Source organism: Streptomyces sp. NPDC097981 (assembly GCF_040302565.1).
Lineage (GTDB): Bacteria > Actinomycetota > Actinomycetes > Streptomycetales > Streptomycetaceae > Streptomyces.
The window spans coordinates 1-55,090 of the sequence record NZ_JBEORW010000028.1 but is presented as its reverse complement, the minus strand read 5'-3'; the positions used below and the strand labels follow the sequence as shown (position 1 = coordinate 55,090).

53 protein-coding genes and 3 pseudogenes (1 of these 56 cut by a window edge) are annotated in these 55,090 nt (G+C 72.0%); 21 read left to right on the top strand and 35 right to left on the bottom strand.

Features of this window, described 5'->3' with window-relative positions:
* The 3 genes from ABTY04_RS25510 to ABTY04_RS25500 form a co-directional block, all read right to left on the bottom strand.
* On the bottom strand, positions 1-135 hold the 5' portion of the coding sequence (locus tag ABTY04_RS25510; protein WP_352215714.1) for an antibiotic biosynthesis monooxygenase family protein. The gene continues 180 nt to the left of window position 1, outside the view; 135 of the gene's 315 nt are visible here — the first part of the coding sequence; its start codon is at positions 133-135; the stop codon falls past the left edge of the window.
* Between the two features lie 71 nt (positions 136-206).
* Positions 207-521 (bottom strand): antibiotic biosynthesis monooxygenase family protein, encoded by a 315-nt coding sequence (locus ABTY04_RS25505; protein WP_215148152.1) that lies wholly within the window; start codon positions 519-521, stop codon positions 207-209.
* 49 nt (positions 522-570) lie between these two features.
* A complete protein-coding gene (locus ABTY04_RS25500; RefSeq protein ID WP_352215713.1) occupies positions 571-2,184 on the bottom strand; it encodes a class I adenylate-forming enzyme family protein in 1,614 nt (537 codons plus the stop codon).
* A 524-nt stretch (positions 2,185-2,708) separates the two neighbouring features.
* Here ABTY04_RS25500 and ABTY04_RS25495 point away from each other — a divergent pair.
* Both ABTY04_RS25495 and ABTY04_RS25490 read left to right on the top strand, forming a co-directional pair.
* Positions 2,709-3,269, top strand: a complete 561-nt coding sequence (locus ABTY04_RS25495; protein WP_352215712.1) for a condensation domain-containing protein — start codon at positions 2,709-2,711, stop codon at positions 3,267-3,269.
* A gap of 5 nt (positions 3,270-3,274) precedes the next feature.
* Positions 3,275-3,421, top strand: a complete 147-nt coding sequence (locus ABTY04_RS25490; protein WP_352215711.1) for a hypothetical protein — start codon at positions 3,275-3,277, stop codon at positions 3,419-3,421.
* Between the two features lie 39 nt (positions 3,422-3,460).
* Here ABTY04_RS25490 and ABTY04_RS25485 read toward each other — a convergent pair whose 3' ends face one another.
* The 4 genes from ABTY04_RS25485 to ABTY04_RS25470 form a co-directional block, all read right to left on the bottom strand.
* Positions 3,461-4,741, bottom strand: coding sequence for an FAD-dependent monooxygenase (locus ABTY04_RS25485; protein WP_352215710.1), 1,281 nt, complete (start codon positions 4,739-4,741; stop codon positions 3,461-3,463).
* A 40-nt stretch (positions 4,742-4,781) separates the two neighbouring features.
* Positions 4,782-6,038: a beta-ketoacyl-[acyl-carrier-protein] synthase family protein gene (locus ABTY04_RS25480; RefSeq protein WP_352215709.1), complete on the bottom strand. Its 1,257-nt coding sequence runs from the start codon at positions 6,036-6,038 to the stop codon at positions 4,782-4,784.
* The gene (locus ABTY04_RS25475; protein WP_352215708.1) at positions 6,035-6,766 is read right to left on the bottom strand and encodes a thioesterase II family protein; all 732 of its coding nucleotides are present in this window, start codon (positions 6,764-6,766) and stop codon (positions 6,035-6,037) included. Before ABTY04_RS25475 ends, ABTY04_RS25480 begins: the two co-directional genes overlap by 4 nt.
* Before the next feature lie 147 nt (positions 6,767-6,913).
* The gene (locus ABTY04_RS25470; protein ID WP_352215707.1) at positions 6,914-7,735 is read right to left on the bottom strand and encodes an AfsR/SARP family transcriptional regulator; all 822 of its coding nucleotides are present in this window, start codon (positions 7,733-7,735) and stop codon (positions 6,914-6,916) included.
* A gap of 244 nt (positions 7,736-7,979) precedes the next feature.
* Between ABTY04_RS25470 and ABTY04_RS25465 the strand changes: the two genes are divergently transcribed.
* Entirely contained in the window at positions 7,980-8,960 is a 981-nt protein-coding gene (locus ABTY04_RS25465; protein WP_352215706.1) for an AfsR/SARP family transcriptional regulator, read from the top strand.
* 127 nt (positions 8,961-9,087) lie between these two features.
* Here ABTY04_RS25465 and ABTY04_RS25460 read toward each other — a convergent pair whose 3' ends face one another.
* The 6 genes from ABTY04_RS25460 to ABTY04_RS25435 form a co-directional block, all read right to left on the bottom strand.
* The gene (locus ABTY04_RS25460) at positions 9,088-9,936 is read right to left on the bottom strand and encodes a 4'-phosphopantetheinyl transferase family protein (RefSeq protein WP_352215705.1); all 849 of its coding nucleotides are present in this window, start codon (positions 9,934-9,936) and stop codon (positions 9,088-9,090) included.
* The gene (locus tag ABTY04_RS25455; protein ID WP_352215704.1) at positions 9,933-11,738 is read right to left on the bottom strand and encodes a beta-ketoacyl [acyl carrier protein] synthase domain-containing protein; all 1,806 of its coding nucleotides are present in this window, start codon (positions 11,736-11,738) and stop codon (positions 9,933-9,935) included. Before ABTY04_RS25455 ends, ABTY04_RS25460 begins: the two co-directional genes overlap by 4 nt.
* Before the next feature lie 33 nt (positions 11,739-11,771).
* Entirely contained in the window at positions 11,772-12,584 is an 813-nt protein-coding gene (locus ABTY04_RS25450) for a phosphopantetheine-binding protein (protein ID WP_352215703.1), read from the bottom strand.
* Positions 12,585-12,603: 19 nt separating this feature from the next.
* Positions 12,604-13,284 carry a ScbR family autoregulator-binding transcription factor gene (locus tag ABTY04_RS25445; protein WP_352215702.1) on the bottom strand — a complete coding sequence of 227 codons (681 nt, stop codon included), beginning with the start codon at positions 13,282-13,284 and terminating at the stop codon, positions 12,604-12,606.
* Between the two features lie 94 nt (positions 13,285-13,378).
* A complete protein-coding gene (locus ABTY04_RS25440; RefSeq protein ID WP_352215701.1) occupies positions 13,379-14,218 on the bottom strand; it encodes an AfsR/SARP family transcriptional regulator in 840 nt (279 codons plus the stop codon).
* Positions 14,219-14,508: 290 nt separating this feature from the next.
* Positions 14,509-15,129 carry a ScbR family autoregulator-binding transcription factor gene (locus tag ABTY04_RS25435; protein ID WP_352215700.1) on the bottom strand — a complete coding sequence of 207 codons (621 nt, stop codon included), beginning with the start codon at positions 15,127-15,129 and terminating at the stop codon, positions 14,509-14,511.
* Between the two features lie 305 nt (positions 15,130-15,434).
* Here ABTY04_RS25435 and ABTY04_RS25430 point away from each other — a divergent pair, with 305 nt between their 5' ends.
* Positions 15,435-15,590, top strand: a complete 156-nt coding sequence (locus ABTY04_RS25430) for a DDE-type integrase/transposase/recombinase (RefSeq protein ID WP_352215699.1) — start codon at positions 15,435-15,437, stop codon at positions 15,588-15,590.
* 265 nt (positions 15,591-15,855) lie between these two features.
* Here ABTY04_RS25430 and ABTY04_RS25425 read toward each other — a convergent pair whose 3' ends face one another.
* The 3 genes and pseudogenes from ABTY04_RS25425 to ABTY04_RS25415 form a co-directional block, all read right to left on the bottom strand.
* Positions 15,856-17,085 (bottom strand): cytochrome P450 family protein, encoded by a 1,230-nt coding sequence (locus ABTY04_RS25425; RefSeq protein WP_352215698.1) that lies wholly within the window; start codon positions 17,083-17,085, stop codon positions 15,856-15,858.
* A gap of 105 nt (positions 17,086-17,190) precedes the next feature.
* Positions 17,191-17,388 (bottom strand): annotated as a pseudogene (locus ABTY04_RS25420) (transposase); the annotation flags it as partial.
* Positions 17,389-17,432: 44 nt separating this feature from the next.
* Positions 17,433-18,119, bottom strand: a complete 687-nt coding sequence (locus tag ABTY04_RS25415; protein WP_352215697.1) for a ScbR family autoregulator-binding transcription factor — start codon at positions 18,117-18,119, stop codon at positions 17,433-17,435.
* Positions 18,120-18,436: 317 nt separating this feature from the next.
* On the opposite strand from ABTY04_RS25415, the gene ABTY04_RS25410 reads away from it, so the two are divergent.
* The gene (locus tag ABTY04_RS25410; RefSeq protein WP_352215696.1) at positions 18,437-20,290 is read left to right on the top strand and encodes an acyl-CoA dehydrogenase family protein; all 1,854 of its coding nucleotides are present in this window, start codon (positions 18,437-18,439) and stop codon (positions 20,288-20,290) included.
* 238 nt (positions 20,291-20,528) lie between these two features.
* On the opposite strand, the gene ABTY04_RS25405 is transcribed toward ABTY04_RS25410, so the two are convergent.
* From ABTY04_RS25405 to gdhA, 5 genes are all read right to left on the bottom strand, one after another.
* Complete coding sequence (locus ABTY04_RS25405) at positions 20,529-20,918, bottom strand: DUF6009 family protein (protein ID WP_352215695.1); 390 nt, start codon at positions 20,916-20,918, stop codon at positions 20,529-20,531.
* A complete protein-coding gene (locus ABTY04_RS25400; protein WP_352215762.1) occupies positions 20,915-22,429 on the bottom strand; it encodes a DNA primase family protein in 1,515 nt (504 codons plus the stop codon). The genes ABTY04_RS25405 and ABTY04_RS25400 overlap by 4 nt, the downstream gene beginning before the upstream one ends.
* Before the next feature lie 17 nt (positions 22,430-22,446).
* Complete coding sequence (locus tag ABTY04_RS25395) at positions 22,447-23,472, bottom strand: bifunctional DNA primase/polymerase (RefSeq protein ID WP_352215694.1); 1,026 nt, start codon at positions 23,470-23,472, stop codon at positions 22,447-22,449.
* 574 nt (positions 23,473-24,046) lie between these two features.
* Positions 24,047-25,432, bottom strand: coding sequence for an AMP-binding protein (locus tag ABTY04_RS25390; RefSeq protein ID WP_352215693.1), 1,386 nt, complete (start codon positions 25,430-25,432; stop codon positions 24,047-24,049).
* A gap of 165 nt (positions 25,433-25,597) precedes the next feature.
* Positions 25,598-27,001 carry an NADP-specific glutamate dehydrogenase gene (gene gdhA, locus ABTY04_RS25385; protein WP_352215761.1) on the bottom strand — a complete coding sequence of 468 codons (1,404 nt, stop codon included), beginning with the start codon at positions 26,999-27,001 and terminating at the stop codon, positions 25,598-25,600.
* Positions 27,002-27,302: 301 nt separating this feature from the next.
* Between gdhA and ABTY04_RS25380 the strand changes: the two genes are divergently transcribed.
* Positions 27,303-27,797, top strand: coding sequence for an anthrone oxygenase family protein (locus tag ABTY04_RS25380; RefSeq protein WP_352215692.1), 495 nt, complete (start codon positions 27,303-27,305; stop codon positions 27,795-27,797).
* Positions 27,798-27,821: 24 nt separating this feature from the next.
* Here ABTY04_RS25380 and ABTY04_RS25375 read toward each other — a convergent pair whose 3' ends face one another.
* Positions 27,822-28,367 (bottom strand): anthrone oxygenase family protein, encoded by a 546-nt coding sequence (locus tag ABTY04_RS25375; protein ID WP_352215691.1) that lies wholly within the window; start codon positions 28,365-28,367, stop codon positions 27,822-27,824.
* 79 nt (positions 28,368-28,446) lie between these two features.
* On the opposite strand from ABTY04_RS25375, the gene ABTY04_RS25370 reads away from it, so the two are divergent.
* Positions 28,447-28,935, top strand: a complete 489-nt coding sequence (locus ABTY04_RS25370; protein ID WP_352215690.1) for a GNAT family N-acetyltransferase — start codon at positions 28,447-28,449, stop codon at positions 28,933-28,935.
* Between the two features lie 4 nt (positions 28,936-28,939).
* Here ABTY04_RS25370 and ABTY04_RS25365 read toward each other — a convergent pair.
* From ABTY04_RS25365 to ABTY04_RS25355, 3 genes and pseudogenes are all read right to left on the bottom strand, one after another.
* Positions 28,940-29,458: pseudogene (locus tag ABTY04_RS25365) on the bottom strand (helix-turn-helix transcriptional regulator); the annotation flags it as partial.
* Between the two features lie 113 nt (positions 29,459-29,571).
* The gene (locus tag ABTY04_RS25360) at positions 29,572-30,411 is read right to left on the bottom strand and encodes an NAD(P)H-binding protein (RefSeq protein ID WP_352215689.1); all 840 of its coding nucleotides are present in this window, start codon (positions 30,409-30,411) and stop codon (positions 29,572-29,574) included.
* A 47-nt stretch (positions 30,412-30,458) separates the two neighbouring features.
* Entirely contained in the window at positions 30,459-31,373 is a 915-nt protein-coding gene (locus tag ABTY04_RS25355) for a helix-turn-helix domain-containing protein (RefSeq protein WP_352215688.1), read from the bottom strand.
* 153 nt (positions 31,374-31,526) lie between these two features.
* Here ABTY04_RS25355 and ABTY04_RS25350 point away from each other — a divergent pair, with 153 nt between their 5' ends.
* Positions 31,527-32,990, top strand: a complete 1,464-nt coding sequence (locus ABTY04_RS25350; protein ID WP_352215687.1) for an MFS transporter — start codon at positions 31,527-31,529, stop codon at positions 32,988-32,990.
* On the opposite strand, the gene ABTY04_RS25345 is transcribed toward ABTY04_RS25350, so the two are convergent.
* Entirely contained in the window at positions 32,965-33,180 is a 216-nt protein-coding gene (locus tag ABTY04_RS25345; protein ID WP_352215686.1) for a DUF4287 domain-containing protein, read from the bottom strand. The two genes, ABTY04_RS25350 and ABTY04_RS25345, sit on opposite strands and share 26 nt — an antisense overlap.
* 58 nt (positions 33,181-33,238) lie before the next feature.
* On the opposite strand from ABTY04_RS25345, the gene ABTY04_RS25340 reads away from it, so the two are divergent.
* Positions 33,239-33,784 (top strand): flavoprotein, encoded by a 546-nt coding sequence (locus ABTY04_RS25340; RefSeq protein ID WP_352215685.1) that lies wholly within the window; start codon positions 33,239-33,241, stop codon positions 33,782-33,784.
* A gap of 9 nt (positions 33,785-33,793) precedes the next feature.
* Here ABTY04_RS25340 and ABTY04_RS25335 read toward each other — a convergent pair whose 3' ends face one another.
* Positions 33,794-34,300, bottom strand: coding sequence for a DinB family protein (locus ABTY04_RS25335; protein WP_352215684.1), 507 nt, complete (start codon positions 34,298-34,300; stop codon positions 33,794-33,796).
* Positions 34,301-34,342: 42 nt separating this feature from the next.
* Complete coding sequence (locus tag ABTY04_RS25330) at positions 34,343-35,524, bottom strand: epoxide hydrolase family protein (protein WP_352215683.1); 1,182 nt, start codon at positions 35,522-35,524, stop codon at positions 34,343-34,345.
* A 380-nt stretch (positions 35,525-35,904) separates the two neighbouring features.
* Here ABTY04_RS25330 and ABTY04_RS25325 point away from each other — a divergent pair, with 380 nt between their 5' ends.
* From ABTY04_RS25325 to tpg, 5 genes are all read left to right on the top strand, one after another.
* A complete protein-coding gene (locus tag ABTY04_RS25325) occupies positions 35,905-36,579 on the top strand; it encodes a ScbR family autoregulator-binding transcription factor (protein ID WP_352215682.1) in 675 nt (224 codons plus the stop codon).
* 215 nt (positions 36,580-36,794) lie between these two features.
* The gene (locus ABTY04_RS25320; protein WP_352215681.1) at positions 36,795-38,075 is read left to right on the top strand and encodes a ParA family protein; all 1,281 of its coding nucleotides are present in this window, start codon (positions 36,795-36,797) and stop codon (positions 38,073-38,075) included.
* Positions 38,072-39,037, top strand: a complete 966-nt coding sequence (locus ABTY04_RS25315) for a ParB/RepB/Spo0J family partition protein (RefSeq protein ID WP_352215680.1) — start codon at positions 38,072-38,074, stop codon at positions 39,035-39,037. The genes ABTY04_RS25320 and ABTY04_RS25315 overlap by 4 nt, the downstream gene beginning before the upstream one ends.
* A 113-nt stretch (positions 39,038-39,150) precedes the next feature.
* Positions 39,151-41,331 (top strand): telomere-associated protein Tap, encoded by a 2,181-nt coding sequence (gene tap, locus ABTY04_RS25310; RefSeq protein ID WP_352215679.1) that lies wholly within the window; start codon positions 39,151-39,153, stop codon positions 41,329-41,331.
* A gap of 6 nt (positions 41,332-41,337) precedes the next feature.
* Complete coding sequence (gene tpg, locus ABTY04_RS25305; protein ID WP_352215678.1) at positions 41,338-41,892, top strand: telomere-protecting terminal protein Tpg; 555 nt, start codon at positions 41,338-41,340, stop codon at positions 41,890-41,892.
* Positions 41,893-41,963: 71 nt separating this feature from the next.
* Here tpg and ABTY04_RS25300 read toward each other — a convergent pair whose 3' ends face one another.
* The 3 genes from ABTY04_RS25300 to ABTY04_RS25290 form a co-directional block, all read right to left on the bottom strand.
* Positions 41,964-42,347: a DUF6009 family protein gene (locus tag ABTY04_RS25300; protein ID WP_352215677.1), complete on the bottom strand. Its 384-nt coding sequence runs from the start codon at positions 42,345-42,347 to the stop codon at positions 41,964-41,966.
* 180 nt (positions 42,348-42,527) lie between these two features.
* On the bottom strand, positions 42,528-44,108 hold the full coding sequence (locus ABTY04_RS25295; RefSeq protein WP_352215676.1) for a DNA primase family protein: 1,581 nt from the start codon (positions 44,106-44,108) through the stop codon (positions 42,528-42,530).
* Complete coding sequence (locus ABTY04_RS25290) at positions 44,105-45,178, bottom strand: bifunctional DNA primase/polymerase (protein WP_352215675.1); 1,074 nt, start codon at positions 45,176-45,178, stop codon at positions 44,105-44,107. The genes ABTY04_RS25295 and ABTY04_RS25290 overlap by 4 nt, the downstream gene beginning before the upstream one ends.
* A 1,010-nt stretch (positions 45,179-46,188) precedes the next feature.
* Here ABTY04_RS25290 and ABTY04_RS25285 point away from each other — a divergent pair.
* The gene (locus ABTY04_RS25285; protein ID WP_352215674.1) at positions 46,189-46,908 is read left to right on the top strand and encodes an SDR family oxidoreductase; all 720 of its coding nucleotides are present in this window, start codon (positions 46,189-46,191) and stop codon (positions 46,906-46,908) included.
* A gap of 90 nt (positions 46,909-46,998) precedes the next feature.
* Here the strand turns inward: ABTY04_RS25285 and ABTY04_RS25280 are convergent, their stop codons facing one another.
* Positions 46,999-47,454 carry a MarR family transcriptional regulator gene (locus ABTY04_RS25280; protein WP_352215673.1) on the bottom strand — a complete coding sequence of 152 codons (456 nt, stop codon included), beginning with the start codon at positions 47,452-47,454 and terminating at the stop codon, positions 46,999-47,001.
* Between the two features lie 110 nt (positions 47,455-47,564).
* Between ABTY04_RS25280 and ABTY04_RS25275 the strand changes: the two genes are divergently transcribed.
* Positions 47,565-49,028, top strand: a complete 1,464-nt coding sequence (locus tag ABTY04_RS25275; protein WP_352215672.1) for a DHA2 family efflux MFS transporter permease subunit — start codon at positions 47,565-47,567, stop codon at positions 49,026-49,028.
* A 190-nt stretch (positions 49,029-49,218) separates the two neighbouring features.
* Here ABTY04_RS25275 and ABTY04_RS25270 read toward each other — a convergent pair whose 3' ends face one another.
* On the bottom strand, positions 49,219-49,809 hold the full coding sequence (locus tag ABTY04_RS25270) for an HAD family hydrolase (protein WP_352215671.1): 591 nt from the start codon (positions 49,807-49,809) through the stop codon (positions 49,219-49,221).
* A 121-nt stretch (positions 49,810-49,930) separates the two neighbouring features.
* Here ABTY04_RS25270 and ABTY04_RS25265 point away from each other — a divergent pair.
* Positions 49,931-50,020, top strand: a pseudogene (locus ABTY04_RS25265) (AraC family transcriptional regulator); the annotation flags it as partial.
* Between the two features lie 226 nt (positions 50,021-50,246).
* Here the strand turns inward: ABTY04_RS25265 and ABTY04_RS25260 are convergent.
* Positions 50,247-51,077 carry an NAD-dependent epimerase/dehydratase family protein gene (locus ABTY04_RS25260; RefSeq protein ID WP_352215670.1) on the bottom strand — a complete coding sequence of 277 codons (831 nt, stop codon included), beginning with the start codon at positions 51,075-51,077 and terminating at the stop codon, positions 50,247-50,249.
* A gap of 74 nt (positions 51,078-51,151) precedes the next feature.
* On the opposite strand from ABTY04_RS25260, the gene ABTY04_RS25255 reads away from it, so the two are divergent.
* From ABTY04_RS25255 to ABTY04_RS25245, 3 genes are all read left to right on the top strand, one after another.
* Positions 51,152-52,441, top strand: a complete 1,290-nt coding sequence (locus ABTY04_RS25255) for an MFS transporter (RefSeq protein WP_352215669.1) — start codon at positions 51,152-51,154, stop codon at positions 52,439-52,441.
* 596 nt (positions 52,442-53,037) lie between these two features.
* A complete protein-coding gene (locus ABTY04_RS25250; protein WP_030299749.1) occupies positions 53,038-53,241 on the top strand; it encodes a cold-shock protein in 204 nt (67 codons plus the stop codon).
* Positions 53,242-53,414: 173 nt separating this feature from the next.
* On the top strand, positions 53,415-53,585 hold the full coding sequence (locus ABTY04_RS25245; protein ID WP_352215668.1) for a hypothetical protein: 171 nt from the start codon (positions 53,415-53,417) through the stop codon (positions 53,583-53,585).
* Between the two features lie 103 nt (positions 53,586-53,688).
* Here ABTY04_RS25245 and ABTY04_RS25240 read toward each other — a convergent pair whose 3' ends face one another.
* Complete coding sequence (locus tag ABTY04_RS25240; RefSeq protein ID WP_352215667.1) at positions 53,689-54,183, bottom strand: GNAT family N-acetyltransferase; 495 nt, start codon at positions 54,181-54,183, stop codon at positions 53,689-53,691.
* A 212-nt stretch (positions 54,184-54,395) separates the two neighbouring features.
* On the opposite strand from ABTY04_RS25240, the gene ABTY04_RS25235 reads away from it, so the two are divergent.
* Positions 54,396-55,090 (top strand): IS5 family transposase (locus ABTY04_RS25235; protein WP_352215666.1); only part of this gene is annotated, 695 nt, incomplete at its 3' end.

Sequence of the window (55,090 nt, the reverse complement as noted above, 5' to 3'; positions counted from 1 at the left end):
CTCGCCGAGGTTGCGCAGGGTGCGGTTGCCGACGTGGCCGGCGGTGGCGGCGAGGTGGGCCGTGACCGGGTCCTTGGCGGCCAGGAATTCGTTGATGTCGCCGAGCACGGTCATCTTCTTGATCAAAGTCACCATGATGGTCTCTCCTCGTATCGGCTCGGGATTATCGGTGGGGATGAAAACGGTGGACGGTTCGCCTGGCCTGATCAGGCGTAGGTGCCGTCCTCCTGCAGGCGGGCGCCCGCCTCGACGACCTCGTAGAGGCCCGGCTCGGGCTTGGCGAGCGCGGCGAGCGGGGCGACGAGGGCACGGAATTCCTCACTGCCCACGGCGGCCTGGTGGGCGGCCTGGTCATCCCAGTGGGCGACCTCGACGAAGACGCCGGGCTCGTCGAGGTTGCGCAGGGTGCGGTTGCCGATGTGGCCGGGCCGGGCGCTCATGAAGGCCGTGATCGGCTCCTTGGCGGCCAGGAACTCGTTGACGTCGCCCTGCACGGTCAGCTTGTTGATGAAGGTGGTCATGGTCTCTCCTCAGATCGGGGGGGAACGAAGACGGTGGACGGTTCGGGGATCAGGCGGCGGCTTCGGCGGCCGCCCGTTCATGGAGGGTGCGGCGCAGACCGCGTCGCTCCGGCTTGCCGATGGGGGTGCGCGGAACGGAGTCGATGACCTCGACGCGGCGGATCTGCTCGAACGGTGCGAGCCGCTCGTTGGCCCGCACCACGATCGAGTCGACGAGGTCGAGCAGTCCCGGGGCGGTCGGGTCGCGCAGCACGATGCCCGCCCACACCAGGGCCCCGTGGACGGGGTCGGGCCAGCCCACGACCACGCAGTCGGCGACGCGCGGGTCCTCGGCGAGGATCCGCTCGACGGCGGTCGGGGAGACGAGTTCGTTGTCGTACTTGAAGACGTCGCCGAGCCGGTCCACCAGGAACAGCACGTCGTCCGGGGTGACGTAGCCGACGTCGCCGGTGGAGAACCAGCCCTCGGCGTCCAGGTGCCCCTGGCCCTCGTCGCCGAGGTATCCGGTCATCACCTGCGGTCCGCGGATCTGGACCTCGCCGGTGCTGTACACGTCGACGAGCTCCCGGGAGGCGAGGTCGACGATCCGGCACCGGGTGCCCGCCACGGGGGCACCGACCGAGCCCGTCAGGGGGCGCTCGGGGTCCTGGCTGTGGGCGAGCGGGGAGAGTTCGGCCATCCCGTAGCCCTGGACGACGGGGACGCCGAGCCAGTCCTGGAGCTGCTGGGTGGCGGCGGGGGCCAGCGCCGTGCCGCCGGACAGGACGGCCTTCAGCCGCAGCCCGGCGGGCGGGGCGGCCCGGCCGGCGCCGTCCTCCCCGCCGAGGCGGACGGCGGCGGCGAGCTGGTGCAGGCGGGCCGGCAGCCCGTAGAAGTGGGTGGCTCCGCTGCGGGCGGCCAGCTCGAGCGCGGCCGCCGGGGCCGGGTCGGAGCACAGCACCTGGCGGGCTCCCGCGTAGATCGCCGAGTTGAGGTGCATGACGTGGTAGAGCGGCAGGTGGTTCAGGGTCACGCTGTCGCTGCCGAGGCCGTGCGCACCGGCGGTCTGGGCGGCGTTGGCCACCAGATTGCGGTGGCTGAGGCGGACTCCGCGGGGCAGGCCCGTGGTGCCCGTCGTGAACTGGATGCAGGCGTCGGCGGCCAGGTCGGCGCTGCCTGCGCCGAGTCCGGCGGGGCCGTGCCCGACGGCGGGCGCCCGGTCCAGGACGACGGCCAGCGGCAGGGTGTCCGCGGGCACCACCCCGTCGGGCGCGTCGGTCACGACGATCTCGGCGAGGGCGGGCAGCCGCTCGCGCGCCTTGACGAGCAGTTCGGCCGTCGCCGTCGGGACCAGGGCCACCTCCACCCGGGCCGTGGCGCAGACGTGGACCAGCCCCGCCTCCTTGATCAGCGGGTTGACCAGGACGACCGTGTTGCCGCTGCGGACGGTGCCGTAGTAGGCGGCGGCGAAGTCCGCGTCCAGGACGTTGGCGACGCCGACGCGGGCGCCCCGGCGGCCGAGCCGGTGCTCCAGGTAGCTCGCGTACCGGTCGGCCTGGTCGTCGAGTTCGGCGAAGGTGACCGTGCCGGCGCCCGCCGCGATGGCGCAGCCGCCGGGGTCGCGGACGGCGGCCCGGCGCAGCAGGGTGTCCAGCGGGAGTTCGGGATAGGTGAATCGCGGCACGGCTGTCCTCACTGGTCGGGCGGCTGACGCTCGGGCGGTCCGGGGGCCGGCGGCTTGCGGTGGGCCGGGGGCGGGCCGGGGGCGGTTGGCCGGCGGGCGGCTCTTTGCGGGTGTCGGGTACCACCGTCGGCACACGTGCTCGAAGGAGCTTCGAAGCGCACTCAAGCCGGGCTACAGGACACGTCGTGATGGTTGTCGCGCGGTGGCCGGAATCGACGACCGCCACGCGTGCGATGGACGGGCGCTCGAGGAATCGGGCCGGTGCCCGCGGCCCTGCCTATCGTTCGCGTGACTTCGCACTACCCGGACTTCCGCCGGGGGTACCGCGCCCGGACCGCCGGGCCGGAAGGCGGCGGGCCCCACGGCGCTGATCGCCGAGGAGGCGTTGAACCGATGGTGACGACGGTACTCATGGACGAAGCCGGGACCCCGGCCGCGCTGGCCGCGGACCCCGATCCCGAGCACAGACCCAGACCCGAGCCGGATGCCGTCCCGCGGCTGCCCGTCCGGCCGGTCCCGGCCCCTTGCGCTTCGCGGCCTCACCGAGCCAGGAGGCGCTCTGGGCCGGACTCCCGCACCGGGCCCGCCCGCCGGTGGTGACGGCTGCGATCCGGCTGACGGGACACCTGGACACCCGCGCCCTGGCGGCCGCCTGGCAAGCCGTCGCCGGCCGGCACGAGATCCTGCGCAGCCGCTACCTCGTGCACGAGGGCCGGCTCACCCAGGTCGTCGCGGCGCAGGCCGGTCCGACCGTGCCCATCTCGCTGGCGGAGGTCCGGCCGTCGCAGGTGCCCGCGGCCGTCGCGGCGGAGCGGGAGCAGGCGTTCGACCCGGCGCGCGGACGGCTGGCCCGGCTGCGGCTGCTGCGCCAGGGCACGGGCGACCACGTGGGGCGCACCACGAGGTGCCGCTGGAGCCGGTCGCCGCGCAGCTGCGCCGGCCGCGGCTGGTGGAGCAGCTGGGCGAGGTGCAGTTCGGCGCCGGCCCGGCTGCCGACGGGCCCCGGCGGGGTGCGGCTTCCTGGGGCGGCCGGCTGCGCGCCGAGCCGTTCACGTCCGCTCCCGCCCCGGCGGCCCGGCCGCTGACCCTGATGCTGCGGCACGACGAGCGCGCCGCGCACTGCGTGTTCACCTACGACTCGTCCGTGTCCTCCGAGGCCCGCATCCGGCAGCTGCGCGCCGACTGCTTCGGGCTGCTCGGCGACGTCGCCGACCGCCCCAAGGCCCGCTTCCGCTGACGGGCCTCGCGGCAGCCCCGGCCGGCCCGGACAGCCCGGTCAGCCCGGCCGGTGCGCCGCCGCCGCGGTGAACAGATCGGTGCGCACGGCCACCGGATCGGTCCCGTAGGCGACCTTGCGCGTGATCTTCCCCCCTATGGGGGTGCCCGTGACGATCCCGGCGGTGCGGGCAAGCGCGAACCGGGCGAACGCCCCGTCCGCCCCGAACATCGCGCGCGCCTGCATCCGCTGCATCCGGTGGACCGCCGCGGCCGCGGCCGCCCGGCGCCGGGCGTACGGTTCCAGGCCCGCCCCCGTGACCGCCCCCCGGCCCAGCTCCTCCACGAGCACGGGATGCAGGGCGGCGGCGTCCTGGAGCGCGAGGTTGATGCCCTGGGCGCCGATCGGGCCGTGCGTGTGCGCGCTGTCCCCGATCAGGACGAGGCCGTCGCGGGTCCACTGCTCGGCGTGCGAGGCGAACACGTCGAGCAGGGTGAGCTGGTTGAGCGAGGTGAGCTGCTCGTGCAGCAGGTCCGCGAACTGCGGGAGCGCTCGCGCCAGTTCGCTCCGGATGTCCTCGATCCCGCGGCCCGGCCGGCTCCATCCGCCGTGCGGCAGAGTCCAGCCGATCCGCAGCCGGTCGGGGTGGCTGTCCTGGACCAGGACCGCGCTGCCGCCGGCCCGGTGCACCCTGACCTTCCCGGTGGCCCGGCCGGGCGCGTGCAGCGAGAACCAGACCACGTCGTGGGCGAAGGAGTCCGAGCGCCCGGCCCCGATCCCGGCCAGCGCCCGGGTCTTGGAGAACCGTCCGTCCGCGCCGACCACGGCCAGGGCGCGTACGGTGACGGGCGCGCGGTCGGGGCCCCTGGCGACGACCCCGGTGCACGGGCTGCCGGGCCGCTTCTCCAGCAGGGCCGACACCCGGTGGCCCTCCAGGTGCGTGAAGCCGGGCAGCTCCCGGCAGGCGTCCAGGAGTCCGGCCAGCAGGTGCGGCTGCGGGAGGGCCAGCAGGTGGTCGTACGGGGCGGGCAGCCGCCCGTAGTCGATGTCGAGCAGCACCCGGTCCCGGTCCAGCACCTGGAAGCCGGTCAGCGCGAGCGAGCCGCGGGCGCGTGCCGGTCCGAGGACGCCGAGCTCGTCGAGGATGCGCTGGCCGCCCGGCTGGAGGATCTCGCCGTGGAACTCCCGGCGCAGGGCGGTGGAACGCTCGATCAGCGTCACGCGGACGCCGGAGCGAAGCAGCATGAGGGTCAGTGCCAGCCCGGCGGGCCCGGCGCCGACGACGCACACGTCGGTCTCGGTCCCGGCGCCGGTGGCGGGGCACGGATCGGGGTGGTCCATGGGGGTGTCCCTCTCTCGCGGGTCGGTCCGGCCGGTCCGGTCAGTCGGTCTGCGGCCGGGTCAGCACGAGCGCGCTCTGGAACCCGCCGAATCCGCTGCCGAGGGCCAGCACCGCGCTCGTGTGCTGGTGACGGGCGGTCCTGGGGACGTAGTCGAAATCGCACTCCGGGTCGGGCACCCGCAGATGTGCGGTGGGCGGCACCGTTCCGTACTCGATCGCCAGGGCCCCGGCGGCGGCCTGGAAGGCACCGACCGCGCCGAGGGGGTATCCGGTCATCGAGGCGATCGCGCTGACGGGCACGTTGCGGGCGTGCCGACCGAGCGCGCGCTTGATGGCCGCGATCTCGTGCCGGTCGCTCTGCCGGGTGCCCGAGCCGTGCGCGCTGACGTACTCGACAGCGGACGCATCGAGGCGGGCCTCCTCGAGCGCGGCACCGATGGCCGCGGCCAGCTCCGTTCCGTCTGGGGTGAGCCCCGTCATGTGCTGGGCGGTGGCCCGGCTCGCGTAGCCGGAGAGCTCCGCGTAGATGCGGGCGCCGCGGCGGCGGGCCCGCTCCCGCTCCTCCAGGACCAGGACGGCCGCGCCCTCGCCGAGCACGAACCCGTCGCGGGTCCGGTCGAAGGGCCGCGCGGCGCTCGAAGGGTCCGCGTTGCGCCGAGAGGTGATCCGGACGATGTCGCAACAGGCCATGACGACCGGGGAGATCGGGGCCTCGGCGGCCCCGGCGAGCACGACGTCCGCGCTGCCCTCGCGGATCAGCTCGGCTCCGTGGCCGAGCGAGTCCAGGCCGGCCGTACAGCCTCCGGCGACGAACGAGACGGGGCCCTGCGCCCCCGCGTCCCGGGCCACTTCGGCGGCCAGCGAGCCGGGTACGAAGTAGTCGTACAGGTGGGGCACCGCCCGGGTGTGGTCGACCAGCCAGCGGGCGCCGACGTGGCTGGCCACGGCGTACTCCAGGCTCAGCTCGGCGGCGCAGCCCAGCGCGCTGCCCAGGGCGACCCCGGTGCGCAGCGGGTCGAGCGTCGTCGCCGCCCCGCTGTCGGCGAGCGCCTCGCGGGCTCCGGCCAGCGCGAACTGCGTCACGCGGGCGAGGTCCGTGGCCTGCCCGGCGCTCAGCCCGTGCTCCTGGGGGTCGAAGTCGATCTCGGCGGCGACGCGGGAGCGCAGCGGCCGGGCGTCGAAGGAGGTGACCGCGCGGGTGGCGGAGCGCCCGGAGGTCAGCATCGACCAGAAGCCCTTGGTGCCGCCACCGCCCGGGGCGACCACCCCGATACCGGTGATGACCACGCGTTTCAACGCCCGGACCGCCCCACCGTCCGGCAGACCTGCCCGAGCAGTCCCGGCAGTTCGCCGTTGCGGACGAAGAAGTGTCCGCCGGGCACCGTGCGGGACTCGAAGCGCCCGGTCGTCCACTCGCTCCATCCCCGGAGCACCTCGGGGGGTCCCACCGGGTCCTCGCTGCCGGCGACGGCCAGCAGCGGCACGGGCACCGGACCGCCGGCGACCGGGTCGAGGGCGGCGGCGCGCAGCGAGGCGGCCAGCCGCAGGTCGTCGCGGAGCACGGGGAAGACGAAGCGGTGCCACACGCCGGGATCGACGCTGGCGGGCACGCCGTCGAAGCTCTCGAGGATACGCATCAGTTCGTCGTCGGGGGCGTCGGCGGTGAAGGCCGTCCCCCCGAACACGTCGGGCGGCGGCACGGCGCCTATCACCAGCAGCTCGGGCAGCGGCAGTCCCGCGTCGTCCAGCGCGCGGGTGAGCGTGTAGGCGATCAGCCCGCCGAGGCTGTGCCCGTACAGGACGTACGGGCCGGGCGGCTGCTCCTTGAACAGTTCGCGCAGGTCGTCGAGGAGCGCCTCGCGGGTGGTCACCCGCGCCTCGCGGCGCCGCCCGTCACGGCCCGGCAGCAGCTGGGGCTCGGGGGTCACTCCGGGGCCGAGCAGATCGCTCCAGCGGTGGAAGGCCGAGGTCCCGGCTCCCGCGTGCGCGAAGCACACCAGCCGCACGTCCTGTTCCCGTGCCATGCCCCGTCCTTCCTCGCCCGCCATATCCACCCCACCCTGCACAGTCCTGCTCGAGGCCGGCTCGAGTCCTCCCCGGATCCGGGTCAGGCCACCGCGGACCGGGGCTTTCGGCCCCGGTCCGCGGTTCCTGCGTTCCTGTGTCGCATCTCAGGCCGCGTACAGGTCGAAGGTGGATCCCCGGCGCGGGCCGGCCGGCACGTCGAGTGCCGGATCCACCGTCAGCATCGCCTGGTGCAGGCGCTGGAGCTGCGGGGAGGGTTCCACCCCGAGGTCCTCGATGAGGTGCATCCGCAGGCGGCGGTAGACGTCGAGCGCGGTGGCCTGGCGGCCGGAGCGGTAGAGCGCCACCATCGCCTGCGAGTGCAGGCCCTCGTGCTGCGGGTGCCGGGCGATCAGCTCGGAGAGCTCGGCGATGAGCTCGGTGTGCCGGCCCAGCCGCAGGTCCACGTCGATGCGCCGCTCGACGGTGACCAGCCGGCTCTCCTCCAGGCGCATGACCTCGATCTCGAGGATCGGTCCCACGCGTACGTCGACCAGCGCCGGGCCCTGCCACAGTGCCAGCGCCTGCCGCAGCTTGGTGGCGGTGCGCTCGTCGTCGCCCTCCTCGAAGGCGCTCTGCCCGTCGGCCACCAGCCGCTCGTACTCGTGGACGTCCACGCTCTCCGGGGCGATCTGGAGCAGGTACCCGCCGTGCCGCGTGGCGAGGACCTCCTTGGCGCCGCCCGGGTCACCCGGCCCCATGGCGGTGCCGAGCCTCCTGCGCAGCTGCAATATGTAGGTCTGCAGGGTGGTGAGCGCGCTCTGGGGCAGGTCGGTGCCCCACACCTCCTCCATCAGGGTCGGTACGGGCATCACCCGCCCCGGGTAGAGCGCGAGCAGCGCCAGAATCTGGCGCGGCTTGCCGGCCGTCGGAACAATCGAGCCCCCGTTGACTTCGGCACTCAACGGACCCAGAACCTGAATCTTCACGGTTTCCTCCGCACGTCGTCGAGTTCCCATCGATTTCAAGCCTTCGACTGAGGCACAGTAGCGGGATCCAGGGCAACACCCCTCAATTTCTTGAGCGTCTGTCGAGCACACCTCCAATTTCGACGTTTGCGCACTTCAGTCAAACTGTTAGATTCCCTTGCGGGATGACTGCCGGAACGTAATTCAACGACCGGCCGTACAGGTCTTTCCGCGATTGCCACCGGATCGCTGGGAGGAGTGACCGATGGAATGGGACGTAAGTCGGAGCGACGGCCTGGACTTCCGCGTCCTGGGCCCCGTCGAGGTGCACGACCACCGGTCGGGCACCCGGATCACACCGTCCGGCGCCAAGCAGCGCGCCCTGCTCGCGGCCCTGGTCGTACGCGCCGGGGAGGTGCTCTCCGCCGAGCGGCTCATCGACGAACTGTGGGGGGACCGCCCGCCCGCGGGCGCGGCCAACGCGCTGCAGGCCCATGTGGCCCGGCTGCGCCGGCTGCTGGCCCCCGCCGGCGAGGGCGATCCCGGCCAGTCCCTGATCACCACGCACCCGCTCGGCTACCTGCTGCGGCTCGGATCCGCCCCTACGGACGCCCAGCGCTTCACCCGGCTCTCCGCGCAGGGCCGGGCGGCGGTCGTGGCCGATCCCGCGCACGCCGCCGACCTGCTGGACCGGGCCCTGGCACTGTGGCGCGGCCCCGCGCTGGAAGGCAGCGGACGGGGCCAGATCTGCGCACGGGAGGCGGAGCGGCTGGAGCAGAGCCGGCTGACCGCCCTGGAGACGTGCTACGAGGCGAAGCTGCGCGGCGCGCGGCACGCCGAGGTCACCGGGGAACTGGAACGACTCACGGCGGCCCATCCCACCCGGGAGCGCTTCTACGACCTGCTGATGCTCGCCCTGTACCGGTGCGGCCGCCGGTCCGAGGCCCTGGGCGTGTACGAACGGGCCCGGCAGCGGCTGATGAGCGAGATCGGCATCGGGCCCGGGCCGGCCCTGCGGGACCGGATGGAGTCCATCCTGCTGCGGGAGCCGGGACTGGACTCCGCCGGACCGCTCCCGGCCGCCGCGGGCGTGGACGCGGCCGTGGACGCGGCAGTGCTGGACCTGTCCGGGGAAATCGCCCGTCTGCGGGCCCGCATCGACGCCATCGGCCGCGAACAGGACGAACTCGTACGCCGTTTCACACTCCTGTCCGAAAGGGCCCGGGAAGTCTCGTCCGGCCGCTGACCGAATGGGAGCGCAAGCAACATTGCCCTTTCGCTCGAGATATTCTCCAGCGCCATTCCAGCGGCGGCAGATATGCGCCCGCCCGGAGTCTTTTCGGCAATGCGACGGCCGATTTCGCGCACCCGGTTCACACCCCGGCGAGTTCCGGCAGCACGAGGCGGCGCGGTGCGGCGCGCCCCCACGGAAATCCGTGGTGCAGGTGGACCGCCGGCAGGTGGGCGACATCGACCTCCACCGCCACCGCCGCCAGCACCTCCGGCACCGGCTCGACCTCGAGGAACCGCCAGCGCCGCGCCGAGTCGTCGGCCGGCGGCCGGAAGGAGAGCACGCCCTGGTCCTCGGCCAGGGTGAAGGCGAAGGAGTCGAAGGGCAGGGCGAGTCCCAGGCCGCGGGCCTTGGAGTACGCCTCCTTCAGCGTCCACAGGCGCAGGGCGCGCCGGTCGCGCGGCCGCCCGGGGGCGGCGCGGGCGATCCAGTCCTGCTCCTGGGGGGAGAACGTCGCGATGATGTTCTCCAGCCCGCGTTCGCCCCGGTCCAGCCGCTCGACGTCCACGCCGATGCGGTGCTCGCGGGACACCCCCAGCAGGTTGTACGCGTGGGCGTGCGAGAGGTTGAAGTCCAGGGTGTCGGCGCCGCGCGGCAGTCCTCCCGTGGGCATCTGGAGGAACGGCCGCCCGCGCGAGGAGCGCCAGATGATCGCCTCGGCCTCGGGGATGCCGGTCTCCAGGGCCAGTACCCGGCGCACCAGGGCGTGGGCGACGAGGTACTGGCGGCGGTCGCGTTCGAAGAGGAAGCGCGCGGCGACCTCCTGCTCGTGCTCGTCCAGCCAGTACGAGGCCAGGGTGGCGGCGATCCCGGGGGCGAGGTCCTCGTTGGGACAGAACCACAGGTTGATCGGGACGGGCCCGTTCTCGTCCGGCCCGGAGGACCAGGAGGACCCCGAAGGCCCAAAGGCCCCGGAAGGCAGCAGGGTCATGCCCGCTCCTCCTCGCCGCCCAGCCACAACGGGGTGCGCAGGAACGCGGACGCGGGCAGCGGCACGGCCACGGCGCCCGCCCCGTGGGCCCGCTCCAGCGCCGCCCAGTCGACGTCCAGTCCGGACAGCCACAAGCTCCTGACCTGGTGCAGGTGTCCGGCCCGCCACAGCGCGGCGAGGTAGTCGGCGGTCTCGGGCACGGCGCCCATGCCCAGCGGGTCGGCGCCGCCGCCGCGCAGGTCGGCGCACGGGCCGCCCTCCGCGGCGAACCGCTCCAGGACCTCCGCGAGTTCGTCGGTGCCGGCGACGACGGCCGCGAACCGGCAGTCCATGGCGGCGCGCCCGGTGCGCAGGGCGCGGGCGAGCACCCCCAGCTCCGGTACCGGGCCGGCTCCGCGCAGCAGCTCGGCGAACCGGCGTGCGGTGGCGACGAGATGGGCGGGGGTGGGCGCGGACAGCACGAACAGCTCGGCGGCTCCGTCGGCCCCCGCGGGTCCGGCGGCCTCGCCGGCCCCGGCGGCGGGGAGGTACTCCTCCAGGATCACGTGCGCGGCGCAGCCACCGGCTCCGTGCGCCCCGACGGACGCCCGGCGGGGCGCCTGCTCCCCGCCCTCCCAGGCCTGCGCCTCGGCCCTGCCCGGACCGGGCACCAGGACCCGGTGGCTCAGCTGGAGCACGGCCCGGGTGAGCGCGGCCGCCGCGGTCACGGCCCCGGCCTCGCCCACGAACGCCCGTACGGAATCGGTGTCCTCGCGAACGGCGACGGTGGAGGCGTCCACCGCGGCCGCCCGCAGCGCGGCGCCCAGCACCCGCTGCCCGGGAGCCTCCTCGTCACCGCCGGCGGCGCGGGACCCTCGGCCGGGTCCGGCGGACGGGAGGCCCGGTGCGGTGTGCCCGACGGCGCTGCCGCGGATCACGCAGTGGACGGTGTCCCCGTCGGCCAGGGCCCGCGCCAGGGGCTTGAGCAGCAGCGCGCCGACGCCCTCGCCCGCGCCGGTACGGCGGCTGGAGGGGTGCAGCAGCAGCTGGACTCCGCCCACGAGCGCGGCGGCGCATTCCCCGGCGCGCAGGGCGGCCGCCGCCAGGTGCAGGGCGACGAGCACGGAGGACTCCGCGGTGTCGACCGACTGGCTGGGGCCGGTGAGGCCGGCCAGGGCCGAGAACCGGTTGGGCAGGCTCCAGTGGCCGCCGCGGGGCAGCCGTACGGGCCGCTCGCGCGTCCAGGTCCGGGCCGCGAGCAGCGCGTAGTCCCCGGTCCCGGCGCAGGTGAACACCCCGACGCTGCGCGCGGTCCCGTCCGCGGCGGTGAGGGCGTCCAGGCGGCCGCCGGTGCATCCGGCGTCCTCGAGGGCTTCCCACGCCGTCTCCAGGAACAGCCGTTCCTGAGGGTCGATCAGGGCCGCCTCGGACACGTCGATCCCGAAGAACCCGGCGTCGAAGTCCTGGACGCGCTCCAGGTAGTGGCCCCGCTCGTCGCCGGGCCGCCCGGACGGCGGAGCCCCGGCGCTGCCGCGCCCCTCGCGCGCCTGGCGCCAGAACGAGGCGAGGTCGGGCGCGCCCGGGTAGCGTCCGGCCATCCCCACCACGGCGATCCGCTCGGTGGCGGACGGCCCTTCCCCGGCCCGCTCCCGCACGGTGTCCGGCCGCGGAAAGGCCACGGGCACCGGAACCGTGCCGCCGCTACGGGCAGCCGTACCCGTGGCGGTACGGGCACCGGCGCCGGTGCCCGTCAGCAGCGCGGCCGCCTGTGCCCGGTCCAGATGACCGTTCTTGAACCGGGTCAGGACTTCCTTCTCGTCCATCTGGACGCGCTCCTTCTGGAGTGAGAGACGGCTTCAGCCGCGGCGGGCGAGCAGCACGAGCGCCTCGTCCACGCTGAGCCGGTCTTCGCGGACCGCGTCCAGCAGGACGTCGAGGTCGTCCCGGGCCGCCGGACGGGAGGCGAGCTCCGGCGCCCGGGCGGGGGCGGCCTCGTGCCCGGAGGCTCCGGTGCGCACGGCGATGTAGGCAGCCATGGCTGCGATGTTGGGGTGTTCGTAGAGCAGGACGGACCGCTCCTTCATGCCGAAGGTGCGGTTGACGACGGCGATGAACTCGGCGCCCACGATGGAGTCGACGCCCAGCACGTTGAACGGGGCGGTGGTGTCGATGTCCCAGGCGTCGCAGCACAGGATCGCCGCGAGCTGCTCGCGCAGCACCTCGGCGATCTGCTGCGCCGCGGGCGCCCCGGCGGGTTCCCGTACGGGTTCCCGTACGGGTTCCGGTGCGGATTCCCGTGCGGGGACGGTATCCACGGCGGAAGCGGGAGAAGCGACGGAGGCTGCGGGAGCGGCGGGGGCTGCGGGAGCGATGTCGGCGGCGGGAACGGCGAGCACCGTGGCGGCCGGCCGGGCCTCCCCGCTGTTCATCGCCCGCTTGACCTCCCGTGCGAAGGAAGCCGGCGTCGGGTAGTCGTACAGGTCGGTCGCCCGCACCCGCAGTCCGTACCGGCTGTTGACGACGGCCACGAACTCCACGACCAGCAGGGAGTCGAGCCCCAGGGTCCGGAAGGTCTGCTCGGGGTCGATCTTCTCCGCTTTGATCCGCAGGACGTCGCCGAGCACCCCGACGAGGTCGTTCAGCACATCACTGGGATGTTCGTTCGTCATCGATTGCTCCTCCAAGCCTTCAGTGGCACACGGTCCGGTATCGGTGGTCCGGCGCGCCGCCCACGGGGCGGGCCGGGAGATCGGGCGCCGGCACTTCGGAGCGCGATTCCCTCACCGCGCCCTCGGGCGCCAGGATCGGCAGCAGCAGGGACCACAGTCCGGAGACCCGGCGCTGCAGCTCGGCGTAGGGCATCGCGGTGCCGGCCATCGCCTCGATCCCGCAGGCTGCGGCGGCGACCAGCGATTCGACGCTCTCCCAGCGGCCCTCGGCGCGCAGTTCGCCCGCGTCGCGGGCCTGTCGCAGCAGCCCGCAGACTGCCGCGAGCCAGATCTGGTGGAAGTCTGCGACGGTCTGGGGAAGGCCCGCGCACTCCTTGGTGAGGCGGAAGCTCGCCGGGATCGCCGGCTCCTCCCGCAGGGTGCGGGCCATCCAGTACGTGGTGTCGACCAGCGTCTGGAGCGGAGAGAGCCCGGCTTCGAGCCGCTCGCGTACCGACTCGTCCAGCAGCGCGCGGCCGCGCAGCTGGACTGCCTCCGCCAGTTCGTCCTTGGAGGCGAAGTGGAAGTACAGCGCCCCCTTGGTCACTCCGGCGAACGCGGCGATCCCTCCGATTGTCGCGTTCGCGTAACCGTTGCGGTGGAACATCTCGGCCCCCGCGTGCACCAGCTTCCTGCGGGTCCGCTCCGACCTCTCCTGCATCGCGGTTCCTCCTCGGCCCCGACCTGTGGCTGTCCGGTCGCGCGGCCGCACCTCCGGGCCGTCCGCGGCGTGCCGGATGGGGTGTGCGGGCATCTCAGCCCACGCGTACGAGTCGCTCGTTGCCGGTCTCCGCCACCCCCGCGGGGCTTTCGGGGCCCGCCATGAGGATCGAGCGCTGCAGCCTGCGCAGGGCGGCCGACGGCTCGAGCCCGAGCTCGCGCACGAGGACTCCGCGCAGCCGCTGGTAGACGTCGAGCGCCTCGCCCCGGCGGCCGGACCGGTGCAGGGCCAGCATGAACTGGCCGTGCAGGTTCTCGTGGGTGCGGTAACTGCTGGCCAGTACGGTCAGTTCGGCGAGCAGCTCCCGGTGCCGTCCGATCCGCAGATCGGCCTCGATGCGCTGATCGAGGGCGCACAGCCGGGTCTCCTCCAGCCGACGGGTCTCCATGTCGAGCTGGGTGCCGCCCTGTACGTCGGCGAAGGCCGGCCCCGACCACAGGGACAGCGCCTCGCGCAGCAGCCGGGCCGCGCCCGGGAAGTCGCCCGCGTCCATGGCCCGGTAGCCCATGCCGGCGAGCCGGTCGAACTCGCGGACGTCGCTGGTGCCGCCGCCGCTGTTGAGCAGGTAGCCGCCGGGCAGCGTGACGAGCACGTCCTTGGCCGTACGCCGGCCGTCCCCGCCCTCACTCCCCTCGCCCTGCTCCAGGGCCGTCGCGATGAGCGTCCGAAGCTGCAGTACGTAGGTCTGCAGCGTCGTGCGGGCGCTGCGCGGCGGTGTCCCCGCCCACAACTCCTCGATCAGGGCCGACACCGGGACGACCTGGTCGGCGTGCAGGGCCAGCAGTGCCAGCACCTGTCGCGGCTTGGGGGCGGTCGGCGTTACGGAGACTCCTTGTTCCCGCACCGCCAGTGTGCCCAGTACTTCGATGTCCACGTCGTACTCCCCTGTCCGTGGATAAGCCTGACTCAGTAAAAAACAGGACCAGCGGTTTGTCAATATGAAACCGACCATGCTGTTTTTATTGATCAGCTCATCCAGTGGAGCCTCAATCACCGCTCTGACCTGCAGGAATCCATCTCTCGCAGGAGAGGTCACCCTCAAAGACGCGCCCCGGCTGCGCTCCAGAGCGGACCTAGGTGGATCAAAACAGACTGTTCAGTCTTGGAGCACGCAGATGCCCCGGTCTTCCGTTCGCATGCACGGAAGACCGGGACGCAGAGCCACTACAGCGGGCGGGGCCCCTCGGCGTCGAGGTCCGCGAGACGGGCCGTCGGCACGACCGTCGGCAGCAGCAGCCGCCAGAACCGGGTGATGGTGGAGTCCGAGAGCCACTCCGCCTGCCGGACCCCGAGCACCTCGAACCCCACGGTCGCGGCCACCACGGCGCTCACCACGTCCGAGGCCGTCACCTCCGGACGCAACTCGCCCTCGGCATCAGCCTGTTCGAGCGTCTCTAGGACCCATCGCCGCCACCACTCACGCAGATCGGCACGCGGCGGGCGGGAAACCTCGCCGCTCAGCTCGAACCCGGCCCGCAGCACCACGTCCCCGCGCAGCGCAGTCGCCAACCGGTGGGTCACGTCGACCAGGAGCTGCATACGGCTTGCCCCGAGCGGGAGACCGGCTTCGGTGACGGCCAGCAGCCGGGCCAGCGCCGCCTCCTCGACCGCGTCGGTCAGCACGGCCTTGCTGGTGAAGTGGTGGTGCAGCGCGCCGTTGCTCACCCCGGCCAGCTTACTGATCGCGGTGAGGGACGCCACCGCGAATCCCTCCCGGTCGAAGATCTCGGCCGCGGACCGGATCAGGGTGTCGCGCGTACGCACCGCGCGTTCCTGTTTGGCCATCAACTACTCCGTCACTGCAAGGGGTTGCCACGCCTGCGGAAGGGCAGGCGGCCAGGGAAGCTGCGACGAAGCCGGCCGGGGAGCTGGACTCGCTGGCACCCCCGGCACCACCGCTCACAGTCACACCAGGCCGCTCCCCACGATGCAGCGAGCCCACTACCCTAGAGTCTAACAAACCGCTTGCGCGGTTTTAATAGCATTGCGGAGCTGAACGCGCTGCTACCGGCAGCGGTGCGCCATGTTCGAACAGGCATATACGAACAAACTGCGCCGGCGACATGCCCGGCCCGGGCGACACACGGCACATGGGCGAGGTCTTCATCAAGATCAACGGACGGTTCCACCACGTGCGGCGGGTCGTGAACCAGGACGGCAGCGGGCTCGACAGCCCGGCTGAGAACAAGCGGGACGCCAAGGCCGCGATCAGGTTCCCCCGCCGCCGCCTGAGGCATTTGCCGTAGGTGCCGCGGGTGGCGGTTGCCGACCAAGCTCGGCTCCTGCGGGGCCGCCCACCGGCAAGTGACCCCGTCCGCTGAGCATACGATCCGACTATAACAAACCGCTGGTGCGGTTTCTGCGCACGGTCGAAGAACGCCCGCCGAAATCCACGGGGAGAAGGGGCGGTGAAGGCCCCCTGCCTACCGTCCGGACACAACAGAAAGGCTCCGGGGCCAAGTTCGCCGCGGAGCCTGTGGCTCTGTCCCGTACGCCGTGCCCGGCACCCGCTCAAGCCTGGCGCAGCACCACCGGAAGAGCCCCGTAGCCGTTCAGCAGGAAGGTGGGCATCGGCTCCAGGTCCTGCTCCGGGCAGCCGAGGGCCATGTCCGGGAAGCGCTCGAAGAGCGCGGCGAGAGCGGTGGTGGCCTCCAACACGGCCAGCGGGGCGCCCAGGCACCGGTGCACGCCGTGGCCGAATCCGATGGTGTCGCGCTCGGTGCGCAGCAGGTCGAACTCCGCGGCGTCCGCCCCGTACCGCTCCGGGTCGCGGCCAGCGCCCGCGAAGGAGACGAGGATGGCGTCGCCCTGCTGGATCTTGACCCCATCCAGGTCGATGTCCTCCACCGCAAAGCGCATGGGCGAGTAGCTCGCGGGGCTGTGGACCCGCATCGTCTCGGCGACCACGTCCTCCCAGCTGGCCCGGCCCTCCCGTATGTGCGCCAGCTGCTCGGGACGGGACAGCAGCGCGCCCAGGGCGTTGGTGACCAGCGTGGACGTGGTGTCCTGGCCCGCCGCGATCAGCAGGAAGAGGGAGCCGAGCAGTTCGGTCTCGGTGAGCGCGTCGCCGTTGTCCCGGGCCTCGATCAGCGAGGACGTCAGGTCGTCGCCCGGCTCAGCGCGCTTGGCCGCCACGTGCCCGGCCAGCAGTCCGAAGGCTGTCATGCGCGCGGCTTCCATCTCGTCCGCCGTAACCGTAGTGCTGAACACGGTGTGCAGCGCGGCCGCCAGCGCGTCCCGCTCGGGGCCCCGCTCGACTCCGAACAGCTCGCATATCACCTGCAGGGGCAGCAGTTCCGCGAACGCGGAACGCAAGTCGACGGGCTGGCCGGCCGGCACGGAGTCCAGTCCGTCGAGCAGCTCGGCGGTCAGCTCCTCGACCCGGGGCCGCAGGGCCGCGGACCGCCGCGCTGTGAACGCCCCCGCGACAAGGCGGCGCAGCCGACTGTGTTCCTGGCCGTAGGCGAACAGCATGTTCTCGTTGGCCACCCAGGGATAGAGCGGCCAGTCGGGCGTTATTCGCCCGTCGACGAACTCCGGCCAGTGCCGTCGGGCGTCCTTGGAGACCCTCGGGTCGAGCAGCAGGCGCTCGACGTACGGCTGGCCCACCACGGCCCAGGCGCGGACCCCGCCCGGGAGCTCCACCTCGACCGCCGGTGCCTGCTTCCGGAGCATCGCGACCTCACCCGCGATGTCCCGCCCCTCCACGTCCAGCGCGTACGGGCAAGCAGCCATGTCCATCTATGCACTCCATTCGGTTGGTCGTTGCGTTTCCGTACGCCGTCACACCCACGCGCACCGAGGAGAACGTCGCGCCCCCTCCCCCGTTCCGTTCGACGGCGCCAGGAACAGGTCATAGACCCGGTCCCACGGGCCATAGCGTTCGGGCACGTCACGCCATGGGGCGCCGGTCCGAGTCCGCCACCGTATGCCGTCTATCAGCTGCCGCCGCGCCCACACCTGCGGCCGGCCCGGCTTGATGCCCTGCGACAGCAGCGGCTCAAGCCGGGCCCACTGCCCGTTCGTCAGATCCCCACGCCCCACAGGACGTGATCAAGAACGAACAAGATCCACTTTCGCAACAGGCCCTAGGCCGCCTCGGACGCCGCCTCGGCCTTCGCGTCGCGCAGCCTGACGGCTGCCTCGTACACGCGCTCCGCGCGGTCCGCGGCGAAGTCGAGGCGCACCAGCACCCCGGGCATGGCGATCGCGGTCAGCAGCGTCCGCATCAAGTCGGTCACCCGTTCCACCATGTCCGCGTGCCCGGTCATGATCTTCGACAGAACCTGGACGCCGGTGAAGCTGCCGGTGAACATCTTGGCCGTGGCCTCGATGTCGACGTGAGGAAGGATCTCCCCGCACTCCTTCGCACGGGTGAGCAGCGCCGTGTTGTGGTCGTTCCAGCCCTGCATGGGGATGCGGCGGTCCAGGCCGTCGACCGGGGAGCCCTGGTCCACGGTGAGCCGCACGCTCCCCCGTACCAATGGGTCGCCCTTGTACAGCAGGTGGGCGAGTACCAGTGCCTCGTCCAAGCTCTGCTGCAGGTACAGTTCCGACTCCGGTACCGGCGGCAGGGCTTCCACCTGCCCGGCCAGCACTGCCTGGGCAAGCTCTTCCTTCGAGGTGAAGTGGAAGTAGAGCGCTCCCTTGGTCACCCCGGATTTCTTGAGCACCTCGGAGATCGTCGCGGACTCGTAGCCGACCTCGTCGAACAACTCCGCCGCCGCGACCAGGATCTTCTGCCGTGTACGAATGGCTCGTTCTTGCCGCGCCATACACCCTCCGCTACCACTCGGGACAAGAACAAACCGCGAGGTTTGCACTCTCCCCCGTGCTCACGTGGCGTGATTACCGCGCCACCGTCCGATATCGCCCCTGGTCAGCCTAGGTACCGACCAAGCCATCCTCGACTATATCCGCACTCGGCAAAAAAAACCAGGGTACCGGTTTTTGCTTGTCACCTCTTGAAAACAAAACCGGTTAGTTCGTATCTTTGGCTCTGCGTAACTACTTCGGTTCCTAACGGGGGGATGGTCCGATGTTGGCACTGACGCGTGAGTACGCGGAGACCTATCGACGCAGCGGGAGTGGCGTGGCTGACCTCCACCCCGCCCCGATCAGCGTTTTGCCTGCTCAGCGGGACTCGACCAAGCCTGGCCCCAGGCCCACATCTGCCACCCAAGAGCTGACCCACCTGCTCTTCGACCGCGACGACCGCGAGCGGGTCCACGGGGGCTGGCGGCGACTCCTCGCCGGCAAGGCCTTCTCCTACCTTCCGGACCTGACTCCGGGAGAGCGGACGGCGGTTTCGTACGACCGTCTGCGTATGGTCAACAGCACGGTCGACGATCCGATGGCGCTGGCGCACGACGCCCGCCTGCTGGCCGGGCTCCACGAGTGGGCCGGGTTCGTGGACGGGGGCCTGTGCACCCTGGCGAGCATCCACTACAACCTCTTCATGGGGAGCCTGCTCGACCACGAGGTCTACGGACGGGACCTGTCCACTTTCACCTCGATGCGGCGCATCGGGACCTTCCTGTGCACCGAGCTGGCACACGGCAACGACGTCGCCTCACTGCAGACCGTCGCCGTCTTCGACCCGGCAACCGGCGGCTTCATCCTGAACACGCCCAATCCGGGTGCGCGCAAGTTCATGCCCAACACCAGCCTCATCGGCGGTCCGAAGAGCGCCCTGGTCGCGGCTCGGCTCCTGGTCGACGGCGAGGACCAGGGCATCTTCCTGTTCCTGACCCCGCTGAGCGACCACGCCGGGCACCTGCCCGGGATCACCGTCCGCCAACTGCCACACCGCACGGGAACGCCGGTCGACCACTGCCTCACGTCCTTCGACCACGTATGGCTGCCGCGTGAGGCCATGCTGGAGGCCGACCACGGCCGGCTGGACGAGGACGGCACGCTGACCAGCGCGCTGGGAAACCGGCGCAAGCGCTTCCTGCGCTCCGTCAACCGCGTCACCGTGGGCAAGCTCTGCATGAGCGCCGGCACCTTGGGCATGGCACGGGCCGCGCTGACCATCGCGGTGCGCTATGCGCACCACCGGCAAGTCGGCGGCCCGAAGACCGGCCAACGCATCCCGGTGGTCCGCCACCGCAGCCACCACAGCAGGCTGCTGCACTCTCTCGCGAACGCCTACGCCATGACCTTCCTGCACCGGACGGTGATGGACCGCTTCGTCGCGCACGAGGAAGCGGAGCGCGAAGAGGTGGAGCGCCTGGTCGCCGTCGCCAAGGGCTGGATCACCTGGCAGGCGCGGGAGATCGCGACCGAGTCCCGCGAACGGTGCGGCGCGCAAGGCCTGTTCCCGGCAAACAGGATCTCGGACCTGCCCGGGAACATCGAGGGCGGGATCACCGCGGAGGGCGACAACCTGGTGATCTGGGTGAAGGCTGCCGCCGAGATGGTGTTCGGGCACCAGGTGGACCCCATCAGCTCGGACACCCGGCCGCCCGGCGAACGCGACCTGACGGACCTGCGTTTCCTGCGCGACCTGCTCGCCTCCGTCGAACGGACCTGGCAGGCACGCGCCCGCATCGCACTGCGCCAGGGCCCCTCCGGGGACCCGGTCGGCCGCTGGAACGAGTCCTCCGGCGCCGCGCTGGAGATGGTCTCGGCCCACGCAAGCAGGCTGGCGGCCGACGCCTTCCTGGAGGCGGCGGGGCGGGCGACCGAGCCCGCGACCCGCAAGCTGCTCACGAACCTGTGCTGGCTGTTCCTGCTCCAGCAGCTGCGCCAGCACACCGGTGACCTGCTCGCGGAGCAGCGGCTGACGGTGCAGCACGTACTCGGTCTGCACGAGACGATCGACGCCGTCCTCGCGGAGCTCGCCCCGCACATGATGACGCTCGTGGACGCCTTCGACCTGCCGGACGAGTTCCTCGCTGAGGCCCCCATCGCCAACGCGGACTACCTTGACCACTACCGGTAGAGCGCCACTCCTGACCCGTGTGCCGCGAGTCTCGCCGCTCGCGGCACACGGGTGTCAGTGAAGGGAACGGGACAGCGCTGCCTCATGGGATGACTGCTCCCGTGTCGGCCCGATCAGGGCGATCACGAAGCGAACACCCCGTACCGCGCACCTTCCCCGACCACCTTCTGCAGTTGCCTGTCGTCCCGTGCGAAGACGAGCCCGCCGGCCCCGCCGCGGGCGGCACCGTCCGGCCGGTCTACGGCCGCAGCTCCAGCATCGCCGAGGACATGGGGCCGCCCTCCGAACGCTCCGTCTTGCGCCCCTTGTTGCCCGGGGCCAGCGTCCGGGCGTCCACGGCCTCGGCCGGCGCCCCCCTCGCGTACAGCCCCTCGGGGGCGGTGTCCCGGTCGTGCGGCAGCAGCCAGAAGACCCGCCGGCGGAACGTGCCGGAGGAGCGCGAGGGCTTGGCCTTCGGCCCCAGCAGGGCGTACCCGACCATCCGCCCGTCGCGGTGGTACGCGGGCCTGCCGCGCCGGGTCGGCAGCCGGTCCAGGCTCTGGCGGACGTAGTCGAGCCGGCTGATGTCCTCCAGCCAGACGAGGTCCACTTCGTGGACGATCTCGTCTTCTGCGATGAGGGCGCTCATACTGTCTCCTCGTCCGCGAGCAGGCCGATGCCCGGGTAGTACTTGCGCTGGTTGGACAGGATCATTTCCTTCGGCGAGGCCAGTCCCACCACCTCGCGGACGCGTGCCGCGAAGGCCCGGGAGGATATGGCCGGGGCTCCCTCATTCTGGCACCACGCCCTGTAGGCCGCGTAGAGCTGCGCTTGCTCCGCCCGCAGATCGGCCTCCAGGCGGCAGGTCTCGCCGATGAAGCGCCCGGTGTGGTCCTCGGTCTCCGCGTACGCCGTGGTCGCGATGCGGACGCGCTCGGGGCCCGTGAGGTCCCGGTCGCCGCCGAGGTAGCGCCGGGCGCCCTCGATCAGCCAGTTGAGGATGCCCGGGCCCTCCTGGGTGACGAGCACGTCCGCCAGGTTGTCGATCTTGCGGTCGTCGGAGACGACCCGCTCGAACGGGATCAGCCGCATGCGCCGCCAGAACGCGAAGCCGCCGGTGCCCACCTCGGGCCGGTGGTTGCCCAGCAGCCACATCTTGTGCGTCGGCTCGAAGCTGAAGAAGTCCTGCCGCATCCGGCGCGCCTTGATGCGGTCTCCGCCGGTGAGCAGTTTGACGCGGGCCTCGTCGAAACGGTCACCCGGTTTGACCTCGCTGCACACGATCACGCGGCGGCCGTGCAGCTCGGCGAGGTCGGTCGGGTGCCCCTCGTACGGCCGGGACATCAAGAATCCCGGAGGCGCCGCGTCCGCGTAGTCCCCGAGCAGCTTCATCAGGACGTCCAGCAGTACGGACTTGCCGTTCTTGCCGGACCCGAACAGGAACGGCATGACCTGGGCGCCGACGTCCCCGGTGACGGAGTAGCCGAGCAGCAGCTGGAGGAAGTCGATCATCTCCGCCCCCTCAGGCCCCTCGCCGAAGGTGTCGGTCAGGAAGCGGTGCCAGCGCGGCGTGGGCATCGGCTGCGGCGCTGCCGAGGTGGAGCGGGAGTGGAAGTCCTTCGTGGGCTCGGCGGGGCGGATGTGCCCGGTCCGCAGGTCCACGACGCCTGCGGGCGTGCACAGTGCGTACGGATCGGCGTCCAGGCGGGCCGCGTTGAGCACCATGCCCGGGGCGGACTTCGCCTGGGTGAGCATCGCGTTCATCCCGCTGGTGCTGAGCGTGCGGCGGCGGTGCTGCTGGAGCGCGGCCGGGGTGTACACGCCCCGGGGGTCGGTGGTGGCGATGGACTCCGCGAGGTCTCCCGCGGACCACATCACGGTGTCGTCCTCGTCGATCTGCCAGCGGGTACCGTCCCAGCGGAGCCAGCCGATTCCGGGGACGTGCCGGTAGTCGTTGCGGTAGAGCTTGACGAACAGCTTGGCGTTGCCCCGGTCGGTGAGCGTGTCGGGCAGCAGTCCGTCCGCCGCCGCCTCGCAGGCGCTGCCGGACCCCTCCCCGTCCGCGGGGTACTCCGCGGACTCCTCGGACTCCCGGGGCGCCGGAACGGGCTGGGCGAGGATCTGCGCGGCGACGGCCTGTACGTCGAAGCCGGCCAGCATGCTGTCGTTTTCCACGCTCACCGGCGGCCTCGGAGGGCCAGCGGGTGCGCCAGGCCCGCGCTCAGCCCACCGCGCATGATGGCGCGGCAGCGCCGCTCCTGCCCGGGACGGGCCTGCCCGGCCGCATCCTCCAGGGCGCGCAGGGCCTCGGCCTCGGTGACGTGCCCCGCGGCGACCAGGCCCCCGACGGTGTAGGCGGCGCGGTTCAGCTTCTCGGAGAACGCGGCCCCTTCGGGTACGGCGGAGCAGGCGGCCACCTCGGCCAGCGCTCCCGCCAGCACCCGGTCCGACGCCGCTCGTCCCCCGCCCGCCGCGATGACGGCCTGCCGGGCCCGGGGCGGGACGGGGCGCGGGCCGGGTACGGCTGCGGAGGGCAGGTGCCCGGTGCGCTCCAGTTCCCGGGCGAGCCAGGCCGGCAGCGGCGCGGGCATCCGGACGGCTCCCAGCGGCCGGTAGACCCCGGCGGGGGTCATGGTGCCCGGGGCCACGATGTACCCGCCGTGCGCCCGTACGTCGACCTGCCAGGCGAGGGCCCGGCCGCTGCCCGACCCGGCGGAGCACTGCCAGCGGTGGCCGCCGTCGTTGCGGTACCACACGTGCAGGCCCCCGGACGGGGTCCGTACGCGCAGGGTCGAGGCGTCGTCCGCCGGGCTCGTGGCGCCGCGCAGGGCGGCCAGTACGCCAAGGGTGTGGAAGCCGTTGGCCAGCCCGGTCAGATCGACCGCGTCGGCGATCGCGACTCCGGGCAGCAGCCTGTCGCGGCCGGGGAGTTCGTGCGCGTGCGCGTCGATGTCGATGACGACCAGGCCCGCGGGGCCGGTGGCGACGCCGACCCCGAGGTCGGGGCGGGCACCCCAGCACTGCCGGATCCGCCCGGAGTCGAGCGTGGCCGCGTGGAACCCGTGGCACCAGCGGCCCGCGCGGAGGCAGTCGCACATGCCCCGCTCGTGGCCCGGGGCGCGGCACGCGTCGCAGTTGCCCACGGGCGTCTTGCGGCCCGGCGCGAGGGGGTGAACCGGCCACCCCTGGCGTGCGCACCACATGGCGGTCGTCAGAGGCTGCGATGCGACCGGCGCAGCTCTCGTGGACTGCCTTGGGTCGCTGCGCGAAACCCGCAGCTCAGCTGCCATTCACTTCCCCCATCAGCGACTGAAGCGACTCAACGCCCAAAATCAGGTTATCGAAACAGCCGGGGGACGAGAGGCATATGAGCCAGAACAGATGTACGTGTCCAGGAGAAGCCCCAGCGACCGAGCGACTGAGCGCACAGCGACCCGACCCTTCTCGGTCGCTCGTTGAGTAGCTCACAGAACACCAGGTCAGAGGCCTGCGCAAGAAGAATCAGCGACTGAAGCGACTGAGGACCCCTATATATGACGCACACGCGCGCACATGCGCACGTACGCGAATGTCTCCATATACCTGGACCTTGAGTCGCTTCAGTCGCTGCCCCTCCCTTCTCAGGCCTCTGACCAGCACTTTTCCTTTCCCGATCCGAGCGACCGAAGAATCCTTCGGTCGCTCGCGTTCAGTCGCTGCTCTGGAGCCCCCGCCCTCCGGGCCGCTCAAGTCCCCCTGAACCGGGGCTCCAGCGGGAGGCGAGCGACTGATGGTGCCTCACCCCGCCTCCGGGCCGAACTCCCCGGTCAGGAGGAGCTTCTTCTGCGGCTTGCCCATCGCGTTGCGCGGCACCGCCGGGACGAACCGCACCTCGCGGGGCCGCTTGTGCACGGACAGGTGCGCGGCGACGAAGTCCGTGAGCTCGGCGCCCGTCACCCCCTCCGCGACGACGAACGCCACGATCCGCTGCCCCAGGTCCGCGTCCGGGACGCCCACCACCGCCGCCTCGCTGACCCTGGGGTGGTCCAGCAGCGCGTTCTCGATCTCCCCGGCTCCGATCCGGTACCCGCCCGACTTGATCATGTCGATGGAGGCCCGGCCCACGATCCGGTGGACCCCGTCCGCCGGGTCGACGGCCGCGATGTCGCCCGTACGGAACCAGCCGTCCTCGGTGTACGCGGCCGCCGTGGCCTCGGGACGGCCCAGGTACCCCGCGAACAACGTCGGCCCGGTCAGCTGGAGTTCCCCGATCTCGGCGCCCGGCTCCGCCGCGATCCGGGTCCGGATCCCCGGGAGCGGGGTGCCGACCGTACCGGGCCGGACCTCGCCGCCCGCGCGCCCGCTGACGGTGATCAGTGTCTCCGTCATCCCGTACCGCTCCACGGGCCGCAGCCCGGTCAGCCGTTCCAGGTCCCGGAAGACGGGCGCGGGCAGCGCGGCGCTGCCGGAGACCAGCAGCCGGGCCCGGGACAGCGCGGCCGCGGCCTGCGGGTCCCCTGCGATGCGCGACCACACGGTCGGGACGCCGAAGTACAGGCTCCCGCCGGCCTCCGCGTAGGCGGCGGGCGTCGGCCGCCCGGTGTGGACGAGGCGGCTGCCGGTGCGCAGGGCTCCGAGGACGCCGAGCACGAGCCCGTGCACGTGGAACAGCGGCAGGCCGTGCACGAGGGTGTCCTCCGCACTCCACTGCCAGGCCTCGGCCAGCGCGTCCAGGTCGGCGGCGAGCGCCGCGCCCGTCAGCACCACGCCCTTGGGCGCGCCCGTGGTCCCGGAGGTGTACAGCACCAGCGCGGGGTCCTCGGGCCCCGCGCCGCCCCCTGCCCACGTCAGGGCCGCCGAGGAGTGCGCGGAGGAGCCCGTCGCCCGCCGGGCGAAGTCCACCTCCACCGGCACGGCCCCGGAGTCCCGCAGGATGTGCTCGCGCTCGGCGGGCCCGGCATCGGGCGGCAGCGGTACGAAGGGCACCCCGGCCAGCAGCCCCCCGACCGCGGCGGCGACGGTCTCCAGGGAGGCCGTCGCGGTCACCGCGAACGCCTTCGCCCCGGCCACGTCGGCGGCCACTGCTCGGGCCGCGCCTAGCAGTTCCTCGTACGAGGCGGTCCGCCCCGCGACGCAGATCGCGTCCTTCCGGTCCCCGTAGACCCCGTCCAACGCCGTCAGCACGGTCACATCCCCCTCGGTGTTCACTTCCGCCAGGTCGGCCCCAGGCTACGGCCCGCACTCCCGGCCACCTGGCAGCACCGGCCCCGCAGGCACACGAAGGCACACGAAGGCGCGGCCCGGGGCCGTAGCCCCGGGCCGCGCCCGGACGAGCCGTGTGGCGGCCGGTCAGATGACACCCTGGGCGAGCATGGCGTCGGCGACGCGTTCGAAGCCGGCGATGTTGGCTCCGGTCACGTAGTCGCCGGGGGCCCCGTAGCGTTCGGCGGTCTCGTGGGCGACGGTGTGGATGGAGCGCATGATGCCCGCGAGTTCGTCCTCGACGCGCTGTGCGCTCCAGGCGGTGCGGGCGGCGTTCTGGCTCATTTCGAGGGCGCTGACGGCGACGCCGCCCGCGTTGGCGGCCTTGCCGGGTCCGAACGCGACGCCGGCGTCCTGGAGGGTGCGGACGGCTTCGGGGGTGGTGGGCATGTTGGCGCCCTCGGAGACCGCCTTGACCCCGTTCGCGACGAGGGTGCGGGCGTCCTGCGCGCCGAGTTCGTTCTGCGTGGCGGAGGGGAACGCGACGTCCGCGGGGACCTCCCAGACGCGGCCGCCGGGTACGAACCGGGCCGAGGGCCCGCGGCGCTCCGCGTACTCGCTGACGCGCCCGCGTTCGACTTCCTTGATCTGCCGGAGGAGGGCGAGGTCGATGCCCTTGTCGTCGACGACGTAGCCCTGGGAGTCGGAGCAGGTCAGCGGGTTGGCGCCGAGCTGCTGGAGCTTCTCGATGGTGTAGAGGGCGACGTTGCCGGAACCGGAGACGACCGCGCCCAGCCCGTCGAGGGACTCACCGCGCACCTTCAGCATTTCGGCGGCGAACAGGACGCTGCCGTAGCCGGTGGCCTGGGGGCGGATCGCCGAGCCTCCCCAGGCCCGGCCCTTGCCGGTCAGGACGCCGGCCTCCCACCGGTTGGTGATGCGCCGGTACTGGCCGAACAGGTAGCCGATCTCACGGCCGCCGACGCCGATGTCGCCCGCGGGAACGTCGGTGTGCTCGCCGATATGGCGGTGGAGCTCGGTCATGAAGGACTGGCAGAACCGCATGACCTCGGCGTCCGAGCGGCCGTGCGGGTCGAAGTCGCTGCCGCCCTTGCCGCCGCCGATCCCCAGCCCCGTCAGCGCGTTCTTGAAGATCTGCTCGAACCCGAGGAACTTCACCACCCCGATGTCCACCGACGGGTGGAACCGCAGGCCCCCCTTGTAGGGGCCGAGCGCGCTGTTGAACTCGACGCGGTAGCCGCGATTGACGTGGACACGGCCCCGGTCGTCCTGCCACGGCACCCGGAACACGATCTGCCGCTCCGGCTCCGTCAGCCGCTCCACCAGCGCCACCGCCGGATCCGCGAACTCCGGCCGGACGGCGAACACGGGCGCGAGGGAGTCCAGAACTTCCCGTACCGCCTGATGGAACTCCGGCTGCGCCGGATTACGACGCTCGATCTCGACCCGCAATGCTTCCAGCGTGCCCTTCGAGTCCTTCACGTGTGTCCCTCCAGGGAGTGCGCGGTGTGTAGACGACGGCAGGTGCATGGTGTCCGCGGGGCCGCGCATGCCGGCTGCTTCCGGGCAGAGCGCGTGCGGGCACGGCATTCGGAAAATCTTTTCCGGATCGCGGCCCTCGGCGGAGGCTACCGCGCGCGGCGCCGCTCCGGGCAAGGCTTCTGCCCTGCGGACAAAAAAATGCCCTCCGACGTGTGCCCCCGCCCTGAGCAGCGGACATCCCCGTGAATCCCGCGCGACACGGGTCCCGTTGCCCCCTACGCTCGACAGCCATGACGATTCGATGACCCGTGTATGACCACGAGCAGACCATCAACGGGGGGAAACCGACGTGGACATCGCCAGGCTCGCCTCACTCATCGCCGCGACGGTCACGACGGGCCTGATGGCCGGTCTGTTCTTCGCCTTCGACGTCTCGGTGATGCCGGCGCTGCGGCGCTCGGACGACCGGACGCTCATCCGGGTCATGCAGCGCGTCAACACCGCCATCGTCAACGGCTGGTTCCTGGTCTGCTTCCTCGGCTCCCTGCTGTTCACGGGCCTCGCGCTGGCCCTGCACCTCGCCTCGGGCGGGGCCGGCGCCGCACCGCCGCTGATCGGGGCGCTCGTCGCGTACGTCCTCCAGCTCGGCGTCACCGGCAGGGTCAGCATCCCGCTCAACAACGCCCTGGAGCAGGCCGGCCCCGTCGAGCACATCGCCGATCCGGCCACCGTCCGCCGGGCCTTCGAGGCGCGCTGGGTGCCGGCCAACCGGGTGCGGACACTGCTGTGCACGATCGCCCTCGGCTGCCTGGCCTGGGCCCTGGTGCTGAGCGGCCGTCTCTGACCGGCGGCCCGACGCCTCGGCGGCTCAGCGCGCGGTGGCCCGCCCGTACAGCACCAGCGCCCGCGCGAGGGCCGTGAGGGCCGCCGTGCAGAGCAGGGTACGGACGATGTTCGCGGTCACCCAGGTCCCTTCGAACCGGTCCACGATCGAGGAGCCGGCCGGCTTCGCCGCGCCGCCCACGCCCGCGAGCTCGTTGTTCAGCGGGATGTTCACGGTGAAGGTGACCACCAGGACGACGAGGTACAGGGCGGCGGCCGCCCCCGCCCACACGGCGGTCCCGCGCCGGCCCTTGCGGAACTCGACGACCGCCGAGGCGGCGGCGGCGAGCAGGGCCGCCACGAAGACGGCGCCGAACAGTGCGTTCCCGTCGATGACCGCGTTGATGTTCCGCATCGCCGTGACGTACGTCTGCTCGTCGCCCTGCGCCAGCCCCGGCATCACCGAGACGTCGAAGGCGAAGAACAGGCCCGCCATCAGGCCCATCAGCACGGTCGAGACCATGAGCAGGACGGTCGCGATCCGGCTGCCGGTGCCGGTCGTGCGGGTCGTGCCGGTCGTGTCGGTCTGCATGAAACGCTCCTTTTCACTGGATCCCCACTCGAACATTTCCGGCGCCGGCTCATGGTCGCGCCCTCGGTAGGGTGCGGCCATGAGCACCTCCGCACTCCGCCTGGAGCCGGTCACCGCGGTCAACTTCGACGCGGTGTGCGCGATACAGGTACGCCCCGACCAGGCCCATCTCGTCTCCCCCGTGGTCAAGTCCCTCGCCGAGGCCTACGTCCACCCGGACGCCGCCTGGCCGCGTGCCGTCGTCGACGGCGACGAGGTGGTCGGCTTCGTCATGGCCTTCCTCGACATCGCCTGGGACCCGGAGCGGGACCCCGCCGACATCCGCTCGGGCATCTGGCGCCTGAACGTCTCCGCCGCCCACCAGGCCAGGGGCTACGGCCGCTTCGCCGTCCGGGCCGTCACCGCAGAGCTCCGGCGCCGCGGCGCCGAGCGGGCGTACGTCACCTGGGAGCGCGGCCCCGGCACCCCCGAGCCGTTCTACCTCGGCCTCGGCTTCCGTCTCACCGGCGAGGTCAGCGGCGGCCAGACCGTCGGCGTACTGGACCTGCCGCCCGCCGCGTCCGCCTGATCCCCTACGCTCCCGGCAGGACCACCGTGCGCGAGGGGCCGACGGCGCCCGGCCCGGCAGCCGGGGCGGCTCCTGCACGGAACTCCTGCGGGCTGACCCCGCGGACCCGCTTGAACGCCGTCGACAGCGCGAACGCGGACCCGTAGCCCACGCGCCGGGCCACCGTCGCCACCGTGGCGTCCGGCTCCCGCAGCAGATCGGCCGCCAGGGCCAGGCGCCAGCCCGTCAGGTACGCCATCGGCGGCTCCCCGACCAGGTCCGTGAACCGCCGCGCCAACGAGGCCCGCGAGACGCCTGCCTTGTGCGCGAGCTCCTCCACCGTCCAGCCGTGGGCCGGGTTCTCGTGCAGCAGCCGCAGCGCCCGGCCGACCACCGGATCACCCTGCGCCCGGTACCAGCCCGGGGCCCCCGACCCCGGGTCCGCGAGCCACGTGCGCAGCACCCCGATGAGCAGCAGGTCCAGCAGCCGGTCCAGGACGATCTCCTGGCCCGGGTCGTCCCGGGAGATCTCCGAGGCGAGCAGCCCGATCGACGGACTTGAGGAGGAAAGCGCCCCGGGCCTTGGGGCCTTCGAGGAGGCCGGTCAGCGTGTCCATGGGCCCATCCTCTCCCGCGCCCCGGCCCCGCGGCAGGAGTTCAGACGTCCCAGACACCGGTTGCCGCCGCCTCGCGGGCGAAGTCGGCGAAGTCCTTCGGCCGACGGCCGAGCACCTCCTCCACCCCGTGCACCAGATGCGCGTTGCGCCCGTCCAGGAGCATCGCGAACAGGTCGGCGAACTCCTGCGGCAGACCGTTCTCGAGGAGCACCGCGCGGTACTCCTCGTGGGAGACGGGCACGTACGCGATCTCCCGCCCGGTCGCCTTCGACAGTTCGGCCGCGACGTCGGCGAAGCTGATCAGCCGCGGTCCGGACAGCTCGTACGTCCTGCCGATGTGCCGGTCGTCGCTCAGCGCGGCCACCACCACGTCGGCGATGTCGTCGGCGTCGACGAAGGCCTCCACGGCGTCCGCGGTCGGCAGGGCGATCTCCCCGGCCCGTACGGGCTCCAGGAAGAAGCTCTCGTCGAAGTTCTGGTTGAACCAGCTGGACCTGACGACCGTCCAGTCGGCCCCGGAGGCCTTCAGGCTCTCCTCGGCGAGCTGCGCGGCCTCCTCGCCCCGGCCGGACAGCAGGACCAGGCGGCGCGCCCCGGCGGCCACGGCCACCTCCGAGAACGCGCCGATCTGCTCGGCGGCCCCCGGGAAGGCGAGGTCGGGGTGGTAGGTCACGTACACCCGGTCCACGCCTTCCAGCGCCGGGCCCCAGGTGACGGGGGCGTTCCAGTCGAAGGCGGGGGCTCCGGTACGCGAGCCGATCCGGACCGGGATGCCCCGGAGGAGGAGCTTCTGCGCGACGCGCCGGCCGGTCTTGCCGTTGCCCCCGATGACGAGGGCGGTGGGGGCGGCGCTCTGCGTGCTGTTCGGTGTCTGTGTCATGTCTCCAGTCAAGCCCGGCCCGGCGAGACGGAACATCGCCGAGAAGCTCAGCTCCATACGCGTGCGTCCACGCCCTGCTCCTGTTCCCGTCCCGGATCGTGGAGCGCGTCGGGGGTGAGGACGGTGGCCAGCAGGGCGAGCCCGGCGGCCGACGGCGAGTCCGGGGCGGCGCTGTAGAACAGCACCCGGTGCCCGCTGCCGTCGCTGATCGGCATGGACTCGAAGTCCAGGGCGAGTTCGCCGACGACCGGGTGCCGCAGGTTCTTCACGCCCACCGTGCAGTCCCGTACCGGGTGCTTGGACCAGAGCGCCGCGAACTCCGTGCTCTGCAGCATCAGCGAGCCGATCAGCTCGGCGAGCGCCTGGTCGTCGGGGTGGCGGCCGGCGACCAGGCGCAGGGCGGCGAGCGCGATGCGTGCGTCCTGCTGCCAGTCGGCGTACAGCTCGCGGGTGTGCGGGTCGAGGAACAGCATCCGCGTCAGATTGGGCCGGTCGGCCGGCCGGCCGGGGCTCGTGGCGTCGAGGTGCCCGGCCAGCAGGGCGTGCCCGAGCGGGTTCCAGGCCAGTACGTCGCCCCGCCGGTCCAGCACCACGGCCGGTACGCCCGGCATCGCGGCCAGCAGCTGCCGGGTCGCGGCCCGCGCGTGCTCGGGCCGCGGGGCCGGGGCCCGCCGTGCGCGCGGCGGGCGGGCCAGGTCGCGCAGGTGGGCGTGCTCGTCGGGGGTCAGGCGCAGGGCGCGGGCGAGGGAGTCCAGGACGGCGTCGGAGGCGTTGGCGGAGTGCCCCTGTTCGAGGTGGGTGTAGTAGGTGATGCTCACCCCGGCCAGCAGCGCGAGCTCCTCCCGGCGCAGTCCCGGTACCCGGCGCCGGGTGCTGCCGTGCGCGGGCAGTCCCACGTCCTGCGGCTGGAGCCGGGCACGGCGGTTGCGGAGGAAGTCCCCGAGGGCGGTGGGTGTGTCCATGCCGTCCAGTGTCCCCACCGGACGGCCCGGGCGGGAGCTCCAAGGGTGTCCCTGCCGACAACACCATCCCCGCCACCAGCACAGGCAGAGGGCTGGGTGACGTCGTCGGACCGGGCCAGAGTCGTTCCGCACGCTCCAGCGGAAGGAACTCCGATGTCACACGTCACCCATCCCCACGACCGGGCCACGACACCGCCCGCCCACCCGGCCGGCCGCCCCGCCGGCCGCCCCGCCCGCCGCGCCGGCAGCCGGCTCGACGGCCGCTCCCGCCTGGTCCTCGTGGTCCTGCTGGTCGCCCAGTTCATGCTGGCGGTGGACTTCTCGATCCTGAACGTGGCCCTGCCCGTCATCGGCAAGGGCCTCGGCTTCTCCCTCTCCGGGCTCCAGTGGATCGCCACCGCCTTCGCCCTGTGCGCCGCGGGCTTCACGCTCCTCTTCGGCCGGATCGCGGACCTCTTCGGCCGCCGCCGCGTCTTCCTCGGCGGGCTCGCCGTCCTCGGCGCTGCCTCCCTCGCCGGCGGCCTGGCCACCGGCCCCGGCCCCGGGATGCTGCTGGCCGCCCGCGTGTTCCAGGGCCTGGCCACCGCGGCCGTCACCCCGGCCGGGCTGGCGCTGCTCACGACCTCCTTCCCGGAGGGTCCGCTGCGCCAGAAGGCCCTCGGCCTCAACGGGGCGCTGATGTCGGCCGGTTTCACCGCCGGCGCGATCCTCGGCGGGGTCCTGACCGACCTGCTCTCCTGGCGGTGGGCGTTCCTCGTCAACGTGCCCGTGGCACTGGCCGTCCTGATCGTCGCCCCGGCCGTCATCGTGGAGTCCCGCCCGGCGGTCCGCCCGAAGCTCGACGTCCCCGGGGCCGTCGCGGTCACCCTCGGGCTGCTGGCGCTCGTCTACGGGCTCACCCTCGCCGGCGAGCACGGCTGGGACTCGGCGGCCGCCCTGACCTGGCTGGTGGCCGGAGCGGTCCTCCTGCTCGTCTTCCACGCCGTGGAATCCCGGGCGGCGAGCCCCCTGGTCCCGGTCCCGGTCCTGAGGCGCCGCAACGTCGCCTGGGGCAACACCGCGGGCCTGATCGCCTTTCTGACCGAGACCTCCCTGGTCTTCCTGATGACCCTCTACCTCCAGGAAGTCCTCGGCTACTCCCCGCTCGCCGCCGGTCTCGCCTTCTCCGTCCTCGGCGCAGGCACCGTCATCGGCGGCTCGATCGCCCCCCGTGTGATCGGCGCGACCTCGACCCGGACCACCCTGCTCACCGGCGGCGCCGTCCAGGCCGCGGCCACCTTCTCGCTGGTGGCGCTGGGCGACGACCGCGCGTACCTCGCCCTGCTGCTCGCCGCGACGTTCCTCGGCGGGATCGGCAACATGCTGGTGATCGTCGGCTTCATGGTCACCGCCACCACCGGCCTCCCGGACGGCGAACAGGGCCTGGCCACCGGCCTGGCGACGATGACCCAGCAGATCGGCATCACCATGGGCACCCCGGTCATGAGCGCCGTCGCGGCCTCGGGCACCGGGGTCCTGGACGGGGTCCGGACCGCCGTCCTCGCGAACACCGCCCTGGTCGTGGCCGGTCTGGCCACGACGGCCCTGTTCCTCAGGCCCGCCCGGCGTCCTCGCTGAGGGTGTGCGCGACGAGGGCGCTGGCGTGACCGTGCCCGAGTCCGTGCTCGGTCTTGAGCCAGGACAGGAGCTCCATGTGCCGGGTGAGCGGGGCGGCCGTGGACCGGCGCGGCCACGGCGCGAGCGATCGCCGGCCGGCCGACGTGGCAGGCGATGCCGCAGGTGGGCGGGGTGGGGCCCGGTCGCTCACAGGCCGATGACGTTGCCTCAACTATGGTCGAGGTCAGGCAATGTGATCACATGAGGGCATGACCCACGCGAGGACTCTCTACCTGCTCTGCTCCGCCGCTCCGCCCGTCTTCGACGTGGCCCATGTGATCGAGGACGCCCAGTCCCGGGGCTGGGACGTCTGTCTCGGTCTCACCCCCACCGCCGCGCACTGGCTCTCGGTCAGCCTCGACGGCCTGGCGGCCCTGACCGGCCACCCCGTGCGCTGGCAGTACAAACTCCCCGGCGAGCCCGACGTATGGCCGGCCGCCGACGCCCTGCTCTTCGCCCCGGCCACCTTCAACTCGCTCAACGCCTGGGCCCTCGGCCTCACCGACCGCTTCGCCGTCGGCGTCGCCGCCGAGGCGATCGGCAAGGGCACCCCCGTCGTCACCATGCCCTGCACGAACGCCGCCCTCGCCGCCCACCCCCAGTTCGACCAGTCCCTGGCCGTCCTGCGCGGCGCCGGCGTCACCGTCCTGTACGGCGAGGACGGCTTCGTCCCCGGCCCGGCCGGCCCCGACGCCCCGTCCCACTTCCCGTGGCAGGTCGCCCTCACCGCCCTGGACTCCGTGTACACCCCGTGAGGGCGGCGGCTACTCCCCGGTCACCCCGTCGATCGCCTCGCGCAGCAGATCCGCATGGCCGTTGTGCCGGGCGTACTCCTCGATCATGTGGGCCAGGATGTAGTGCAGCGAGTACTCCTGATCGCCGAAGCGCCCCGTCACGTCGAGGGACCCGGCGGCGTCCACGATCGCCCGGGACCGGGCGCACGTTTCCTCCCAGAGGGCGAACGCCTCCGCCGGGTCCGCGTCCTCGACGTGGAACTCCGTCCACTCCCCGGCTTCGTTCTTCGGGTGGTAGCCGCGTACGTCCTCGTCGTTGAGGACGTTGCGGAACCAGCCCCGCTCGACCTCCGCCAGGTGCCTCACCAGTCCGATCAGGCTCAGCCCGGACGGCGCGACAGCCTTGCGCCTGAGCTGCTCGTCCGTCAGCCCGGTGCACTTCATCATCAGGGTGTCCCGCTGCCACTGCAGAACGCTGGTCAGGGTCGCGCGTTCGTCGCCCACCAGCACGGGCCGGGTCCGCTGTTCGTCGATCATCGGACGATCATCACCACCGTACGGCGGCCCCTGCACGGCATTTCACATCCCGGACCGCAGCTGCCGGAAGAAGGCCCGGATGTCTCCGACCAGCAGCTCCGGCACCTCCATCGCGGGGAAGTGCCCGCCCCGGTCGTACGAGGTCCAGCGCACGAAGGAGTCGGTGCGCGCCGCGATGTGCCGCAGCGGGATGAAGTTGTCCCGCGGAAAGTCGGCCAGCGCGCTGGGCGTTGTCGACACCTCGGCCGGCAGCCCGTAATAGTCGGCATGCGCGCGCTCGTAGTAGATCCGCGCGGCGGACCCGGCGGTCCCCGTCAGCCAGTACAACATCACGTTGGTCAGCATCTGGTCCCGGTCGATCGGACACCCGGGGTCACTCCACTCGGCGAACTTCTCCCCGATCCAGGCGAGCAGCCCGACGGGTGAGTCGTTGAGCCCGTACGCGAGGGTCTGCGGCCGGGTCGCCTGGATGTCGGCGTACCCCTGCCGCTCCCGCGCCCAGACCCGGTACCGCTCCCACGAGGCCAGTGTCCGTTCCCGCTCGGCCGCGCTCAGCCCGGCCAGTTCCTCGGCCCGCGGCTCCTCGGTGGCTCCGCCCCCGGGCAGCAGGTTCAGGTGCACCCCGACGACGTTCCGGGGCCTGGTCCTCCCGAGCTCCCGCGAAACGGCGGCCCCCCAGTCCCCGCCCTGCACCCCGTACGCCTCGTACCCGAGCCGCTCCATCAGCACGCCGAAGGCCCGCGCGACCCGCTTGAACTCCCAGCCGGCCTCCCGGGTCGGACCGGACAGGCCGAAGCCGGGGATGTGGGGCAGCACCAGGTGAAAGGCATCGGCAGGATCCCCGCCGTGCGCCCGCGGATCGGTCAGCGGCCCGGCCACCCGCTGGAACTCCACGAAGGAGCCGGGCCAGCCATGGGTCATCAACAGCGGCGTGGCATGCGCCTCGGGCGACCGGATGTGCGCGAAATGCACCCGCGCCCCGTCGATGACTGTGGTGTATTGCGGCCACTCGTTCAACCGCGCCTCGGCCGCCCGCCAGTCGTACCCGGTACGCCAGTAGCGCACGAGCTCCTGCAGCTCGCCGAGCGGCATCCCGTAGGCCCACCCCACCCCCGGCAACTCATCGGGCCACCGCACCCGGTCCAACCGCCCCGCCAGATCTTCGAGCTCCCGCTCCTCGACCTCCAGCCGGAACGCCTGCGCCCACTCCCCAAGATCCGCCATCCCCGCATGCTAGACCGCCCCCGTTAACGGCGTTAACGCCGTTAACGCCTCCCAGGCCCACATCCAGCCCCGCCGGCGTTCGAGGCCCGGGGGCAGAGCCCTCGCGCAATGGCGCCCCGCGCGGACCATTAACGCCGTTAACGCCCACCCCGCACCCGGCGCGGGACCGTTAACGGCGTTAACGCCCCAGCCTCCACCCGGGCGGACCGTTAACGCCGTTAACGCCCCACCCCCACGCGGCGCGGACCGTTAACGCCGTTAACGCCCGGCCCCCGCTTAAAAATACTTGTCGCCTGGTTTTCTTTGCCGCCGCCCCACTAGATTTGGGCACGGAAACCCAGCGGCACCCAGCAGCACCGGCAAGTGGCAGGAGACACCCCATGGCAAGGGCCCGGCAGGAACGCGCCGAGATCACGCGGCAGGCGATCCTCGACGGAGCGGCCGTCGCGTTCGACCGCCACGGCTTCGGCGGCGCCAGCCTCAGCGACGTGGTCAAGCAGGCCGGAGTCACCAAGGGCGCCCTGTACTTCCACTTCCAGTCCAAGGAAGCCCTCGCCCGCACCTTGATGGACGAGCAGTTCCAGGTCTCCGAAGACGTCCCCGCCATCGAGGAGCCCGGCCTTCAGACGGTCATCGACCTGTCCCACCGGATGGCGCACGGGCTGCGCGCCAACGTCCGCATCCGTGCCGGCATCCGTCTGGTCATCGAGTTCGGCTCCTTCACCAACCCGGACCCGACCCCGTACGACACCTGGATCGACACCACCCACGGCTGTCTGAAGCCGGCCCAGGAGTGCGGCGACATCTTCCCGTCGCTCGACGTGTACGACCTCGCGACGCTCCTCGTCGGCTCGTTCACCGGGATCCAGGTCACCTCGCACGTCCGCACGGGCCGGGACGACCTGCACACCCGGGTCATCGACCTGTGGAACTTCCTGCTCCCGGGGATCGTGCCCGCGCACCGCCTCCCCCGCTTCGACCCGGCCGGCTCGCCCGAGTGCCGGGCCGAACTCGGGCTTGCCGCCCCGGACTCCCCGGCGATGCCCGTCGGCTGACGACGTATCCAGGGCGGCCTCGCACACGCCGTGGCGAACCACGGGGGTGCTCGCTACGGCGTGTGCGAGGCCGCCCTGTCGCGTACCCGGAACCGGTCACGGCACGCGGGCCCGGCACGCGGACACCGCATGCGTACCCCCACCCATGCCATTTCGTTAGCAAAACCCAAGCGCGGCGCCCACATCGGCCCGCGAACGTTAGTAAAGTCCCTCTCATGACTTCGCCCTCGCCTCAGAGCGACCGAGAGAAGGTCGTCTCCAAGCTCCCCCCGTGGCTCCGCCAGGAGTTGAAAATCCGCACCGCCCAACTGCGGGTCGACATCCAGGACGCCGTCCACCAGGGCATCGCCCACTGGAGCGCCCTCGCCTCCGCTCCCTCCCCCGTGGACACCTCGGGCGCCGAATCGTTCTCCACCTGGCTGCCTGCCGGCCAGTGGGAGTCCTTCCGCGCCGACTCCAAGTACCGAGGTGTCTCCCTCATCCAGGGTCTCGCCCAAGCGGTCCGCCTCTGGCTGGAGATGAATCCGGCGCCCACGGTCAAGCGGCCTTCCGTCGTACGCCGCATCGTCGTGTGCAACCAGAAGGGCGGGGTCGGCAAGACCGCCATCACCGCCGGCACCGCCGAGGCCCTCGCCGAGGACCCGGAGACCCTCCACCCGGTCCGCATCGCCCGCCAGCTGGCCCGCCTCTCGGCCTCCGAAGGCGGCGATCAGAGCCCGAACCCCGGCGGGCACCCCCACCCCGAGACGACCCCGCTCGACCTGGAAGACCTCCCGGGCCTCGGCATGCGCGTCCTGCTGGTCGACTTCGACCCCCAGGGGCACCTCACCAAGCAGCTCGGCCAGCAGCCGCTGCCCATCGGCGGCGACAGCCTGACCTGCCACATGGCCGGCGAGGCCAAGGGCCCCCTCGCCGACCTGATCGCCCCCATCCAGGACGACCGCTTCGGCGACCGCCTCCACATCCTGCCCGCCTGCACGGACGCCTTCCTCCTCGACGTCCGCCTCTCCACCGTCCGTGCCCGCGAGGCCGCCCTCGAACGTGCCCTGGCCCCCGTCGAATCCGACTACGACGTCATCCTCATCGACTGCCCGCCGAGCCTCGGCCTCAGCATGGACGCCGCCATCTACTACGGGCGCCGCCGCGACACCGAACAGCCGGGCGCCTCGGGCGCGCTGATCGTCGTACAGGCGGAGGACTCGTCGGCCGACGCGTACGACCTCCTCACCTCCCAGATCAACGACCTGCGCGACGACCTCAGCCTCGACATCGACTACCTCGGCCTCGTCGTCAACCTCTACGACGGCCGCCGCGGCTACATCGCGACCTCCTCGCTCCAGGCCTGGATGGACATAAAGGATCCGCGCGTCGTCGCCGTCGTACCCGACCTGAAGGAACAGCGCGAAGCCGTCCGTGTGAAGCAGCCCCTCTTCGTCTACGCGCCCAAGGGCGACCAAGCGGTCGCGCTGCGCGCCCTCGCCAGGGAGATCTCATGAGCAAGGCCGACAAACTCGGAGTCTCGGCGTCCTTCGCGCGGGCCCAGCCCGTCGGCGTCAGCTCTCGCCGCGCGGCGATCGCGGAGGCCACCGGAGCCCCCACCTCCGGCGTCGTCCCCCCGTCCGAGGTCCCCATCGAGGCTCTCGCCCACAACCCGTTCAACCTCCGCGAGGACCTCACCGAACTCGACGAACTGGCCCAGTCCCTGATCTCCCGCGGCCAGCTCCAGCCCCTCGCGGTCGCCACCCGCATGGCCTTCATGGAAGCCCACCCGGGCCAAACGGACGGCCTGGGGCGCGCCCCGTACGTGGTCATCGACGGCAACCGCCGTCTTGCCGCGGCCCAGCTGGCCGGCCTCAAGACCATGCACATCCACGTCAACGACGCCCTCTCCGCCTCCGCCGCGGACATCCTCGAATCGGCGCTCATCGCCAACGTCCACCGCGTGGACGTGGCCCCCATGGACCAGGCCCGCGCCCTCCAGGAACTCGTCGACGTCCACGGCTCCCAGGCGCAGGTCGCCAAGCGGCTGGGCAAGACGGCGGCCTGGGTCTCGCAGCGCCTGACCCTCCTGAACCTCACCCCGAGCCTCCAGGAGAAGGTCGAGACGGGCGAGCTCAAGGTGGAACCGGCCCGCCGCATCGGCCGCCTCCCCCAGGAGCGCCAGGAGGCGGCAGCCGACGAAACCATCAATGCCGTCACGCCTCCCCGCCAGCGCGCCCACACCACTCGGACCGTTAACGGCGTTAACGCCGTTAACGGCGTGGAGCCCGTGGACGCCGCAGACACCCCGGAAGCGGCGCAGACCGTTAACGCCGTTAACGCCGTTAACGCCACTCCCCCTGCTCCCCGGATCTCGATCGCTACGGACTCCCCGGAGACCATCGCGGACGCTCTGACCGCCCACCTCACCCCGGACGACCTCAAGGCCGTCACCGAGCTCCTCATGACCCGCATCTGAGGCGGCACCCACGACGGGGGCGCTGACGGCATTAACGCCGTTAACGCCCCCACGTGCGTTTCATGTGTGTTCGGCGGTGCGATTCGCATAGGCTGTTGCCGGAGGTAGTACCGATGCCCAACGAACAAGAGAGCCTCTTCGCAGCGGTCGACGCGCTGCTCGAAGAAGCAGCCGCCCAGGACCCGCTCCCGCACCCGGACGAGCGCAAGCGCCTGCGCGAGGCCGCCGGCCTGAGCCAGGAGCAGATCGCCAACGCCCTCTCCGTCCGCCGCGAAACGGTCACCTCCTGGGAAACGGGCCGCACGGCCCCCCGCGCCCCCAAGCGTGCTGCCTATGCCCGCCTCCTGGAGGGCCTTGCCGACCTCCACCCCGCGCCCGTCCCACCGGAGCAGACCCCGGCGGCGGCCCCAGCCCCTCCGGCTCCGGCCGCCTCCCCGACCGTTAACGGCGTTAACGCCAAAACGCCGCCCCCCACCCCGGCCCCCACCCCGGCCCCGGCAGAGGCGGCACCCTCCGTACCCCTCACACCCCCGGTAGCCCCCGCGGCCGCCACCCCCCGGAAGCAGGCCCCCAAGCCGGCGGCCGCCCAAAGCCGGCCCGCCGCCGCCCCGCTGGAAGGGCACGGCCCGCTCGTCGTCCTCGACGGCAGCGAGAAGGCCCATGCCGCGCACGGCCTCCTCCTCCCCCTCCCCCCCAAGGCCTGCACCGACCTCCCCACCCTCATCGCGTGGGCCCTCGGCCCCGACGCGAATCTCCGCTCCCCCCGCCTCCACCGCAACGGCAAGGACGGCGACCCGCTCCTCGTCCTCACCGCCGCCGCCACCACGGCCCTCGGCCTGCCGCCCACCCTTGAGGACCGCCGCGCCCTCCGCCTCCCGGACAACCACCCCGCCCTCAAACTCCTGTCCAAGAACAAGTGGCAGCTCACCCGCCGCGGCTTCGGCCCCTGGCCCCGCATCTACCGCCCCGCCACCCCCACCACCGGCCGCCAGTGCGTCCAGCTCGCGATCCTCCCCTGGGGCGCCCTCGATCCCCGCGCCTGGGGCGAGGACACCGCCGGCCTTGCCGCCCCCGAACTCGCCGAGCTCCTCACCACGTACGCCACCCGGGTCCTCACCCCCCGCGGCTCCACCGCGGTGACCGGACTCGAACTCATGACGGCCCTGCGCCCGCCCACCCGGGCGGCCCGCAACCCCGACACCAACACCTGGGAGTCCGCCCCCGTGGCCGGCTCCCTCACCCGCCCCGTCGACCCGGCCCCCCCGGAGGCCCCCGACGAGCACCCCGTGGTCGCCGCGCTGTACCCCCGCGCCCACCAGCGCACCCCGGACCAGGTCCTCGACGAAGAGGCGTACGACTGGTTCCGCGACCCGCAGCTCCTCACCGACGCCGAGTGCACCCGCACCCACGCCGTCGGCATCGACGTGAACATGGCCTTCGCCGCAGCCGCGAACCGCCTCGCGGTCGGACTGGGCCCGGCCGTCCACACCTCACAGCCGCGCTTCGACCCCAAAACCCCCGGCTGCTGGCTGGTCGACCTCTCCTCCATCGCCCTCGACCCGCGCCTCCCCAGCCCCTTCACCCCGCACGGCCGGCCCCCGACCGGACCCGCCTGGTACGCGACGCCGACCCTCGCGTACGCCCAGGAGCTCGGCCACCCCGTCCACCCCGTCGAAGCCTGGCTCCGCCCGGAGAACGGCCCGTACCTCGACGCCTGGTACACCCGGCTCCGCGACGCCTACACGGCGACGATGGCGGACCTCGGCGTGACCTCTGCCCTCACCGAGTCCGAGTTCCTGGCGGCCATGGCGGCGCTCCGGGAGCACCCCCACCCCATCCGCAAGCCGGTCCTGTCCGCCATCAAGTCCACTGTCAAGGGCGGCATCGGCAAGCTCCGCGAACGCCCCCAGGGCGCCGGCTACCGCCCGGGCGAACCCTGGCCCGCCCTCGAACGCCCCACCTGGCGCCCCGACATCCGCGCCGCCGTCATCTCCACGGCCCGCGTCAACATGCACCGCAAGATGAACAAGCTCGCCACGGCTGCCGGGCAGTACCCCATCGCCGTCCTCTCCGACTGCGCGGTCTACCTCTCCGACGGCCCCAGCCCCCTCGACTTCCTCCCCCGCACCCCCGAGGGCAAGCCACTGCCCGGCGGCTTCCGTCTCGGCGTCAGCCCCGGCATGGTCAAGCACGAGGGCACCCAGCCCCTCCTCTGGGCCGTTCAGATGCTCGACGAGAACCACAACCCCGCGCGCCACATCAAGGGCCACGACGCGGCAGCCGACGGAGAGTAATCCCCCATGTCCCAGATCGACGACAGCCTGACCCGCGCCGACGAGCAGCACTTCACCCGCCCGGTCCCGAAATCGGCGGGCGCCCAGATGCGCTTCCTCGTCAGGCAGCTCAAGTCCACCCGCGAGGCGGCACGCCTGCTCGGCATCTCCCAGCGCACGGTCGAGCGCTACGTCAAGGACCAGATCAGGCAGCCCAAACCGGCGCTCGCCGCCCGCCTTGAGGCCGAGGTGCGCCGCCGCTGGCAGCCCCTGGTCCGCAGGCGCGCCCGCGACGAGGCCGCGCGCACCACCGGCCTGGTCATCGAGACCCGCGCCCGGTTCGGCTTCACCGCCGCCCCCGGCACCACCGATGACGGCCGCATGCGCCGCATCACGCAGCACCTCCCCCCGGAGTACGCGGGCCGGCTCTTCGCCGCCCAGGAGGCCGGCGCCACCGAGTCCCAGCTCCGCGCCATCGCCGCGGAAGGCCTCCAGGAGATCTACTTCAAGGACAACGGCGCCCGCGCCGGCGGCCTGCTGGTGGAGTTCACCGACATCGACTACGTCGACTTCGCGTTCTGATCCCGGTACCCGAAGAACCCGAAAAGGGGAAGAGAGGGACGGAAGGGACTGAAGGGACCGAAGCCAATAGATCAGGCAACGGTGGGTGTGGGTGCGGACAGCCCCCGCTGCGAGCGCTCCGTCTTCCGGCCGACCTGGCGGGGCTGGATCGTACGCGGGTCGACGGCTTCGCCCGGGGCCCCTTCCCTGTAGAGACCGTCGGGCTCGGCGTCCCGGTCATGGGGCAGGAGGTAGAACACGCGCCGCTTCTGGAGCCCGCTGTCGGGGTCCGCCTCCGCGGAGTCGCCGAGCTCGGTGAACCCGATCATGCGCCCGTCGCGGTGGTAGCGGGGCTTGCCCCGGCGGCGGGGGGTCTTGTCCAGGGCCTGCCGGACGTAGTCGAGCCGTTCAGGGTTCTCCAGCCACACCACTTTGTCCTCGTGGGCGAGATCGCTTGCTGACAGTAGCGAGCTCATGGCGTGGGTCCCTCCTCGTTCACGTCGGCCCCTGGGGGCCCCTGACTCCGCCACGCCGCGAGCGGCGCCGATGTCGCTATGCGGCCGGCACCTGTGGGGCGCGACCGGGTGGTGGATCTGTTCATCGTCCTTGTCCATCGTAGGCGTGCCGGTCCCGGGGCGGCAGCACGCGTCGGCTCATCACGCCGTGGTTGCCCTGTTCGCCTCGCGTTGCACCTGGTCGTCGTCGGCCAGGAGGGCGAGTCCGGGGTAGAACTTCTGCCCGTTCGAGCGGAGCATCTCACCGGGCGAGGCGACACCGACCTCGGCGCGGATGCGCGTGGCGAAGGCGCGGGTGGTCGCGGGCCGCAGTCCTTCCCCGCCACCGCACCAGGCACTGTAGGCGCGGTAGAGGGCGCCCTGCTCCACCTTGAGGTCGCTCGGATCGGGGAGGTCGCTGCCGGTGGTGCAGCACTCGGCCAGGAACCGCCCGATGTGGTCCTCGGTCGTGGCGTACGCCTGCGTGGCATTGCGCACGACCGTGGGGCCCGTCAGGGACGGCTTGGTGGCCAGGTAGGCCGCGGCTCCCTGGATCATCCAGTGGAGGATGCCCGGGCCCTCGGCGCGCACGAGCTCCTCGGCCAGGTTGTCGATCTTGCGGTGGTCGGGTACGACCCTGTCGAACGGGATGAGGCGGATGCGGCGCCAGAAGGCGTGGCCGCCGGTACCGACCTCCGGCCGGTGGTTGCCGAGCAGCCAGAGCTTGTGGGTGGGCTCGAAGCTGAAGAAGTCCTGCCGCATCCGGCGCGCCTTGAGGCGGTCGCCGCCGGTCAGCAGCTTGACGCGGGCCTCGTCGAACTTGTCGTGCGGCTTGAGCTCACTGCAGACGAAGAGCCGGCGCCCGTGCAGTTCGGTCAGCTCGGTGGAGTGCTCGTTGAACTTGCCGCGCTCCATGAGGAACCCCGGCGGTGCCACGTCCGCGTAGTCCCCGAGGATCTTGATGACCACGTCGAGCAGCGCGGACTTGCCGTTCGCGCCGACGCCGTACAGGAAGGGCAGGACCTGTCCCCCGACGTCGCCGGTGATGGAGTACCCGAGCAGGAGATGGAGGAAGTTGATCATCTCCTTGCCCTTGTCGTCCTCGCCGAACGTCTCGTCGAGGAACCGGTGGAACCTGGGCGTGGGCATGGCCTCGGGCGCCAGGTGCGTGGCGCGCGAGTGCAGGTCCCGTGTGGGGTCCGGCTTGTGCAGGTCGCCCGTGCGCAGGTCGACCACGCCGGCCGGGGTGCACAGGGCGTACTTGTCGCCGTCCAGCGTGTCGGGGTCGAGCGCGAGCTCGGGCGAGGCTTTGGCCTGGGTGAGCATGGCCTTCACGCCCGACGTGGACATGGCGCGCTTGCGGTGCTGGGCCAGCTCCCGGTCCGTGAACACGCCGCGCGGGTCGTGGGTGGGCAGCTCTTCGGCCATGTCGCCGGCCGCCCAGATCGCCGCCTTCTCCCCGCCGGTGCGCTTCCACCGGTACTCGTCCCACACGTACCAGCCCAGTCCCTCGACATGGCGGAACCGGTCGTGGTGAAGATGCGCGAACAACTTCGCGTTGCCGCGGTCGGTCAGGTTGTTCAGCAACCCGGCCTGGACGAAGTCGCCCGCGGTGACGGCGGCCGGGGCCGCGCCCTGCTGGGCGGGCAGCCTCCGTCCGGGCCCGGCACTCTCGGTGGCGAACGCGGCAAGCTGTTCCGCCGCTGCCTGGGCGTCGAACCCCGTGCTTCCGGCGCTGCTCATGTGCGTTCCTTGGGCTGGATCGGTCGGTCGCTTCCGGCGCGCAGCCCCGCGTCGACGATCAGGACGTTCCGGCGCGGCTGGTGGGGTCGTGCGTGGTCCGCGGCTTCGAGGAGCAGCTGACGGCACTCCGGTGCGGTGAGGTGCCCCGCGGCGGCCAGTCCCCCCGCGGTGAAGGCCGCCCGGTTGAGCTTCTCGCTGAAGGCCGTGCCCGAGGAGCTGGCTCCGCAGGCGCGCACCTCGTCCAGGAGGGAGGCGAGCACCCGTTGTCCGGCCTTCCGCGCCCGCGGGCCCTGCGGGCGCGGAAGGGCTCCTGCGGGCGCTGGAGGGGCCTCCACGCCGTGCCCCGTACGGACGAGCTCGGCCGCCAGCCACAGCGGCAGGGCGGCAGGCAGCCGCGCCCCGGGCAGTGCCTCGTAGACACCGGCGTCGGTACGCGTCGTGGGCGCCACGATGTAGCCGCCGACGGCCCGTACGTCGACCTGCCAGGCGAGCGCGACCTTCGGGCTCGACCCGCTGGAACACCGGAAGCGCGGACCGTCCTGGGGCGCCCGGTACCAGATGTGCATGCCCCCGGAAGGCGTGCGGACCCGCAACGTCGAGGTGTCCTGGCACGGGTCGGGCCGGGACCGGTGGGCGGCCAGGAGCGCCAAGGTGTCGAATCCGCTCTGCAGACCGGTCAGGTCGACGCGGTCGTCGATGGCGATGCCGGGCAGCAGGCGCTGCCGGTCCGGCAGGTCCGCGCCGTGGGCGTCCACGTCGATGACCACGAGACCGGCGGGCCCGCAGGCGACCCCGATCCCGGACTCGGGCTCGGTCCGCCACCACTGCTCCAGCGTCGGCAGGTCGGTGGTCGCGGCATGGAACCCGTGGCACCAACGACGCAGGGACCGGCAGGGACACTTCTGCGGCACGTGCCCGCCGTCCCGGCAGTCGGGACAGTTCGGGGCAGGGGTCTTGGTCCCCGGGGCCAGAGGGTGCACCGGGTATCCCCGCAGGGCCAGCCAGGTCGCCACGTCCAGCGCTGCCCCGCCGCGCAGGCCTCGCGGCGGGATCTCGGGTTGGACGGGCACTGTCTCTTCCTTGACACGGTGTCGGGGGCGGCTTCTCGTGTCCCGGCACAAGCCTCTGAAGTGCGCGTTCACCTACACCTCAGGGACCAGAGGGACTGAAGATTCACTATCGCGGAGATTACCGCAGGGACTGCAGCCGCTCGGGCCGAAACCACCGCAGTATCGAGAGTTCAGTCCCTTCAGTCCCTCAGTCCCTGAAGTTTTACCCTGGTTGGTCCGGAAAAGTGACCGGGCCACAGCAGGCTCTCTCCCGGGCGTGTCGCGCCCCGCCCCCGACGATCCTGCCCTCCCTCTAGCGAGGCTCAAGTGCCGCCCCCTACCCGGATCACCCCCGCACGCCCCTGTGTTTCAGTCCCTCCACCCCGACTCGGCCCACGTTCCCCTCAGGGTCTGAACGCCGAGAATTCCGCTTCAGTCCCTCTCCGTTCAGTCCCTCCGCAAAGTCGCAGGTCAGAGCCCTGCTCATCAGGCAACAGGGACTGAAGGGACTCAAAATGACTGTTTCCACTTCTCACGTGTGTGCGTGTATGCGCGGGCGTATAAAAAGACTGGAGTGCCATATGCGGCTCATAACTGCAAAGTTGAGTCCCTTCAGTCCCTGACCGCCGACGTGAACCCCGCTGACCTGCAGGTTTATGCAGTGACTGAAGGATCAGGGACCGAAGCGTGCCCAGGGACGTTCAGTACCTGGTCCAGGGGGACGGGGTACCGGGGGAGGGGGCCCCGAGCCCGACAGGGACCGAACGCAGACCACGAGGAGCCTCGCCGCCCGACGGACCCCGAGCGGGCGGCATCCGCATTCGGTCCCTGCCGGGCGTGCAGGGGGCGAAGAAGACGACCGCGTCGGCCTCCTTCTCCTCGCACACGGCTGCGGCGGTACGAGTTCTCCCCGGTCCGCTGCCGCGTGCTGCCGTGTCTGCGCGCTCCCGGGGTCCCGGACGGCACACTGGTGCCGACGGCGGAGAGGTCCGGCGCCCCCGGACGAGCGAGAGACGGGACCGGCCGGCGAAATGACCAGTTCCGTGCCTGGCGGCGAGCGCACCGTCTCCTTGGTCACCGGCGCCAACAGGGGTATCGGACGGGAAGTGTGCCGACAGCTCGGCGCGCGCGGCCATACCGTCCTGCTGACCGCGCGTTCCCTGTCCGCTGCCGAACGGGCTGCGGCGGAACTCCGGGCCGAGGGCGCCGACGTCCACGCGCTGGCCCTCGATGTGCGCGACCGGCCGAGCATCGAGCGGGCCGCGCACGAGAGCGCCGAACGCTTCGGGCGGCTCGACGTCCTGGTCAACAACGCGGCCATCACGTACGACACCTGGCAGCGGGCCGCGACGGCCGACCTCGACGTGGTCGCCGAGGCCGCCGACACCAACCTGTACGGTCCCTGGCGCACCACGCAGGCGTTCCTCCCGCTGCTGCGGGCCGGCCGGCACGGGCGGATCGTCAATGTCAGCAGCGAAGCGGGTTCCTTGACGAACATGGGCGGCGGAACCCCTGCCTACAGCGCCTCCAAGGCGGCCCTGAACGCCCTCACCCGCATGCTCTCGGCCGAGCTGCGCGGCGACGGGATCCTGGTCAACTCCGTCTGCCCCGGCTGGGTCGCGACCGACATGGGCGGGGCGGGCGGCCGTCCCGTACGGGAGGGGGCCGCGGGAATCGTGTGGGCCGCCACCCTCCCGGACTCCGGGCCCACCGGCGGGTTCTTCCGCGACGGGCGTCCGCTGCCCTGGTAGGTCAGGAGACGAGGAGCTGACGGCCGCGCAGCCCGCCCGCCTCCAGCCGGCGGTGGGGTTGGCCGCGGCGGGCCGCGCTGTGGCGGCCGGTCAGCTCCGCATCCTGGCCGGGGCCTGCGGCGAAAGGTGACGGGCCAGCACCTCCAGGGCGTCGCCGACCTCCTTGAGGTGCTCGGGAGCCGCATCGCCCAGGGCGGAGGCGAGGGCGTCCTCGATGCTGCCGGCCCGTACCTGGGCCACCCGGCCGGACACCTCGGGGGCCTGGCGGACCAGCAGGCGGCGGCGGTCGGCGGGGTCGGGGGCGGTGATGACGGCGCCGGCCTCCTTGAGCCGGGCGACGGCGGTGGAGACCTGGCTCTGCGGCAGGCCGGTGCGGGTGGCGATCTCACCCACGGCACTGTCGGGGTGGGTGGCCACGTCGCTGGCCACGATCAGGACGGACCGGACGCTTCCGCCGTGGCGTCCGCCGCCCTCGGGTTCGGGCATGGCCCCTTCGCCGATCTTCATGAGGGTGCGCCCCAGCAGGAACAGCTCTACTGCATTCATGCCCCCACACTACATCTCCCTCGATACATCTCGATAGATGTATCGAAAAAGATTGGTTACTGTCGTGGTGTCAGACGGCCTGACCGACGGCAACGCAGAAGGAGCGGACCGTGCAGAAGTGGCGTGCGAACCCCGGGGCGGTCCTGGTGACGCTCTCGCTCGGGTTCTTCATGACCCTGCTCGACCTGACGATCGTGAACATCGCGATCCCCGACATGATGAGCGGCCTCGGAGCCTCGCTCGACCAGACCCTGTGGGTGGTCAGCGGATACGCCCTGGCCCTCTCGGCGCTGATCATCACCGCGAGCCGGCTCGGCGATCTGCACGGCCCGCGCACCCTCTTCGCCGCAGGGCTCGCGGTGTTCACCCTCGCCAGCATCGGCTGCGGGCTCGCCCCCGGCGCAACCGCGCTGATCGTCGCCCGCGTCGTCCAGGGCATGGGCGCGGCCCTGCTCACCCCGCAGACGATGACCCTCATCGTCTCCGTCTTCCCCGCCGCCCGGCGCGGCACCGCCATGGGCATCTGGGGCATGGTCGCCGGTCTCGCCACCCTCTCGGGACCCACTCTCGGCGGCATCCTGGTCTCCACCATCGGCTGGCGCTGGATCTTCCTGGTGAACGTCCCGATCGGCATTGCCGCGCTCGCGCTGACGTTCCTGGTGGTTCCCGACATCCGGCCCGCGCGCACCCACCGCTTCGACCTGACCGGCGTACTGCTCTCCTGCGCGGCCCTGTTCTGCCTGGCGTTCGGCCTCCAGGAAGGGCAGCACTACCACTGGGGCGCCGGGATCCGGGCCCTGCTGGCCGCCGGCGCCACGCTGGCCGGTGCCTTCCTGCTGCACCAGCGCAGCCGGCAGGACCGCGAACCCCTCATCCCGTTCGCCCTCTTCCGGGACCGCAACTTCACCGCGATGACGGCACTGGTCGGCCTGATCTCCGTGGCCATGCTCGGGCTGGTCCTGCCGTTCAACCTCTACCTGCAGTCCGTGCTCGGCCTCAGCGCCATCAAGGCGGGCCTGGTCCTCGCGCCGTCCTCCCTGGTGTCGATGACCGTCGGACCGTTCGCCGGCCGGCTCGCCGACCGCATCGGCGGCAAGTACGTGCTGCTCGCCGGACTCGCCTGCTACAGCGCGGGCATCGTCGCCATCGCCCTGATCGCCGCACCCGCCACCGCCTGGTACGCCTTCATCCCGGCCACCCTGGCCACCGGCCTCGGCGTCGGCTGCATCATCGCCCCGATGTCCACCGAGGCCATGCGCAACATCCCGCCCCACCTGGCCGGTGCCGCCTCCGGGGTCAACAACACGGTCCGGCAGATCGGTTCGGTGGTGGGCGCCGCGGCGGTCGGTGCGCTGCTGCAGGGCCGCCTCGCCGCCGAGCTGGCGACCGGCAAGGCGTACGCCGCCGCCTTCACCGCGGCCCTGCACACCACCGCGGTCCTGCCGGTGGCCGTCCTCCTCGCCGGAGCGGCCGTCTGCCTCCTGGTCCGCAACCACACCAAGGAGCGCCCGGCGGCTCCCGCCGCCGCTCCCGTCCCCGCCGGCGCGGAGCCGGTGCCGGCGGCCGGCCGCTGAGGGACCCGGGCCGCGGACCGGTCCCACGGCAATGCCGGTGCCGGCGCCCCGTCACCAGGGCGCCGGCACCGGCACGTCGGACGTCAACGGCCGATGGCGCAGGCGGCCACCAGCCCGCCTCCCGGGACGAGGCCTGCACCGCCCAGCCGTCAGGACACGCGGGCCCGACCCGTCGGTTCAGAGGTTCCTCTCACCCCTGCCGGGGCGGTGGGACGCGGACGGAAGCCATGCCTGCCGCCGTGGCGGCCTGGATCCCCATGTCGGTGTCCTCGAAGACGAGGCATGCCTCCGGTGGGACACCGAGGTGCTCGGCCGCCCGGAGATACCCCTCGGGGTCGGGCTTGGGCTTCGCATAGTCGCCGGCGCACACCATGACGTCGAATTTGTCGAGAAGACCGAGCGTGGTCAGCGACACGGTGACGGAGTCGCGGGTGCTGCCGGAGACGACGGCCATCGGTATGCGCTGGTACCCGTCCTCGATGTGCGGCACAACTCCCGGGACGGCGGTGAGCTGCGGCAGGAGCCGGCGATAGAGCTCCTCCCTGCGGCGCGCGACGGCTTCCACCGGCATGGCCAGCCCGTGGCTCTCGTTGAGCGAGGCGATGATGTCCGCAACCGGCCGGCCGCCCCAGTCGTAGAAGAGGTCTTCGGGGAACACGCAATCCCACTCACCGAGGGCCTGCGTCCAGGCGAGGTAGTGCAGGGGCATGGAGTCGGCGATCGTGCCGTCGCAGTCGAACAGGTAGGCACGAAAATCGCCGGGCGGCAGGGAGATGATCACCAAGCCAGCCTATAGCGCCCCGACCCCGTGAATCCGAAGGCTGTCCACGCTCGCCTTCTGCCCGTTGCTGCGGTGCCGGCCGCGGGTGATCTCGGCGGCAGCCGACTACCTCCTCCCAGCCGGCCCTGAGACCCTGCATACCCGCCTGTCGCCGGACAAGACCGAAGCCGACGCCGAACTGTGGCTCCCAGTGGAGCCCGAGCACGGCTGAACAAGTCAGCAAGCCCCAGCAGCCGCAGCAGGCAGCGCGTGCACTGAACCGGCCCGTCAGGCGTTCGCGCCCACACCAAGATCCGCTCGCCCTCGTCCGTCACCCCCGCGATCACCAACGGGGACGACCCCGGGAACACCAGCTCGACAAGCTCCCTGGCATCCATCACGTTCATGCCGGCGACGCCTGTCATACGACGTCACCACCGAGAGCGCGACAGAGCCGTTCATGTGACAGACCCCACGAGGGCCATGTGCTCCCGGTACCAGTCGGCCGCCTCGTCCAGGCGGGCCAGCGGCCCCGGCCCGGGCGGGCAGCCGGCGGCCTCCCAGATCCCTGCGCTGTCGTACCAGTGGTCCTGCGCGAGCAGCCAGAACTGACGCGGGCTCAACCGGGAACCGGAAGCTGCCAGCTGCTCCAGGCACTCCGCTTCGGAGAGGTCCCGCTCCACCGGAGGCACTATCTCCCGCCCGGCGAGCGCCCGTACCAGAGCGCCCCTGCGCACCGGCTCCGGATGACTGGCGTGCCGGACGGTCCCGCCGCCCGGGCCGTGCCCGAGCGCGAGGCGGGCGATGAGGCGGGCCAGATCGCCGCCCGCCACCAGGAACAGCAGAGCCCGCCCGCCTCCCCACAGCGCCCCGGTGGCTTCGAGGAGTTGTCCCAGTCCCGGTACGACCCAGCGGTCTCCGGGCCCGATCACCAGACCGGGACGGAGCACCACCGCCCCCGCGGCCAGGGCCGGCCCCTCGCCTGCCAGACGCGTCCGGCTGGTGGCTGAAACGGGCGCCGGAGCGACACCGTCCACAGGGATGCCACGGTGTGGTCCGTAGCCGTAAACGGCCGAGGTGGACAGGTGCACGATCCGTCCGACACCGGCCCGGCGGGCCTCATGCATCAGCGCCGCGGTTCCCTCGGTGTTGACGGCGGCGCACTGCCGCTCGTCGGAGCCGATCAGCGAAGCCAGGTGGACCAGGACGTCCTGGTGCGGCCCCGCAATCGGGGGTGCCGCGACGGGCCGTCGCCGGTCGAGCGCAACGCGGGAAGCACGCTCTGGCACGACGAGCCAACGAGCAGAGAGACGATCCAGAGTACTTGGAGGGTGCTGGCGGGGGCGCTGTTAGCCTGTTCGGCATGATCGCGAAGGATGCCGAGCCGCGGATATCCGGCCTGCCCGCGCCAAGTGGTCCGCAGCGCGCTCTCATCATCGCGAGCTTCGTCAGCCGGGTGGGCAACGGGCTGTTCAACACCGCTGCGGTGCTCTACTTCACGCTGGTGGTGCACCTGCCCGCCGCACAGGTCGGTGTCGGCCTCACGATCGCCGGGCTGACCGGGCTGCTGGCAGGGATCCCGGCCGGGAACCTGGCCGACCGGTACGGGCCGCGCACGGTCTGGCTGACGGCCCTCGCGATGCAGGCCGCGACGATGGCCGCATTCGTCTTCATCCACGACTGGGTCACGTTCACGCTCATCGCCACCCTGGACCGGCTGGCAGCAACGGCGAGCGGCGCCGCAGGCGGTGCGCTCATCGCCCGTGCCGGCGGCGAACGCCCGGCCGCATTCAGGGCGAAGCTCCGCACGTTCGTCAACCTCGGCGTGGTCCTGGGCACCCTCGGCGCCGCCTTCGCCGTCTCGGTCAACACCCGCCCGGCATACACCGCGCTCATCCTCGGCAACGCCGCCAGCTTCGCCTGCGCCGGCCTGATCGCCCTGGGCGGCGTCCCGAACTACCAGCCCCTGCCCCGGCCCGAGGAGCACCACCGCTGGGCCGTCCTGTCCGATCGGCCGTTCGTGTCGTTCGTCGCGCTCTACGGCGCCATGGGCCTGCAGTACCAGACCGTCTCCCTGCTCCTGCCGATCTGGCTCTCCGCCCACACCGACGCGCCCCGCTGGACGGTGGCGGCGGTCTACGCGGTCAACAGCGGGGTGTGCGTGCTGCTCCAGAGCAGGATCGGCTCCCGGGTGGAAACACCGCGCCAGGGCGGCCGGGCATTCCGCCTCGCGGGGCTGCTCTTCTTGGTCAGCTGCCCCTTGATGGCCCTGACCGCGGACGTTCCATCCTGGACCGCGCCAGGGCTCGCCATCCTCGCCGTCTGCGTGCACAGTCTCGGAGAGGTGTGGGAGTCCTCGGGCGGCTTCGCGCTCGGCTTCGGTCTCGCCCCCGACCACGCCCAAGGGCAATACCAGGGCCTCTTCGGCATCGGCTTCGACGCCGGACAGGCCTTGGCCCCGGTGGTCCTCACGACAGCAGTCCTCGGACTCGGACACGCCGGCTGGCTGCTGCTCGGCGCGTTCTTCGCGGCTCTGGGCGCGGCAGGCCCGCCGGTGGCCGCATGGGCGGAGCGCACCCGCCTCACGCGCCAGGACGCGGCCCGCGCCACACATGGTCGGCCGGACGAGGCCCCGCTGCTCGACACCGCCTAGTTTCCGCGGGGTCCCAGTGGCTGAAGCCCTGCCCACCCCGAACGCCAGGCCATACTCAGGGCTCACCGATGAGTCGACCGCCAGAACCCTCAGAACGGTCCAGCGGAAGCCGGCCGGCACTGTGAGCCCCTCCTACGGAAGAGCCCGGGAGCGGACCGCAAGAAGCTCGCCCCCAAGCTGCCCGCTCACCTCCGGCAGGCCCTCGAGGTCAGAGCGGCGCAGCCCCGACAATTCCCGGGCGGCAGGGAGGTGATCACCGAGTCAGCGGATGGCGCCCTGCCCCCATGGGTTCGCCCTTCGTATACGAGCTGACCGCCATCTTGGGTGCCTTCGCGGCGACCGCACCGCTTGTGCTTACTGCGCCTTCTGCTCACGCCGCCGAAGTCGGCGGCCTGCGACCGGCCGCCCGTGCGACGACTGGAGATGGTCGCTCTCTGGTGATGAACGGTTTCGGCGTGTAGCTTCACTTCCAGCTGTCGTGGTTCGCAGTACCTGCCCGCGCCCTGGCGTGGGCGTTTTGCTGTGCAGTGCCGGACCAGGGCGATCACCTCAGGGTCCGCGTGGTGCGGCCCCGACATCGACTGAGAGGCATGACCATGGCCAGCGGAACCGTGAAGTGGTTCAACTCCGAAAAGGGCTTTGGCTTCATCGCGCAGGACGGCGGAGGTCCGGACGTCTTCGCGCACTACTCCAACATCAACTCTTCGGGCTACCGCGAGCTGCAGGAGGGCCAAGCCGTCACCTTCGACATCACGCAGGGTCAGAAGGGCCCGCAGGCGGAGAACATCACCGCTGCCTGACCCGCAGCACGGATCCGCTGCCCCGGAGCATGCGCTCCGGGGCAGCGCTGTACCTTCCGCAACCGGCGTGCCGCGCGGACCGTGCCCTTCTACTGGGCGATGCCCCACGTCATGGCCCGCCGGCTCACCGGCGTGAACACTCCCACCTGGCGTGATGCGCAGGCGGTGACCGTGTGAACATCCAGCCCCTGCTCGACGCGTTCGGCATCCAGGAGGACGCCGTCCGGGCCCTGACCGACGGCCTCCGCGCACAGATCACCGAACTGCAGGCTCGGCTGCAGGAAGCCGAGATGCACCTCAAGGTGCGGCGAATTCCCCACGTCCGGTATCCGGCCGGAAGGTGATCACCACCATCTGCACGGGCGGCCCGGGCGGTGCGGTGTCGGGCGCGGGCAGGGAGTGCGCTACCGAGGAGCCCACGTCCCGAACGCCCCGCCCCGGCGGGTGTCAGTGGCCGGAGGTGCTCCAGCGGGTCTCGCCGTCGACCAGCGTGTCAGACGGCGTCAGGCCGAGGGCGCGGGCGACGCCCGCGGACGCGGCGTGTTCCGGGTGGATGTAGGCCGCCAGGACCGACACTTGACGGGTGCGCAGCCATGCGGCCATGGCCTGGGCCCCCTCGCGGGCGTAGCCCCTGCCCTGGTGTTCGACGCCTATCACCCAGGCGAGGGACGCTTCAAGTTCCCCGTTCTCGGCCCGGTACAAGGTTGCTTGAACCGTTCCGGCCAGCCGGCCGTCCTCCGTCCGGCGCAGCATCCAGTTCAGCCAGCCCTGGCTTCCGTCCGGGGACCTGCCCGCGGACTGGCGGGTGTAGCGGGCCTGGAGCTCCGCGAGTGAGCTCGGCTCCCCGCCGGTCCAGGTGTGCAGCCGGACGTCGTCGAAGACCGGGAAGGCTTCCCGCGCGTGTTCGGCGCGCAGGGGTTCGAGTGCGAGTCGAGGGGTCATCAAGAGATCCACAAGCGGCCACTGAGGAGATGTAGTCACCCGCGAACGATAGTTCGCACCACCACCGCACTGAACCCGGTCGGTCCACCGACCGCTTGAGGAGGCTCTGAGCGGACGTTAAGTCCGACTCCTCTTCGTTCGTGATCACTCGATCGTGCTACTGATCGCGGTCCAGGCTGCTCGATGGGCATGTCCATGCCGAGATACGGGGCGTGATGAGAGAGCCGTATCTCAGCGACTTGTCGGACGGGCAGTGGGCGTTGATCGAGCCGGTGATCACGGCCTGGAAACAGGGCCGGGTGGCGCGGTCGGCGACCGGGGATCCCGGGGCCTGTGACCTGAGGGAGGTAGTGAACGCGATCTTCTGTCAGAACCGGACGGGCTGTCAGTGGCGCATGCTGCCGCATGACCTGCCGGCCTGGTCGGCGGTGTTCTACTACTTCAGGCTGTGGCGCGAGGACGGGCTCGACCAGCGGATCCAGGAACTCCTTCGCTGCCAGGTCAGGGAGAAGGCCCGCCGATTAGAGGACCCGTCCCTCGTGATCATCGACACCCAGTCCGTCCGCGCCGCGGCGGGTGTTCCCAGGACCACGACGGGGCTGGACGCGAACAAGAACGTCTCGGGGCGCAAGCGCGGACTGGCCGTCGACGTGCTGGGGCTGATCATCGGCGTCTTCGTCATGGCAGCCTCGGCGCACGACAACGCCGCCGGCACCGCCCTGCTCGACCAGGCCGCCGAGCGGTGCGGAATGCGCCTGGAGAAGGCCCTGGTCGACCAAGGCTTCAAGGAAGCGGTCATCATCCACGGCGCCCTGCTGGACATCGACGTCGAGGTCGTCCGCCGCAACCCCGCTGACCAGGGCAAAGGATTCGTCCCGCAGCCCAGGCGGTGGGTGGTCGAGCAGAC

What these genes read in the sequence shown, in the direction of transcription:
- ABTY04_RS25505 (WP_215148152.1), bottom strand. Translation starts at nt 521, where the DNA reads ATGACCACCTTCATCAACAAGCTGACCGTGCAGGGCGACGTCAACGAG.
- ABTY04_RS25490 (WP_352215711.1), top strand. Translation starts at nt 3,275, where the DNA reads ATGCTGCGGCACGACGAGCGCGCCGCGCACTGCGTGTTCACCTACGAC.
- ABTY04_RS25485 (WP_352215710.1), bottom strand. Translation starts at nt 4,741, where the DNA reads ATGGACCACCCCGATCCGTGCCCCGCCACCGGCGCCGGGACCGAGACC.
- ABTY04_RS25475 (WP_352215708.1), bottom strand. Translation starts at nt 6,766, where the DNA reads ATGGCACGGGAACAGGACGTGCGGCTGGTGTGCTTCGCGCACGCGGGA.
- ABTY04_RS25465 (WP_352215706.1), top strand. Translation starts at nt 7,980, where the DNA reads ATGGAATGGGACGTAAGTCGGAGCGACGGCCTGGACTTCCGCGTCCTG.
- ABTY04_RS25460 (WP_352215705.1), bottom strand. Translation starts at nt 9,936, where the DNA reads ATGACCCTGCTGCCTTCCGGGGCCTTTGGGCCTTCGGGGTCCTCCTGG.
- ABTY04_RS25455 (WP_352215704.1), bottom strand. Translation starts at nt 11,738, where the DNA reads ATGGACGAGAAGGAAGTCCTGACCCGGTTCAAGAACGGTCATCTGGAC.
- ABTY04_RS25450 (WP_352215703.1), bottom strand. Translation starts at nt 12,584, where the DNA reads ATGACGAACGAACATCCCAGTGATGTGCTGAACGACCTCGTCGGGGTG.
- ABTY04_RS25445 (WP_352215702.1), bottom strand. Translation starts at nt 13,284, where the DNA reads ATGCAGGAGAGGTCGGAGCGGACCCGCAGGAAGCTGGTGCACGCGGGG.
- ABTY04_RS25435 (WP_352215700.1), bottom strand. Translation starts at nt 15,129, where the DNA reads ATGGCCAAACAGGAACGCGCGGTGCGTACGCGCGACACCCTGATCCGG.
- ABTY04_RS25430 (WP_352215699.1), top strand. Translation starts at nt 15,435, where the DNA reads ATGGGCGAGGTCTTCATCAAGATCAACGGACGGTTCCACCACGTGCGG.
- ABTY04_RS25425 (WP_352215698.1), bottom strand. Translation starts at nt 17,085, where the DNA reads ATGGACATGGCTGCTTGCCCGTACGCGCTGGACGTGGAGGGGCGGGAC.
- ABTY04_RS25415 (WP_352215697.1), bottom strand. Translation starts at nt 18,119, where the DNA reads ATGGCGCGGCAAGAACGAGCCATTCGTACACGGCAGAAGATCCTGGTC.
- ABTY04_RS25405 (WP_352215695.1), bottom strand. Translation starts at nt 20,918, where the DNA reads ATGAGCGCCCTCATCGCAGAAGACGAGATCGTCCACGAAGTGGACCTC.
- ABTY04_RS25400 (WP_352215762.1), bottom strand. Translation starts at nt 22,429, where the DNA reads ATGCTGGCCGGCTTCGACGTACAGGCCGTCGCCGCGCAGATCCTCGCC.
- ABTY04_RS25395 (WP_352215694.1), bottom strand. Translation starts at nt 23,472, where the DNA reads ATGTGGTGCGCACGCCAGGGGTGGCCGGTTCACCCCCTCGCGCCGGGC.
- gdhA (WP_352215761.1), bottom strand. Translation starts at nt 27,001, where the DNA reads ATGCACCTGCCGTCGTCTACACACCGCGCACTCCCTGGAGGGACACAC.
- ABTY04_RS25375 (WP_352215691.1), bottom strand. Translation starts at nt 28,367, where the DNA reads ATGCAGACCGACACGACCGGCACGACCCGCACGACCGGCACCGGCAGC.
- ABTY04_RS25370 (WP_352215690.1), top strand. Translation starts at nt 28,447, where the DNA reads ATGAGCACCTCCGCACTCCGCCTGGAGCCGGTCACCGCGGTCAACTTC.
- ABTY04_RS25360 (WP_352215689.1), bottom strand. Translation starts at nt 30,411, where the DNA reads ATGACACAGACACCGAACAGCACGCAGAGCGCCGCCCCCACCGCCCTC.
- ABTY04_RS25355 (WP_352215688.1), bottom strand. Translation starts at nt 31,373, where the DNA reads ATGGACACACCCACCGCCCTCGGGGACTTCCTCCGCAACCGCCGTGCC.
- ABTY04_RS25350 (WP_352215687.1), top strand. Translation starts at nt 31,527, where the DNA reads ATGTCACACGTCACCCATCCCCACGACCGGGCCACGACACCGCCCGCC.
- ABTY04_RS25340 (WP_352215685.1), top strand. Translation starts at nt 33,239, where the DNA reads ATGACCCACGCGAGGACTCTCTACCTGCTCTGCTCCGCCGCTCCGCCC.
- ABTY04_RS25335 (WP_352215684.1), bottom strand. Translation starts at nt 34,300, where the DNA reads ATGATCGACGAACAGCGGACCCGGCCCGTGCTGGTGGGCGACGAACGC.
- ABTY04_RS25330 (WP_352215683.1), bottom strand. Translation starts at nt 35,524, where the DNA reads ATGGCGGATCTTGGGGAGTGGGCGCAGGCGTTCCGGCTGGAGGTCGAG.
- ABTY04_RS25325 (WP_352215682.1), top strand. Translation starts at nt 35,905, where the DNA reads ATGGCAAGGGCCCGGCAGGAACGCGCCGAGATCACGCGGCAGGCGATC.
- ABTY04_RS25320 (WP_352215681.1), top strand. Translation starts at nt 36,795, where the DNA reads ATGACTTCGCCCTCGCCTCAGAGCGACCGAGAGAAGGTCGTCTCCAAG.
- ABTY04_RS25315 (WP_352215680.1), top strand. Translation starts at nt 38,072, where the DNA reads ATGAGCAAGGCCGACAAACTCGGAGTCTCGGCGTCCTTCGCGCGGGCC.
- tap (WP_352215679.1), top strand. Translation starts at nt 39,151, where the DNA reads ATGCCCAACGAACAAGAGAGCCTCTTCGCAGCGGTCGACGCGCTGCTC.
- tpg (WP_352215678.1), top strand. Translation starts at nt 41,338, where the DNA reads ATGTCCCAGATCGACGACAGCCTGACCCGCGCCGACGAGCAGCACTTC.
- ABTY04_RS25300 (WP_352215677.1), bottom strand. Translation starts at nt 42,347, where the DNA reads ATGAGCTCGCTACTGTCAGCAAGCGATCTCGCCCACGAGGACAAAGTG.
- ABTY04_RS25295 (WP_352215676.1), bottom strand. Translation starts at nt 44,108, where the DNA reads ATGAGCAGCGCCGGAAGCACGGGGTTCGACGCCCAGGCAGCGGCGGAA.
- ABTY04_RS25285 (WP_352215674.1), top strand. Translation starts at nt 46,189, where the DNA reads ATGACCAGTTCCGTGCCTGGCGGCGAGCGCACCGTCTCCTTGGTCACC.
- ABTY04_RS25280 (WP_352215673.1), bottom strand. Translation starts at nt 47,454, where the DNA reads ATGAATGCAGTAGAGCTGTTCCTGCTGGGGCGCACCCTCATGAAGATC.
- ABTY04_RS25255 (WP_352215669.1), top strand. Translation starts at nt 51,152, where the DNA reads ATGATCGCGAAGGATGCCGAGCCGCGGATATCCGGCCTGCCCGCGCCA.
- ABTY04_RS25250 (WP_030299749.1), top strand. Translation starts at nt 53,038, where the DNA reads ATGGCCAGCGGAACCGTGAAGTGGTTCAACTCCGAAAAGGGCTTTGGC.
- ABTY04_RS25240 (WP_352215667.1), bottom strand. Translation starts at nt 54,183, where the DNA reads ATGACCCCTCGACTCGCACTCGAACCCCTGCGCGCCGAACACGCGCGG.